This is a genomic window from Actinoplanes sp. CA-142083, assembly GCF_050942195.1.
GTDB lineage: Bacteria > Actinomycetota > Actinomycetes > Mycobacteriales > Micromonosporaceae > Actinoplanes.
Genome location: NZ_CP192076.1, coordinates 7,271,863 through 7,328,049, shown reverse-complemented (window position 1 = coordinate 7,328,049; position 56,187 = coordinate 7,271,863). Strand labels below are relative to the sequence as shown.

General features: G+C 71.1%; 51 protein-coding genes and 1 pseudogene (2 of these 52 cut by a window edge). 30 read left to right on the top strand and 22 right to left on the bottom strand.

Translation table 11 applies throughout. The features are described from left to right. Window positions 1-1,304, bottom strand: the 5' portion of a protein-coding gene (locus ACQPZX_RS33650) for a putative bifunctional diguanylate cyclase/phosphodiesterase (RefSeq protein WP_433364262.1). It extends 925 nt beyond the left edge of the window; only the first 1,304 of its 2,229 coding nucleotides appear in the window; its start codon is at window positions 1,302-1,304; the stop codon falls past the left edge of the window. 52 nt (window positions 1,305-1,356) lie between these two features. Between ACQPZX_RS33650 and ACQPZX_RS33645 the strand changes: the two are divergent. Continuing rightward, a pseudogene (locus tag ACQPZX_RS33645) lies at window positions 1,357-1,539 on the top strand (aldo/keto reductase); the annotation flags it as partial. 129 nt (window positions 1,540-1,668) lie between these two features. Here ACQPZX_RS33645 and ACQPZX_RS33640 read toward each other — a convergent pair. Beyond that, window positions 1,669-2,847, bottom strand: coding sequence for a serine/threonine-protein kinase (locus ACQPZX_RS33640; protein ID WP_433364259.1), 1,179 nt, complete (start codon window positions 2,845-2,847; stop codon window positions 1,669-1,671). A 58-nt stretch (window positions 2,848-2,905) separates the two neighbouring features. Here ACQPZX_RS33640 and ACQPZX_RS33635 point away from each other — a divergent pair, with 58 nt between their 5' ends. Then, on the top strand, window positions 2,906-3,391 hold the full coding sequence (locus ACQPZX_RS33635) for a glutathione peroxidase (protein WP_433364256.1): 486 nt from the start codon (window positions 2,906-2,908) through the stop codon (window positions 3,389-3,391). On the opposite strand, the gene ACQPZX_RS33630 is transcribed toward ACQPZX_RS33635, so the two are convergent. Next, a complete protein-coding gene (locus ACQPZX_RS33630) occupies window positions 3,384-4,403 on the bottom strand; it encodes a LacI family DNA-binding transcriptional regulator (RefSeq protein WP_433364253.1) in 1,020 nt (339 codons plus the stop codon). The genes ACQPZX_RS33635 and ACQPZX_RS33630 overlap by 8 nt on opposite strands. A 143-nt stretch (window positions 4,404-4,546) precedes the next feature. Between ACQPZX_RS33630 and ACQPZX_RS33625 the strand changes: the two genes are divergently transcribed. The 11 genes from ACQPZX_RS33625 (at window position 4,547) to ACQPZX_RS33575 (ending at window position 18,800) form a co-directional block, all read left to right on the top strand. Beyond that, on the top strand, window positions 4,547-5,428 hold the full coding sequence (locus tag ACQPZX_RS33625) for a carbohydrate ABC transporter permease (protein WP_433364250.1): 882 nt from the start codon (window positions 4,547-4,549) through the stop codon (window positions 5,426-5,428). Next, window positions 5,425-6,249: a carbohydrate ABC transporter permease gene (locus ACQPZX_RS33620; protein WP_433364247.1), complete on the top strand. Its 825-nt coding sequence runs from the start codon at window positions 5,425-5,427 to the stop codon at window positions 6,247-6,249. Before ACQPZX_RS33625 ends, ACQPZX_RS33620 begins: the two co-directional genes overlap by 4 nt. Window positions 6,250-6,284: 35 nt before the next feature. Continuing rightward, complete coding sequence (locus tag ACQPZX_RS33615) at window positions 6,285-7,556, top strand: ABC transporter substrate-binding protein (RefSeq protein ID WP_433364244.1); 1,272 nt, start codon at window positions 6,285-6,287, stop codon at window positions 7,554-7,556. A 17-nt stretch (window positions 7,557-7,573) separates the two neighbouring features. Then, the gene (locus ACQPZX_RS33610) at window positions 7,574-9,208 is read left to right on the top strand and encodes a hypothetical protein (protein ID WP_433364242.1); all 1,635 of its coding nucleotides are present in this window, start codon (window positions 7,574-7,576) and stop codon (window positions 9,206-9,208) included. Between the two features lie 15 nt (window positions 9,209-9,223). Then, the gene (locus ACQPZX_RS33605) at window positions 9,224-11,785 is read left to right on the top strand and encodes a CBM35 domain-containing protein (RefSeq protein WP_433364239.1); all 2,562 of its coding nucleotides are present in this window, start codon (window positions 9,224-9,226) and stop codon (window positions 11,783-11,785) included. A gap of 27 nt (window positions 11,786-11,812) precedes the next feature. After that, complete coding sequence (locus tag ACQPZX_RS33600; RefSeq protein ID WP_433364236.1) at window positions 11,813-13,672, top strand: beta-L-arabinofuranosidase domain-containing protein; 1,860 nt, start codon at window positions 11,813-11,815, stop codon at window positions 13,670-13,672. A gap of 72 nt (window positions 13,673-13,744) precedes the next feature. Beyond that, a complete protein-coding gene (locus ACQPZX_RS33595) occupies window positions 13,745-14,530 on the top strand; it encodes an electron transfer flavoprotein subunit beta/FixA family protein (protein ID WP_433364234.1) in 786 nt (261 codons plus the stop codon). Between the two features lie 19 nt (window positions 14,531-14,549). Continuing rightward, window positions 14,550-15,500, top strand: coding sequence for an electron transfer flavoprotein subunit alpha/FixB family protein (locus tag ACQPZX_RS33590; protein WP_433364231.1), 951 nt, complete (start codon window positions 14,550-14,552; stop codon window positions 15,498-15,500). 2 nt (window positions 15,501-15,502) lie between these two features. Continuing rightward, window positions 15,503-17,635 (top strand): (Fe-S)-binding protein, encoded by a 2,133-nt coding sequence (locus ACQPZX_RS33585; protein ID WP_433364228.1) that lies wholly within the window; start codon window positions 15,503-15,505, stop codon window positions 17,633-17,635. An 86-nt stretch (window positions 17,636-17,721) separates the two neighbouring features. Further along, on the top strand, window positions 17,722-18,177 hold the full coding sequence (locus ACQPZX_RS33580) for a hypothetical protein (RefSeq protein ID WP_433364225.1): 456 nt from the start codon (window positions 17,722-17,724) through the stop codon (window positions 18,175-18,177). Window positions 18,178-18,194: 17 nt separating this feature from the next. Then, window positions 18,195-18,800, top strand: a complete 606-nt coding sequence (locus ACQPZX_RS33575) for a GyrI-like domain-containing protein (protein ID WP_433364223.1) — start codon at window positions 18,195-18,197, stop codon at window positions 18,798-18,800. Here ACQPZX_RS33575 and ACQPZX_RS33570 read toward each other — a convergent pair. The 3 genes from ACQPZX_RS33570 to ACQPZX_RS33560 are packed head-to-tail and all read right to left on the bottom strand — an operon-like array spanning window position 18,781 to window position 20,779. Then, a complete protein-coding gene (locus tag ACQPZX_RS33570) occupies window positions 18,781-19,863 on the bottom strand; it encodes a hypothetical protein (RefSeq protein WP_433364220.1) in 1,083 nt (360 codons plus the stop codon). The genes ACQPZX_RS33575 and ACQPZX_RS33570 overlap by 20 nt on opposite strands. Further along, window positions 19,860-20,201, bottom strand: a complete 342-nt coding sequence (locus ACQPZX_RS33565) for a PadR family transcriptional regulator (RefSeq protein WP_433364217.1) — start codon at window positions 20,199-20,201, stop codon at window positions 19,860-19,862. Before ACQPZX_RS33565 ends, ACQPZX_RS33570 begins: the two co-directional genes overlap by 4 nt. A gap of 38 nt (window positions 20,202-20,239) precedes the next feature. Then, window positions 20,240-20,779, bottom strand: coding sequence for a DUF6993 domain-containing protein (locus tag ACQPZX_RS33560; protein WP_433364214.1), 540 nt, complete (start codon window positions 20,777-20,779; stop codon window positions 20,240-20,242). A 117-nt stretch (window positions 20,780-20,896) separates the two neighbouring features. On the opposite strand from ACQPZX_RS33560, the gene rph reads away from it, so the two are divergent. Further along, complete coding sequence (gene rph, locus ACQPZX_RS33555) at window positions 20,897-23,380, top strand: rifamycin-inactivating phosphotransferase (protein ID WP_433364211.1); 2,484 nt, start codon at window positions 20,897-20,899, stop codon at window positions 23,378-23,380. Here rph and ACQPZX_RS33550 read toward each other — a convergent pair. Beyond that, on the bottom strand, window positions 23,353-24,639 hold the full coding sequence (locus tag ACQPZX_RS33550; RefSeq protein ID WP_433364208.1) for a cysteine desulfurase-like protein: 1,287 nt from the start codon (window positions 24,637-24,639) through the stop codon (window positions 23,353-23,355). The genes rph and ACQPZX_RS33550 overlap by 28 nt on opposite strands. Before the next feature lie 33 nt (window positions 24,640-24,672). Here ACQPZX_RS33550 and ACQPZX_RS33545 point away from each other — a divergent pair, with 33 nt between their 5' ends. The 3 genes from ACQPZX_RS33545 to ACQPZX_RS33535 all read left to right on the top strand — a co-directional run bounded on the left by ACQPZX_RS33545 (window position 24,673) and on the right by ACQPZX_RS33535 (window position 28,312). After that, complete coding sequence (locus ACQPZX_RS33545; protein WP_433364205.1) at window positions 24,673-25,356, top strand: HAD family hydrolase; 684 nt, start codon at window positions 24,673-24,675, stop codon at window positions 25,354-25,356. Between the two features lie 157 nt (window positions 25,357-25,513). After that, a complete protein-coding gene (locus tag ACQPZX_RS33540; protein WP_433364202.1) occupies window positions 25,514-26,866 on the top strand; it encodes a DUF2252 domain-containing protein in 1,353 nt (450 codons plus the stop codon). A gap of 99 nt (window positions 26,867-26,965) precedes the next feature. After that, window positions 26,966-28,312 (top strand): beta-xylosidase, encoded by a 1,347-nt coding sequence (locus ACQPZX_RS33535; protein WP_433364199.1) that lies wholly within the window; start codon window positions 26,966-26,968, stop codon window positions 28,310-28,312. On the opposite strand, the gene ACQPZX_RS33530 is transcribed toward ACQPZX_RS33535, so the two are convergent. Together ACQPZX_RS33530 and ACQPZX_RS33525 are read right to left on the bottom strand one after the other, a co-directional pair. Next, window positions 28,309-28,638 carry a hypothetical protein gene (locus ACQPZX_RS33530; RefSeq protein WP_433364196.1) on the bottom strand — a complete coding sequence of 110 codons (330 nt, stop codon included), beginning with the start codon at window positions 28,636-28,638 and terminating at the stop codon, window positions 28,309-28,311. The two genes, ACQPZX_RS33535 and ACQPZX_RS33530, sit on opposite strands and share 4 nt — an antisense overlap. Window positions 28,639-28,696: 58 nt before the next feature. Further along, entirely contained in the window at window positions 28,697-28,852 is a 156-nt protein-coding gene (locus ACQPZX_RS33525; RefSeq protein ID WP_433364194.1) for a hypothetical protein, read from the bottom strand. Between ACQPZX_RS33525 and ACQPZX_RS33520 the strand changes: the two genes are divergently transcribed. Next, window positions 28,841-29,503, top strand: a complete 663-nt coding sequence (locus ACQPZX_RS33520; protein ID WP_433364191.1) for a hypothetical protein — start codon at window positions 28,841-28,843, stop codon at window positions 29,501-29,503. The two genes, ACQPZX_RS33525 and ACQPZX_RS33520, sit on opposite strands and share 12 nt — an antisense overlap. 101 nt (window positions 29,504-29,604) lie before the next feature. On the opposite strand, the gene ACQPZX_RS33515 is transcribed toward ACQPZX_RS33520, so the two are convergent. Next, window positions 29,605-30,714, bottom strand: a complete 1,110-nt coding sequence (locus tag ACQPZX_RS33515; protein ID WP_433364188.1) for a PLP-dependent aminotransferase family protein — start codon at window positions 30,712-30,714, stop codon at window positions 29,605-29,607. 37 nt (window positions 30,715-30,751) lie between these two features. Here ACQPZX_RS33515 and ACQPZX_RS33510 point away from each other — a divergent pair, with 37 nt between their 5' ends. Together ACQPZX_RS33510 and ACQPZX_RS33505 are read left to right on the top strand one after the other, a co-directional pair. Further along, the gene (locus ACQPZX_RS33510; protein WP_433364185.1) at window positions 30,752-31,279 is read left to right on the top strand and encodes a gamma-glutamylcyclotransferase family protein; all 528 of its coding nucleotides are present in this window, start codon (window positions 30,752-30,754) and stop codon (window positions 31,277-31,279) included. A 40-nt stretch (window positions 31,280-31,319) separates the two neighbouring features. Next, complete coding sequence (locus ACQPZX_RS33505; RefSeq protein WP_433364182.1) at window positions 31,320-32,663, top strand: serine hydrolase domain-containing protein; 1,344 nt, start codon at window positions 31,320-31,322, stop codon at window positions 32,661-32,663. Between the two features lie 28 nt (window positions 32,664-32,691). Here the strand turns inward: ACQPZX_RS33505 and ACQPZX_RS33500 are convergent, their stop codons facing one another. From ACQPZX_RS33500 to ACQPZX_RS33465, 8 genes are all read right to left on the bottom strand, one after another. Then, a complete protein-coding gene (locus ACQPZX_RS33500) occupies window positions 32,692-33,219 on the bottom strand; it encodes a hypothetical protein (RefSeq protein ID WP_433364179.1) in 528 nt (175 codons plus the stop codon). A gap of 293 nt (window positions 33,220-33,512) precedes the next feature. Next, window positions 33,513-34,583 carry an IS110 family transposase gene (locus ACQPZX_RS33495; protein WP_433384968.1) on the bottom strand — a complete coding sequence of 357 codons (1,071 nt, stop codon included), beginning with the start codon at window positions 34,581-34,583 and terminating at the stop codon, window positions 33,513-33,515. A gap of 557 nt (window positions 34,584-35,140) precedes the next feature. After that, complete coding sequence (locus ACQPZX_RS33490; RefSeq protein ID WP_433364176.1) at window positions 35,141-36,304, bottom strand: acyl-CoA dehydrogenase family protein; 1,164 nt, start codon at window positions 36,302-36,304, stop codon at window positions 35,141-35,143. Window positions 36,305-36,307: 3 nt separating this feature from the next. Continuing rightward, window positions 36,308-37,471: an acyl-CoA dehydrogenase family protein gene (locus tag ACQPZX_RS33485; RefSeq protein ID WP_433364173.1), complete on the bottom strand. Its 1,164-nt coding sequence runs from the start codon at window positions 37,469-37,471 to the stop codon at window positions 36,308-36,310. A 9-nt stretch (window positions 37,472-37,480) separates the two neighbouring features. Next, window positions 37,481-39,508 (bottom strand): acetate--CoA ligase family protein, encoded by a 2,028-nt coding sequence (locus ACQPZX_RS33480; RefSeq protein ID WP_433364170.1) that lies wholly within the window; start codon window positions 39,506-39,508, stop codon window positions 37,481-37,483. Further along, a complete protein-coding gene (locus ACQPZX_RS33475; protein ID WP_433364167.1) occupies window positions 39,505-39,690 on the bottom strand; it encodes a ferredoxin in 186 nt (61 codons plus the stop codon). Before ACQPZX_RS33475 ends, ACQPZX_RS33480 begins: the two co-directional genes overlap by 4 nt. Continuing rightward, window positions 39,687-40,736, bottom strand: coding sequence for an NADH-ubiquinone oxidoreductase-F iron-sulfur binding region domain-containing protein (locus ACQPZX_RS33470; protein WP_433364164.1), 1,050 nt, complete (start codon window positions 40,734-40,736; stop codon window positions 39,687-39,689). Before ACQPZX_RS33470 ends, ACQPZX_RS33475 begins: the two co-directional genes overlap by 4 nt. Further along, window positions 40,733-41,128: a hypothetical protein gene (locus ACQPZX_RS33465; RefSeq protein ID WP_433364161.1), complete on the bottom strand. Its 396-nt coding sequence runs from the start codon at window positions 41,126-41,128 to the stop codon at window positions 40,733-40,735. The genes ACQPZX_RS33470 and ACQPZX_RS33465 overlap by 4 nt, the downstream gene beginning before the upstream one ends. Before the next feature lie 137 nt (window positions 41,129-41,265). On the opposite strand from ACQPZX_RS33465, the gene ACQPZX_RS33460 reads away from it, so the two are divergent. The 9 genes from ACQPZX_RS33460 to ACQPZX_RS33420 are packed head-to-tail and all read left to right on the top strand — an operon-like array spanning window position 41,266 to window position 49,928. Beyond that, a complete protein-coding gene (locus tag ACQPZX_RS33460) occupies window positions 41,266-42,393 on the top strand; it encodes an aromatic ring-hydroxylating oxygenase subunit alpha (protein ID WP_433364159.1) in 1,128 nt (375 codons plus the stop codon). Continuing rightward, a complete protein-coding gene (locus tag ACQPZX_RS33455) occupies window positions 42,390-43,016 on the top strand; it encodes a TetR/AcrR family transcriptional regulator (protein ID WP_433364156.1) in 627 nt (208 codons plus the stop codon). The genes ACQPZX_RS33460 and ACQPZX_RS33455 overlap by 4 nt, the downstream gene beginning before the upstream one ends. Continuing rightward, window positions 43,003-44,133 (top strand): polyamine ABC transporter substrate-binding protein, encoded by a 1,131-nt coding sequence (locus ACQPZX_RS33450; protein WP_433364153.1) that lies wholly within the window; start codon window positions 43,003-43,005, stop codon window positions 44,131-44,133. Before ACQPZX_RS33455 ends, ACQPZX_RS33450 begins: the two co-directional genes overlap by 14 nt. Window positions 44,134-44,143: 10 nt before the next feature. Continuing rightward, window positions 44,144-45,025, top strand: a complete 882-nt coding sequence (locus ACQPZX_RS33445; RefSeq protein ID WP_433364150.1) for an ABC transporter permease — start codon at window positions 44,144-44,146, stop codon at window positions 45,023-45,025. Beyond that, entirely contained in the window at window positions 45,015-45,815 is an 801-nt protein-coding gene (locus ACQPZX_RS33440; RefSeq protein WP_433364147.1) for an ABC transporter permease, read from the top strand. The genes ACQPZX_RS33445 and ACQPZX_RS33440 overlap by 11 nt, the downstream gene beginning before the upstream one ends. A gap of 10 nt (window positions 45,816-45,825) precedes the next feature. Beyond that, window positions 45,826-46,899 carry an ABC transporter ATP-binding protein gene (locus ACQPZX_RS33435; protein ID WP_433364144.1) on the top strand — a complete coding sequence of 358 codons (1,074 nt, stop codon included), beginning with the start codon at window positions 45,826-45,828 and terminating at the stop codon, window positions 46,897-46,899. Continuing rightward, window positions 46,896-48,182, top strand: a complete 1,287-nt coding sequence (locus tag ACQPZX_RS33430) for a flavin monoamine oxidase family protein (RefSeq protein ID WP_433364141.1) — start codon at window positions 46,896-46,898, stop codon at window positions 48,180-48,182. The genes ACQPZX_RS33435 and ACQPZX_RS33430 overlap by 4 nt, the downstream gene beginning before the upstream one ends. Continuing rightward, on the top strand, window positions 48,175-49,521 hold the full coding sequence (locus ACQPZX_RS33425) for an aldehyde dehydrogenase family protein (protein ID WP_433364138.1): 1,347 nt from the start codon (window positions 48,175-48,177) through the stop codon (window positions 49,519-49,521). The genes ACQPZX_RS33430 and ACQPZX_RS33425 overlap by 8 nt, the downstream gene beginning before the upstream one ends. 41 nt (window positions 49,522-49,562) lie before the next feature. Next, window positions 49,563-49,928 (top strand): response regulator, encoded by a 366-nt coding sequence (locus tag ACQPZX_RS33420; RefSeq protein WP_433364136.1) that lies wholly within the window; start codon window positions 49,563-49,565, stop codon window positions 49,926-49,928. On the opposite strand, the gene ACQPZX_RS33415 is transcribed toward ACQPZX_RS33420, so the two are convergent. Both ACQPZX_RS33415 and ACQPZX_RS33410 read right to left on the bottom strand, forming a co-directional pair. Then, window positions 49,915-51,846 (bottom strand): ATP-binding protein, encoded by a 1,932-nt coding sequence (locus ACQPZX_RS33415; RefSeq protein ID WP_433364133.1) that lies wholly within the window; start codon window positions 51,844-51,846, stop codon window positions 49,915-49,917. The genes ACQPZX_RS33420 and ACQPZX_RS33415 overlap by 14 nt on opposite strands. 134 nt (window positions 51,847-51,980) lie before the next feature. Beyond that, a complete protein-coding gene (locus ACQPZX_RS33410; protein WP_433364130.1) occupies window positions 51,981-52,874 on the bottom strand; it encodes a DUF5996 family protein in 894 nt (297 codons plus the stop codon). Window positions 52,875-52,934: 60 nt separating this feature from the next. Between ACQPZX_RS33410 and ACQPZX_RS33405 the strand changes: the two genes are divergently transcribed. After that, complete coding sequence (locus ACQPZX_RS33405) at window positions 52,935-54,188, top strand: VanW family protein (protein WP_433364127.1); 1,254 nt, start codon at window positions 52,935-52,937, stop codon at window positions 54,186-54,188. Window positions 54,189-54,656: 468 nt separating this feature from the next. Here ACQPZX_RS33405 and ACQPZX_RS33400 read toward each other — a convergent pair whose 3' ends face one another. Continuing rightward, complete coding sequence (locus ACQPZX_RS33400) at window positions 54,657-56,021, bottom strand: FAD-binding oxidoreductase (RefSeq protein WP_433364124.1); 1,365 nt, start codon at window positions 56,019-56,021, stop codon at window positions 54,657-54,659. 65 nt (window positions 56,022-56,086) lie between these two features. After that, a protein-coding gene (locus tag ACQPZX_RS33395; RefSeq protein WP_433364121.1) for an oxidoreductase crosses the window boundary here: on the bottom strand, window positions 56,087-56,187 show its 3' end. It continues 688 nt past the right edge of the window; only the last 101 of its 789 coding nucleotides appear in the window; its start codon lies off the right edge, out of view — the gene reads right to left on this strand; its stop codon occupies window positions 56,087-56,089.

Here is a 56,187-nt window from a genome sequence, read left to right as displayed (position 1 = left end):
GTGCGCGCGCCCGCCTCGAACGGCTCGCGCAACCCGGCCAGCAGCCGCTCCGCTTGCTCCGGCAACCCGTCGACCCGGCCGGTGAGCACGGCGAACTCGTCGCCGCCGAGCCGCGCGACGGTGTCCGGCTCGCCGAAGCAGGCCCGCAACCGGTCGCCGACGGTCCGCAGCACGGCGTCGCCGGCGTCGTGCCCGAGCGAGTCGTTGATCATTTTGAAGTCGTCGAGGTCCAGGTAGACGACCGCCGCCGGCATACCCGCCGCCAGCGCGACCTCCAGGCGCTCGACGAACAGCGCGCGGTTGCCGAGCCCGGTCAGCGGGTCGTGGTACGCCTGATGCTCCAGGCGCCGCGCGAGCGTCGAGTTGTGCAGCAGCGTCGACAGCTGCCGCAGCAGGATCAGGATCATCCCGGCCAGCAGCGCGACCGCCTCGGCCGTGTCCACCCTGGGTCCCAGCCCGGCCACCGTCTGCCCGGCCGCGACGACGACCGCCAGCCCGAACGGCACGTACGGGAGCAGGATCTGCCGCCGGGTGGTCAGGCCGGTGTCGTTCAGCACCATCGGCCGCCGTGTTGCCAGCCAGCCGGCCGCCCCGCACGCCGAGAAGGCGATGAACCAGCCGGCGTCCGAGGGTTGCCCGGTGTAGTACGAGCCGGCCGACGTGTCCAGCGCGAACAGCACGTCCGAGGTGGCCATGCCGGCCAGGCCGAGAACGAGCAGCAGGACGACGCCGCGACCGCCGCGGCGGGTCCGTGCGGCCAGCAGCACCGCGATGGTGGCCAGCACGATGTCGCTGATCGGGTAGGCCATCGACACCACGAACGCGAACGGCGAGTCCGCGCCGGCCCGCCAGACCGACCGTACGGTGAGCACCCAGCCGACCACGAACAGCGCGCTACCGGCGATCATGCCGTCGAGCAGCACGGTGAGACGGGTGCCGACCGAGGACCAGCCCGAGATCAACCAGAGCCCGACGGCGCCCAGCAGCGGAAACAGGAGGTAGCCGGCGTCCGCGTACGAGGGGAACAGCACCTCGGCGCGGACGACCAGCTCGTTCCACGACCAGTAGAAGTTGCCCACGCCCCAGCTCAGACAGCCGGCGGCGACCAGCGCCCAGCCGCCGCGCGTGCCGCCTGTGGCCCGCCGTGCCGCGGCGGCGCAGAGGGCGGCGGCCGCGCAGGCGAGGGCGCTGCTGCCCAGCTGCGTGTAGGTGGCGGCGGGCGTGCCGGACAGAGCAATGACCGGTACGCCGAACGCGAGGCACAGCACGACGAGCGCTATCACCTGCCGCTGGCGACCGATCACGGCTGCCTCATCGGCGGCCCGGGCCGTGACTTGAGGCACAACCGCCCTTGAGGTGGAGCGCAGGCATCCAGTGGAGCAGCGGGAATTCGGGCGGCTCGGGCGGGTCAGCGCGCTCACGCTCGGCGGGGGCGGCATCGGCGGGGTGTGGGGAAGCACCGGCCGGGACGAGTCGGTGGCCACGGTGCACGCCGCGATCGACGGCGGGATCAGCATGCTCGATCTGGCGCCGAGCTACGGGGAGGGCGCGGAGGCCGAGCTGGTGGTGGGCGCGGCGCTGCGGGAACCACCGGGTTCCACGGGACCCCGTCGGGGCACGACGCGATCCGGCGGGCGGCGAACGACAACGGCGCCGTGGATGACCGCCTCATTTGGCCTTGGGCGGCTTGCCCTTCGCCTTCCCCTTGGCCTTGTCCTTCGCCTTCGCGGGAGCGGCCGGCGCCTTCGCCTCCGCCTCCGCCTTCGCGGGAGCGGCCGGCGCCTTCGCCTTGGCGGGTGCAGCCGGCGCGGCCGCGGGCTTCGCCTCGCTTCGGGCGACGACGACCTCGATTTTGCCGCCGGTTGTCGAGGGCCGGGGAGTCCCCGTCTGGCCGGTTGCCGGTTGCTGAGGTCTCGGCGCAGTGGCACCGGCGGGCTCGTTCACGCCGTCGTGCAGCCACCACCCGCCGCCGGCGGCCAGCAGCAGGGCCGTGACGCCGGCGGCGACACCGGTCGTGGCGCGCCGCCGGCCACTCATCCGGGCCAGCCGCAGGGTCACGGTGGTCCTGGCGTCGGCCGTTTCACCGAGGGTTCGCTGCACCTCGGCCGCGGAGGGGCGGTCACCCGGCCGTTTCGCCAGGCAGCGCGACAGGATCCGGGCGACCTCGGGCGGGAGCCCAGGCACGCGCGGCAGCGGCGCCGGATCCGCGTAGACGTGAGCCTTCACCATCTGCGTGGCGGTCGACGCGTCCCATGGCATCTTGCCGGCGATCGCGACGTAGAGCAGCAGGCCCAGCGCGTACACGTCGGTCGCGGGACGCACCGGGCTCCCCTCGATCCGTTCGGGCGCGAGGTAGGCGGGCGTGCCGAGCAGCTCGCCGCTGGGGCCGTCGAGGTCGCCCACGGTGGCGGAGATGCCGAAATCGACCAGCTTCACGCCGCCCGAGGTGACCATGACATTCGCGGGTTTCACGTCGCGGTGGACGATGCCGTCGGCGTGCGCGGCGGCGAGCGCGGCCGCCACCCGGGCGCCCACGGTCACCGCCTCCGGCCAGGGCAGCGGGCCGGCGGCCAGTCGATCGGCGAGCGAGCAGCCGTCGACCAGCTCCATCACGACGTACGAGTAAGACCCGGGGAGCTCGCCGCAGTCGAAGACCGTCACGATGCCGGGGTGCCGCAAGCGGGCCGCGATGCGCGCCTCATCGCGGGCGAGTTGCCAGGAGAGCACCTTGACCGCCACCGGACGGCCCAGCAGCTCGTCGGTCGCCCGCCAGACCACCGACATGCCACCCCGGCCCAGCGGCGTCACCAGCCGATAACGCTCCGCGATCAATCTCCCGCTCTCCACGACGGCATTCATATCCACCGCGATTTGCGGTAAACGCCGGAGCAGTAATCTGATCTTCATGACCATTTTCGAAACGACCATCCCCGGCGGGACCGATCCCTCCGCGCAGCTCGGCCCCAAGCCGGGCGTCGCCACCCTCGTGGTGAACGTGGCCTCCAAGTGTGGCCTCACCCCGCAGTACAACGGCCTCGAGCGCCTGCAGGAGCGGTACGCCGACCGCGGCTTCACCGTCCTCGGCGTCCCCTGCAACCAGTTCGGCGGCCAGGAGCCCGGCACCGCCGACGAGATCGCCGAGTTCTGCTCGGCCACCTACGGCGTGACCTTCCCGCTGACCGAGAAGATCGAGGTCAACGGCGACAACCGCCACCCCCTGTACGCCGAGCTGGTGACCGTGCCGGACGCCGAGGGCTACACCGGCGACATCCGCTGGAACTTCGAGAAGTTCCTGGTCACCCCGGACGGCACGGTCGTGCGCTTCGGCCCCCGCACCGAGCCCGAGGACGAGTCGGTGGTCACCGCCATCGAGGCGGTCCTTCCTAAATAACCGGAACGGTCGAGGCGCGCACCTTGAGCGAACAGGGAATGCGGATGATCTCCTGCCGCTGATCCGCCCCGTTGACCGCGTCGAGGACGAGCTGGCCGGCAGTCCGCCCCATCTCGAGCAGGGGCAGCGCGACCGTGGTCAGCGGCGGCCGCTGATGGACGGCGAGCGAGCGGTCGTCAAAACCGACGACCGCGATGTCGCCGGGAATGCTCAAGCCGTGCTCGTGGATCGCGGCCATCGCGCCGGTGGCGAGATCGTCGCTGGCGCAGAAAAGGGCGTCCGGCCGCTCCGGAAGCATGGCCTCGGCCAGGGCGTAGCCGTCCTCCGGCGACCACGACGGAGAGTGACGCACTAGCGCGGGATCGAGGTGGCGGCCGGCGGCCTCCATAGTGGCGCGCAGGCCCTCGAGGCGCTCGCCGGTGGCGTCCCAGGACGCCGGGCCGTTGATGAAAGCGACGCGGCGGCGGCCGATGTCGATGAGGTGCTGGGCGGCGAGCACGGCGCCGCCGCGGTCGTCGGGCAGGACGCTGGGCACGGGCTCGGACGTGCCGTACTCGTACAGGAAGACGTAGGGCACGCCCGGTAGCGGCAGCGCGGGGCCGGAGCGGGAACGCACCCGGTTGCCGGACATGATGATCAGGCCGTCGACCTGGCGGTCGAGCAGGCGCCGCAGGTGGGTGCGCTCGCGCTCGGGGTCGCCGTAGCTGTTGGCCAGCAAGACCGACACATCGTACGCGGAGGCGGCGTCCTCGACCCCGCGCATCAGCGCGTTGGTGAAGATGCCCTCGAGGTCGTCGGTGAGGATGGCGATCGTGTTGGTGTGCAGCGCGCGCAGGCCGCGCGCGACGGCGTTGGGCCGGTAGCCCAGGCGCGTGATCGTCTCGTGGACCCGCCGGCGCACCTCGTCGCCGACGTCGGGACGCTCGTTGAGCACCTTCGACACGGTGGCGGTGGAGACCCCGGCCGCCCGCGCCACGTCACGGATCGTGACCCGTGTCCTCGAGCCCTGCACCTGTTCTCCCTAATCGGTTACGTAACCCCGTTCGGGCCTAGACAATATCAGAAAGTCCTTGACACAGGCCGGACGCGCGCCTGTAACGTGCCGAGTTACGAAAACGATTACGTAACTCGATCACCGAGGGGAGGGAGGCGAACGTGACTGGTCCGCGGAGGCGCCGTCAGCGCATGGGGCTGCTCTTCGTGGCACCGGCGGTGCTGCTCGTGGTGGGGATGTTCATCGTTCCGGTGATCGTCACGGCGACGATGAGCTTCTACGACTGGTCGCTGCTCGGACAGCGGACGTACGTGGGGTTCGCGAACTACCGGCGGCTGCTCGGCGACACGACCTTCCACCACAGCCTGGTCTTCACCACGATCTACACGGTCATCGTCACGGCGGTGCTGTTCGTCGTCGGGTTCGCGCTGGCGTCGGCGGTCCGGCGCCGGCGACGCGGGGTCGGCCTGCTGCGGACGGCGTTCGTCATGCCCGTGGTCATCGGCTTCGCGACGGCGAGCTACCTGACGCTCTGGCTGCTCGACGACCGCATCGGCGTGATCCCCGACCTGCTGCGGCGTCTGGGCCTGGCGCACGGCAGCGTGTCGGTGTTCAGCCACTACTCGTCCGCGCTGGCCGTGGTGGTGGTCCTGGTGGTCTGGAAGACGGTCGGCCTGACGATGCTGCTGCTGATGTCGGGCATGCAGGCGATCTCGAAGGACTACTACGAGGCGGCGCAGGTCGACGGCGCGAAGCGGGCCCGGACGCTCTTCTCGATCACGCTGCCGCTGCTGCGCCCGACGATCGGCATGGTGCTGGTGCTGACGGTCATCGGCAGCTATCTCGCCTTCGACCAGTTCTTCATCCTCACCCAGGGCGGCCCGGACAACAGCACGATCCCGGTTGTCTATCTGATCTACCGGGCCGGCTTCATCGACTTCAACCTCGGCTACTCGGCCGCGCTGTCGATCGCCCTGATGGTCATCCTGCTCGTCCTGACCACCGTGCAGCTGGCCATCACGCGCACCCGGGAGGACTCGTGAGCCTGCCGAGAAAGGCCGCCTACGCCGTCTGGGCGCTCGTGGCGCTGCTCTTCGTCGCCCCGCTCGGGTGGCTGGTGCTGTCCTCGTTCAAGACCGGCGCGGAGTTCGCCCAGTCCCCGCCGACCTACCTGCCGTCGCATTTCAGCCTCGAGAACTACCGCCGCCTGCTCGACGCCGGACTCTGGACCAACGTGGCGAACAGCGCGCTGGTCACGGCCGGCACGGTCGTCATCGCCACGGTAATCGCGGTGCTGGCCGGCTATGGCTTCGCCCGCTTCCAGTTCCGCGGCCGGGGCCTGCTCTTCGTCGTCATCCTGTCCACCCTGATGATCCCGTTCCAGTCGATCGTGCCGTCGCTGTACGTCATCCTCGACACCCTGCACCTGACCAACTCGAAGGTCGGGCTGGTCCTGCTCTACACGGTCTTCGCGCTCCCGTTCGGCGTCTTCACCATGCGGGCCGCCTTCGCGAGCGTGCCGGCCGCCATCGAGGAGGCCGCCTTCGTCGACGGCGCCGGCTCGATGACGACCCTGGTCCGGGTGCTCGCACCGATGGTGACGCCGGGCATCGCGACGGTCGCGCTGTACGCGTTCTTCACGGCCTGGAACGAGTTCCTCGCGGCGCTGATCTTCACCACCCGGCAGGAGCAGTACACCCTGCCGGTCGTCCTGGCCAACCTGCAGACCGGCGGGGGCGGCACGCTCAACTGGGGCGTGCTGGAGACCGGAGCCGTCTTCGCCGCCGTGCCCTGCATCGTGATCTTCCTGATCCTCCAGCGCTACTACGTCGCCGGCCTCACCGGCGGCGCGGTCAAAGGCTGAATCTCCCCCTTCGCAAAAAGCAAAAAGGAGCACCCGTGTCTGCCCGAATTAGGTGGGTTGTCCCGCTGACCGTCCTCGCCCTCGCCGCCTGCAGCAACACCGGCCCAGCAACGGAAACCAAACCCGCCGAGCTCACCGGCAACGGCCCGGCCACCCTCTGGGTCCGCGCCGCCGACGAGCCGATGGACAAGGCCCTGGTCGAGGCCTGGAACCAGCAGAACCCCGACCGCAAAATCACCATGCTGACCGTCCCGGACGCGCAGTACGTCCAGAAGTACGTGCAGGCGGTCCGCAGCGGCGACGCGCCCGACCTCGCCGCCGTCGACATCGCCAACGTGAAGGCGCTGACCTCCCAGGGCCTGCTGACCGACATCACCGGCCAGGTGAACGCGCTGTCCTACAAGGACGCGATCGCCCCGGCCGGCGTGGGGATCAGCACGGTGGGCGGAAAGATCTACGCGCTGCCGCACCAGCTCGACGTCTCGATGCTGTACTACAACAAGCAGCTGTTCCAGAAGGCCGGCCTCGACCCGGAGAAGCCGCCGGCCAGCGCCGACGACGTCCTCACCGCGGCCCGCAAGATCACCGCGCTCGGCGGCGGCAACTACGGCTTCACCTTCGCCGGCAACTGCGCCGGCTGCAACGCGTACACCCTGCTGCCCTACATCTGGGCCAGCGGCGGCGACATCATGAACCAAGATGGCACCAAGGCCACGCTCGACGACCCGGCCGTCGCCGCCGCGCTGAACCTGCACAAGACCCTGTGGGACGAGAAGCTCATGCCCGCGGGCGCCAAGGACGACAACGGCGCGACCTGGCTCAACGGCTTCCAGTCCGGCAAGATCGGCATGATCGCGCTGGGCAGCTTCGCGATCAGCGTCTTCAAGGGCCAGAAGGGCCTCGACTTCGGCGTCACCGCCATCCCCGGCACCTCCGGCTCGGCGTCCTTCCTCGGCGGCGACGTCATCGGCATCTCCAAGGGCGCCAAGAACGCCAAGACCGCGTGGGACTTCATCGCCTGGAGCATGAGCGACGAGGTGCAGAAGACCGTGGTCGCCAAGACCGGGCAGCTGACGGTCCGCTCCGACGACGCCGACAACCCCGCCACGCAGGCCGAGCCCCGGCTGCTCGCGGCCAACAAGCTGATCGCCACGGCGAAGGTCCCGGTCACCGCGAAGTACAACTCGCTGTTCATCGACCCGACCGGCCCGTACCTCCAGTTCGTCCGCGACTGGGTCTTCACCGGCAACCCGCAGCAGGCGATCACCAAGGGCAACGACGGCTTCTCCAGCCGCCTGGCCTCCTGAAAACCAGGGAGACAACCATGCAGGACCTGAGCTTCCGGTGGCCGCACCCGCGGTTCGGCACCTCCCTCGGCCCGATCAGCGTGCGGGTGCACACCGGCGAGAACGTCTACGGCCTCTTCCCCGAGGCGATCGAGCAGACCGTCGAGGGCGACACCACGACGATCACCTGCGGCGAGCTGTCCTGGGCCGGCGGTCAGCTGACCGGCCCGGGGCAGGTCACCGTCCGCATCACCCAAGATCAAGATCAAGACCTGGTTCGCGTACGGATCGACGCGCGCCACCCGGACGGCGTGCGCTGCGTCGCGCTGGTCCTGCACGACCAGCCCACTGGCGACGTCACCGCGCTGCGCGAGGGGGACCTGCCGGTGCCCGCCACCGGCCGGGTGGTGCGCTACCCGGACGGGTGGTTCGACCTCGCCACCCCGCTGCTCGGCCTGCGCCGCCCGGACGGCACGATCACCGTCGCGCGCGCCGAGGACGAGCAGGTGCACAGCCGGCGCTTCGCCGTCGTCCCGCACTTCGGCGATCCCGCCACGTGCGAATTCGAGCTGATCACCGACGCCGACGCGACCACGCCCAGCACCACCTTCGCCGTACCCGTATGGGAGCTGCGGCGAGTCGCGAAGCTGGACGCCGTCCTGGCCGAGCACACCGCTCACACCCGTACGGCATATGCCTTGGAAAAATGGGACGAGCGCAGCGATGTCCCGGCCTGGCTACGACGGACCGCGCTGGTGCTGAGCCTCAACGGCATGCACTTCACCGGCCGGGTCTTCCTCGACTACGACGCCATGCTCGACACCATCCGCCGGCTCGCCGAGCGGATCGACCCGCGGCACATCCTCGCCTACCTGCCCGGGTGGGAGGGCCGCTACTACCGCTGGTACGGCCGGTTCGATGTGGACGAACGACTCGGTGGCGCGGCCGGGTTCCGCCGCCTGATCGACGGCGCGCACCAGCTCGGCGCCCGCGTGATGCCGATGTTCGGCGCCAACGTGGCCTCCCGCGACCTGCCCGGCTTCGAGCAGTGGGCCGAACCGGGCCGCTTGCTCAACGCGAGCGGCCACGCCCCGATCGGCTCGGTGGACTGGGACGCCTCCCGCCACTTCGACCACGGCTGGGGCGCGCTCATCAACCCGGCGTACGCGCCCTGGCGTACCCATCTCGCCGAGCAGATCGTCGGCCTTCGCGAGGAGTACGGCTTCGACGCGGCGTTCCTCGACATCTCCGCGATGTACAACAACGACCCGCGCGGCAGCACCACCGAAGGGCTGCGGCTGCTGGTCGAGCAGATCCGGGACCGCTGCCCCGACCTGCTGATCGCCGGCGAGGGCTGGTTCGACGCGCTCGGCGGCATCATCCCACTGGTGCAGACCGGGCACCGCGACACCGTGCCGACCTTCCACGACCAGCCCGCCCCGGAGCTGTTCACCGCGAGCAACCGGTCGTTCGGGCACGTGTGCCTCGGTGACCCCGCCTACGGGTCGACCGGCTGCCACGAGGCCGGCTACAACGCGCACTGGCGGCTGCCGGTCCGCGAAGGCGTCATCCCCACGCTCACGGTCGTCGACGGCACGCTCGACGACGCCCCCGACCGCGTCGCCGAGGTTCTGCGGGACGCGCAGGAGTACGCCGACAAATTCCTGAACTGACTCCCCGAGGTTCCCATGCGCAGATTCGCGAGATCCCTACCCGTCCTCCTGATGGTCGCCGCCGGCGTGGCCGTGCCCGCCGCCGCCGCGTCGGCCGCGACCGTCACCCTCAACCGCGCCACCTACCGCGACAAGACCCTCGCCGCGATCCTCGGCCAGGTCGGCGGCGTGCTGACCGGGTACGAGTACAAGAGCCAGTCCCCCGAGCCGACCGACGCCTGCTTCGCGCCCGCCGCCGGCCCGTACTCCGGGGACGCCCCGGCCTCGTGCTGGACCCCGAACGGCTATCCCGGCTACGACCGGCTCGGCGCGCCGCACTTCACCGCCGACCAGACCGGCAGCGACGACGACTACCACATCGACTTCTTCGATCAGCTGATCCTCGCCGAGCACGGGCCGGACGCCGGCAACCAGGCGATCCGCGACGAGTGGGTCGCGCACGACGTCGGCGACTGGGGGCCGGGCGACATCGCCAACGCCGCCATGCGCGACGACGGCCTGATCCCGCCGCTGACCGGCCGGGCCGAGTTCAACCGGCACTACTGGCTCACCGAGCCGTACATCGAGAACGACACCCTCGGCCTGGTCGCTCCCGGCATGCCGGCGACCGCGCGGGACCTGGCGGATCGGTTCGGGTCGGTCACCGGCGAGTTCGACTCGGTGGTGTGGGCGAAGTTCCTCGCGACCGCGTACTCGCAGGCGTATTTCCTCACCGACGCGCGCGACGCGCTGGCGCAGGCCTCGGCGGTCCTGCCGCGCGACGGCTGGCCGTACCAGGTCTATCAGAAGGCCGTGGCCCTGCACGAGCAGAACGGCGCCGACTGGCGGTGGGCCCAGGGCCAGCTGATGAGCTTCGTCCGCAACGTCTACGGCCAGGACAACGTCATGGCCATCCCGGACCGCAACAACGGCTCGACCGTGCTCGCGATCCTCTACGGCGGCAACGACTACCTCACCACGCTGCGGATCGCGTCGCTGATCGGCAACGACGCGGACTGCACGGCGTCGGCCGCAGCCGGGCTGATGGGCATCGTCAAGGGCATGGCCGGGACGCCGCAGCAGTTCAAAGACAAGATCTACCGCAACGGCGCCGGCCAGTACGTCAACGACCTCACCACCGGCTTCCCGCCGAACATCAAGAACAACTATCCGGCCGCACAGACCTGGGACAGCATCGTCTCGCTGTACGAGTCGAACACCGCCGCCCAGGTGACGGCCCGCGGCGGGACCACCGACGCGACCGCGTTCCACATCCAGACCCAGACCGTCGCGCCCGAGTCGGCGGTGCTGGTCGACAACTACGACTTCGAGCAGGGCACGCTCGCCAACTGGACGAGGTGGACTCCCGGCGCCGACCCGGGCAGCCCCAACGCCTTCGCCGAGAGCAACGGCACCGCCCAGTCGGGCGCGTGGAAGGGCACCGTCTTCACCGACGCCGACGTGCCGCAGGTGAAGCTGTCCACCACGCTGCGCGGCCTGCAGCCCGGCGCCCGGTACCGGCTGAGCGCCTTCGTCCAGGGCGATCAGGCCGCCCGCCTGTACGTCGCCGGGTACGGCGGAACCGAGCTGCACACCTCGGCCATCGGCACCTACGCGCACACCAACCAGCAGTGGGTCAGCCGCACGATCGAGTTCACGCCGACCGGCACCACCGCCGAGGCCGGCCTGCATCTGCCGCCCGGCGCGACCGGCTTCGCCGCCATCGACAACATCGCCGTGCGACAGATCGCGAGTGTTTCCACCACGCGCTACGAGGCAGAAGCGGCGACGCGTACGGGAGGGCAAGCGCGCACCGCTTCGAGCGCCTCCGGCGGCGGCTATGTCGGCGGCCTCGACAACGCCGGCGACGGCGTGCAGTTCGCGGTGAACGTGCCGGCCGCCGGCGAGTACCGGCTCGCGGTCGGCTACGCCAGCGCCGGGACGACCGCGGGCACGATGGACGTGCTCGTCAACGGCGCCAAGAAGTTCACCGCCCCGTTCCCGCGGACCGAGGCCTGGGGCACCTTCGCCAGCGACCTTCAGTACCTGCCCGTGACGCTGGCAGCCGGCGCCAACACCATCCGCCTGCAACGCAACGCCGGGTACGTCGAGCTCGACTACGCCGATCTCTCCACCGCGCCGGCGCCCGTGTATGCCGCCGAACAGGTCGTCGGCGTGCCGAACGCGGGCTTCGAGACCGGGACGCCGTCTGCCTGGAGCACGTGGGGCGACGCCGACGCGGATTATGTCGAGACCGGCGGCTTCGACGGCGGCTACCGCCTCACCCAGTACCGGGCGACCGCGTACCAGGTCTACACCAGCCAGACCATCACCGGCCTCGCCAACGGCACCTACACGCTGACCGCTCAGGCGGTCGGCGGCGGCGGGCAGGTCGGCGCCTACCTGAGCGCCAAGGACTACTCGGCGTCCGGCCCCGAGCTGACCGCGCCGATCCCGGCGACGGGCTGGCCGAACTGGCGCCGGGTCGTGATCCCCGGCATCCCGGTCGCCAACGGACAGCTGACCGTCGGCGTCTACTCCACCGGCAGCGGAGGCCAATGGCTGTCCCTCGACGCCGTCCGCCTCACCCGCCAGTAGCACACCCCTGAAGAAAGGACGGTCGACGTGACCGCCGCACCCCCCGCGCTGTCCGAACTGCCGCCCGGCCAGATCCGGCCGTCCGGCTGGCTGCTGAACCAGCTCCGGCTGCAGGCCGCCGGGCTGACCGGCCAGCTCGACGACATCTGGCCGGACGTCGGCCCGGACAGCGCCTGGCTCGGCGGTCACGGCGAGGACTGGGAACGCGGGCCGTACCACCAGGACGGCCTGCTCCCCCTCGCGTACGTCCTCGACGATCCGGCCCTGCAGGCCAAGGCCCGCAAGTGGGTCGAGTCGGTTCTGGGCAGCCAGCGGCCGGACGGCCAGTTCGGCCCGGAGAGCAACGACGACTGGTGGCCGCGGATGGTCGCCCTGAAGGTGCTCGTCCAGCACGCCGACGCCACCGGCGACCCCCGGGTCGCGCCCTTCCTGGAACGCTACTTCCGCTACCAGCTGCGCCACCTGCCCGGCCGGCCGTTGTCGGACTGGGGGCGCGTCCGCGGCGCCGACAACGTCCTCTCGGTGCTGTGGCTGCACGAGCGCACCGGCGACGACGACCTGCTCGAGCTGGCCCGGCTGCTGCTCGCGCAGACCGCCGACTGGCACACCTTCGTCACCCGGGACCTCACCGGCGAACCGGCCCGCACCTTCAGCCATCTCACCCACGGCGTGAATGTGGCGATGGGCCTCAAGACCCCGGCCGTGAGCTTCCTCGTCGACGGCGACGAGGCCCACCGCGCCGAGACGCCGGAGATGCTGGCCGCGCTCGACCGGCTGCACGGCCTGGTCCACGGCGTGTTCTCCGGCGACGAGTGGCTCGGCGGCCGCGACCCGCACCACGGCGTCGAGACCTGCCAGGTGGTCGAGCTGATGTTCACCCTCGAGCAGACGGCCCGGATCTTCGGCGACGGCCGGTACGGCGACCTGCTCGAACAGGTCGCGTTCAACCTGCTGCCGTCGAGCTGCGACCCCCGGATGCTCGCCCACCAGTACCACCAGCAGGCCAATCAGGTCATGGCCAGCGTGGCGCGGCGCGACTGGACGTTCAGCGGCGACGACGCCAACATCTTCGGGCTCGAGCCGCATTTCGGGTGCTGCACCGCCAACCTGCATCAGGGCTGGCCCAAGCTGGCCCGTTCGCTGTGGATGCGCACCCCCGACGACGGGCTCGCCGTCGTCGCGTACGCCCCCTGCACGGTCACCACCCGGCTGCCCGGCCAGGACGTCCGGCTCGAGGTCCGCACCGAGTACCCGTTCGAGGAGGACATCCGCATCGTCGTCGACGCCAGTGCCGCCTTCCCGCTGCGGCTCCGGATCCCGTCCTGGTGCGACAAGCCTTCCTTGACCGTACGGGGTGAAGCCGTTCCCGCTACGCCGGACGAGCACGGGTACGTCACCGTCGACCGCGCCTGGCGACCCGGCGACGAGGTGCTCTTGCGCCTGCCGATGGCCGTACGCGTCGTCCCTCGCGACCGCGGCGCGGTCGGGCTGCGGCTCGGCCCACTCGTGCTCGCGCTCGCCGTCGGCGAGAACTGGCGGCCGGTGCCGGACGCGCCCGGCCTCGCCGAATGGGAGGTCACCCCGCGCGCCTGGTGGAACTTCGGCCTCTGGCTCGACGAGGGCCGCGGCCCCGGCGGATGGCGGGTCGAGCGCCGCCCACCCGGCGAGGTCCCATTCACCGCCGCCGGCGCACCTCTGGTCGTTCACGCGAAGGGCGCGCCGCTGCCCGAGTGGAAGCTCGACGGCGCCTCCGCCGGCCGGCTGCCGGACAGCCCCGTCACCGCGCTGCTCCCGATGCACGACATCCGGCTCGTGCCGTACGGCTGCGCGCGGCTGCGCATCGCCGAAGTGCCGGTCGCGGTCCCCGCTCCGGACGAGCCGTCCTGAGCGCGCGGCGGCTCTGGCCAGATCGACAACGATCGTCCTAAACTCGCGTTCAGCCCCCGGGAGGTCCACGCGATGCGGATCGTGGTGCTCGTCAAGCAGGTGCCGTCCACGGACGCCGGCCTGTCGTTCGCGTCCGACCTCACCGTGATCCGCGACGCCGGCCGGGCCGCGCTCAACGCCGCCGACTGGTGCGCCGTCGATCAGAGCCTGCGAGTCGCCGTGCGGCGGCGCGACGTCCAGATCACCGCGGTCACCATGGGGCCGCCCGGCGCGGTGGCGGCCCTGCGCACCGCGCTGGTGCTCGGCGCCGACATGGCGGTCCACATCCGCGACGAGGCGCTGCACGGCTCCGACGCGCTGGTCACCTCGCGGGTGCTCGCCGCCGCCGTCGCCCGCATCGGGTTCGACCTGGTGCTGTGCGGGTCCGCGTCGGCCGACTCGGGCATGTCGGCGGTGCCGGCCATGGTCGCCGAGCGGCTGGGCGTGCCGGCCCTCTGCTTCGCCGACCGGCTGGTGGTGCGCGAGCGCAAGGTGGAGATCCACCGCGACGACGGCTGCGGCGACCGGCGGGTGTTCGTCGCGGCGCCGCCGCTGGTGGTGTCGGTGACCGAGCGGTGCGGCGAGCCGCGCTACCCGCGGTACGTGTCCCGCCTCGACGCCCGCGACAAGCCGATCGCCGTCTGGACCCTCGCGACGCTCGGCATCGACCCGGCCGAGGTCGGCCTGCTCGGCTCGGCGTCCGTGGTGCGGGGGGCGACGCCCCGGCCGGGCGACCGGCGGGACGCGCTCGCCATGGGCGACCCGACCAGCGTGGCGATCCGCCTCGCCGACTTCCTGGCCGAGCGCCAGTTCCTCTAGGCCGAGATCGGAGGCGCGGATGGCGGAGGTCCTGGTGCTGGCCGGGCCGGGCAAGACCCGCGCCACCTGCGCGCTGCTCACTCTGGCTCGGCGAATCGGCGCCCCCGCCGCGGTCGCGGGCGGCAAGGCGGCCAGTAAAGCGCTGGGACGATACGGCGCCGCCAAGATCTACTCTTCATCGGCCCCAGAGCTCGATGAACACCCGGTGGCCGCCCGCGTCGAGCTCCTGGTCCACCTGGCCCGCCAGAACCCGCCCGCCGCCATCCTGATCGCCTCCGGCCGCGACGGCCTGGAGATCGCCGGCCGCGTCGCCGTCCGCCTGGACTCCGGCTTCCTCAACGACGTCATCGACGTGACGCCCGGCCCCGACGGCCCGATCGCCGTGCAGTCCGTGCAGGGCGGCGCCTACCTGGTCGAGTCCAGCGTGGTGCGTGGCGTCCCGGTCCTCGCGGTGCGCACCGAGGAGGTCACCATCACCCTGTCGCCCACCGAACCGGCGATCACCCCGGTGCGCATGTCCTTTCCTGATGGCGTGCGCGCCGTACGCCAGGTCGCCCGCGCCAAGCCCAAAGATTTGTCCACCGCCGCGGTCATCGTCGCCGGCGGCCGCGGCGTCGGCTCCCCCGAGGGGTTCGAGCTGGTCAAGCGGCTGGCCGCGGCGCTCGACGGGGTGCCCGCCGGATCGCACGCCGCCGCCGAGCAGGGCTGGTGCCCGCCGGAGATGCAGGTCGACCAGGTCGGCAAGATCGTCCACCCCAGCCTCTACCTGGCCCTGGGCATCTCCGGGTCGTTACGGCACCGCGCCGGCATGCACGGCGCCACCACGGTCGTGGCGATCGACAGCGACCCGCAAGCGCCGATCTTCCAGCTGTCCGACCTCGGCGCCGTCGGCGACGTGCACGAAATCGTCCCGGAGCTGCTCGCCGAGATCGAGCGGCGCCGGGCCCTACCCATGATTCCGGAGGCATAAGAGTGGTCGTGCGACTCGTGCTCGGCCTGGCGATCACGCTGGTCGTGTTCGCCGTGGCCGGTCGCCGTGCGTTCATGCTCTACCGGCTGGCGCGCACCGGCCAGCCGGTGGAGCCGGGCCGCACGAGCGGCGTGGGCAAACGTTCCGAGGCCGTGGCAACCGAGGTCCTCGGGCAACGCAAGCTCCTGAAGTGGAGCGTGCCCGGCGCGGCGCACTTCGCCGTCTTCTGGGGATTCACGATCCTGCTCGCCACGATCGTGGAGGGCTTCGGCGCGCTGTTCCAGCGCGACTTCCACATCCCGATCATCGGCACGCAGGCCTGGCTGGGGTTCCTCGAGGACCTCTTCATCGTGGCGGTGCTCTGCGGCCTGGCTGTCTTCGCGGTCCTGCGCCTGACCCAGAGCCCCGAGCGCGAGGGCCGCCGGTCCCGGTTCTACGGCTCGCATCTGGGACCCGCCTGGCTCGTCCTCTTCATGATCTTCAACGTGATGTGGACCCTGCTTCTCTACCGAGGAGCACAGATCAACACCGGCAATTTCCCGTACGACCGGGGAGCGTTCGCTTCCGAGTGGGTGGCCCGGATCCTGGCGCCGGCCGGGCGCACGGCCAACGACGTGTTCGAGACGGTCGGCCTGCTCCTGTCGCTGGGCGTCGTGCTGGGGTTCCTGGTCCTGGTCCTCTACTCCAAGCACCTGCACATCTTCCTGGCGCCGCTCAACGTGGCGTTCTCCCGCCGCCCGCGGGCGCTGGGCGCGCTGCTCCCGGTGTATTCCGGCGGCAAGGAGGTCGACTTCGAGGACCCCGGCGAGGACGACAAGATCGGCCGCGGGGTGATCGAGGACTTCACCTGGAAGGGCCTGCTCGACTTCGGCACCTGCACCGAGTGCGGCCGCTGCCAGTCGCAGTGCCCGGCCTGGAACACCGGCAAGCCGCTCAGCCCCAAGCTGCTGATCATGAGCTTGCGGGATCACGCCATGGCCAAGGCGCCGTACCTGCTGGCCGACTCGGACGAGCAGCGAGCGGCGATGCACAAGGACGTGCTCGCCGAGGCCGAGCGCTCGCTGGTCGGCCCGGTCGACGAGGGCGGGGTGATCGACCCGGACGTCCTGTGGTCCTGCGTCACCTGCGGCGCCTGCGTCGAGCAGTGTCCCGTCGACATCGAGCACGTCGACCACATCGTCGACATGCGCCGCTACCAGGTCCTGATCGAGTCGCAGTTCCCCAAGGAGGCCCACACGCTGCTGCGCAACCTGGAACGCAGCGGCGACCCGTGGGGCCGGGGCGCGCAGGCGCGCCTGGAGTGGATGACCGGCCTCCCCTTCGAGGTGCGCGTCCTGGACGACGGCCAGACGCTCCCCGACGACGTCGACTATCTGCTGTGGGTCGGCTGCGCCGGCGCGCTCGACGAGAACGCCAAGAAGACCACCCGCGCCGTCGCCGAGCTGCTGAACGAGGCCGGCGTCCAGTTCATGGTGCTGGGCGGCGCCGAGACCTGCACCGGCGACGCCGCCCGCCGCCTGGGCCAGGAGCTGCTGTTCCAGGAGCTGGCCAAGCAGAACGTCGAAACCCTGGACGCCGCCGGCGCGAAGCGGATCGTGGTCACCTGCGCGCACTGCTTCAACGCGCTGGGCAACGAATACAAACAACTGGGCGGCGACTACGAGGTCCTGCACCACACCCAGCTGCTCTCCCGCCTGGTAGCCGAGAACAAGCTGGTCCCGGTGCGCCCCGTCGACGCCGCGGTGACCTACCACGACCCGTGCTACCTCGGTCGTCACAACCGCGTCTTCAGCCCGCCCCGCGAGATCCTGGCCGGCGTCCCCGGCGTACGCCTCAACGAGATGCCCCGCAACCGCGAGACGTCGTTCTGCTGCGGCGCGGGCGGCGCCCGCATGTGGATGGAGGAGACGATCGGCACCCGCATCAACGAGACCCGAACCGACGAGGCAATCGAGACCGGCGCCGAGCTGATCACCGCGGCGTGCCCGTTCTGCATAGTCATGCTCACCGACGGCACCGCCGTCCGGAAGCAGCAGGGCAAGGCCCCTGACGAGCTCCAGGTCGTCGATGTGTCCCGGGTCCTCCTGCGCTCGATCCGCGACACCCCCGACGGCCCGGCCCAGCCCGCACCTTGAAACCTACCGGCCACCCAACGCCGGCCGCACACAGTCCGCGGCGACCCGCACGACATTCACGCTGATCGATCGCGCACCATGGCCGGATGCGTAACAAGATCGTCGTGGCGGCTGCCGCCTGTGTGCTGACGGCCGGCTGCGACGGCACGACTCCCGCGCCGGCCCCGGACGTGACCAGCGCCGCCGCGGGAAGCCCCGCCACCCCTACCGGCACCTCGCCGGCGGCGGCTGCCACCACGGACCACGACGACCTCAAGGCATCAGTCCAGGCCTACAGCGACGCCTACCTCACCGGCGACGGCAAAACCGCCTATGGGCTGCTGTCACGGCGATGCCGCAAGCGCATCACGCCGGCCGCCTTCACCACCATTGTCGACTTCGCCAAGCAGGAATACGGCAGTGCGCTACCGATCAAGACCTTCTCCGCCGCGGTCTCCGGCGACCTCGCCCGGGTCACCTACACCTACTCGGTCAAGGCCATCGACCAGGACAGCGAACCCTGGGTACGCGAAGACGGCCGCTGGCACGAGGACGACTGCTGAGCAAAGGGGCGCGCCCGATGACGAGCAAGACCGACTTCAAGAAGGACCTCGACACCTACCGGGCGCGGCGAGGGGAGTTCCGGATCCTCGATGTGCCGGACACGCGGTATCTGATGGTTGACGGCCACGGCGATCCGAATACGTCGCCTCTGTTCACGCGGGCGGTCGAGGCGCTCTACCCGGTGGCGTACAAGATGAAGTTCGCGAGCAAGATCGACCTCGAGCGCGACTACGTCGTTCCGCCGCTGGAGGGGCTGTGGTGGGCCGACGACATGGAGTCTTTCACCGGGGCTCGGAACAAGTCGCGGTGGGACTGGACGCTCATGCTGATGGTTCCCGAGTGGATCGGCGAAGACATGTGTGCGGCGGCTGTCGAGCGGGCCGGGGCGAAGAACGTCCGGCTGGAGACGCTCTCCGAGGGGCGGTGCGTGCAGACCCTGCACGTCGGGTCCTTCGATGACGAGGCGGGCGTGCTCGCGCGGCTGCACGACGAGCTCATTCCAGGCCAAGGGCTTCGGATGGCCGGCAAGCACCACGAGATCTACCTCAGTGACTTCCGCAGGGTCGCGCCCGAGAAGCAGCGCACGATCCTCCGGCAGCCGGTCAGGGCTGTCGCCCGGTGATCGAGCCGCAGGAGGGGCAGCGCTCAGCGGGCGAGGAAGCGGCGGCGCTCGAAGAGGCGGCCGGGCCCGAGGAGGCGGCGGGACCCGAGGAGGCGGCGCGCGAGGAGGCGGCGGGGCCCGAGGAGGCGGTGGCGCGCGAGGAAGCCGCCAGCAGGGCGAGGGGCACGAGGGTCGACGCGATCACGGCGACGGCGACCGCCGACGCGAGCAGTGTCGACCAGGAGGCGTTCGGGCCGCCGCCGTAGAGCTGGACGGCCAGTTCGCCGGCCAGGGAGTGCAGTGACAACATGCCGATCGGGCCTAGTAGGAGCAGCAGCGCCCAGGCGCCGCGGAAGTCGTTGCGCAGCGCCAAGCCGGCGGCGAGCAGCAACGTGACCAGCAGGAGCGCCAGGCCGATGGCGGGTAGGGCCTGGCCGGCGGAGCCGGGGGACTGGCCGTAATAAGTGCTGAGCGCGCTGCCGTGCAGGATGCTCGCCATTGCGGGCAGCAGCGCGGCGGCGCCGGCCAGCGGTGCGAGCCGCAGCCACAACGGTGGACGGCGAGGGACGCCGAGCGCTACGAGGCCCAGGGCGGCTTGGGGAAGCAGCACGTACAGCGGGGGCCGGAACGCGCCGATGACGGGGGCGAGCGGCACGACGGCGACGGTGAGGGTGAGCGCGACACCGATCGCGAAGCGCGTCCAACGGCCCGGAGACAGCGCGTGCACGACCGCGGCCAGCAGCCACGCCACCCACACCACCAGGCCGAGCGGCGGAACCTCGAACTCCGTCACCCACTGGGCCTCCACGACGGTCCAGCCGGCGGCCAGAGCGGTCGCGGTCAGCAGAGCCAGCGTGCCGGCCAGCCGGATGCCCGGGCCGATCCCGGTGGCGCCGGCCGCGCGCAGACGTTCCCGCCAGCCGCCGGCGGCCAGATCGGTCACGTCGGCGGGGGACGGCCACCGCCGGCCGGGGGCGGCCAGCGCCAGGTACGTGCCGACTATCTCCGAGCCGCGCTCGCGACCGTAGCGGGCCGGGTACAAGAGCCGGACCAGTCGCAGGTAGCGGCGTTCCAGGTCGGTCACGCGATCCCCCCAGTGAGCCGGAGGCGGGCGTTCAACCGCCTGGTCGCGGCCTCCACATTGGCGCGCATCCGCTCGGTCTCCTCGGCTAGCAGGTCACCGCCGGAATCGGAGAGCCGGTAGTAGCGGCGCAGCCGGCCGTCCACCACCTCTTCCCGCTCGACGGCGACCAGCCCGGCGTCGACCAGCCGGTCGAGTGAGCCGTAGAGCGTGCCGGGCCGCAGCGACACGCGGCCGCCGGACAGCCGGGCCACCTCGGCGATCAAGCCGTAGCCGTGCAACGGCTCCCCGGCCAGGGCGGTGAGGATCAGGAACGTGGGTTCGCGCAGCGGTGTCTCCACGCCATCAATGTATCGGCTGCGAAGATATATCGGAACCCTTAATGTGTGTACGGCTCAAGGCAGCCGAACTCGGCGCCCGCCCCGGTGACCTCGACCAGGAGGCGCGAAGGCCGGACATCCCCGATCACGCAGCCGGCGTCGGGGAAGCGCACGGCGAAGACCGCGCCCGGTGGAGGAGCCGCCGCGTCGAGCGGCGTACGCATCGGGGTGACCGCCACGTCGTCCGGCGCCAGGCCGAGCCCGAGCAGGGCCTGGCGGGTGGAGGCCGGGGTGAAGTCGCCGGCGGTGCGCAGGGCGGCGAGCTTCGGGCGGATGCGGGCCGCGAGGGCGTCGCCGGCGCGCTGCTCCTCGGCGGTGAGCTCGTGCCGCTGCTTCCAGCCGTTGTTCTCAGCCTGGTGCGGCGCCCCATCGCCGGGAGGCGGCAGGGCACGCTGCGAGAAAGATGGCGCGAGGGAAGGCGAGAGGGGAGGCGAAGATGATGGGAGCGGTGAAGTGTCACCGTCACCCGCGCCTGGCCGGGCGCAGCCGAGGGCGACCAGGCCGAGCACCACAGCTGCCAGCCAGCGCCGCTTCGACATCAGGGTGCCACTTCCTCCCACCTCAAGGTATAACGCACAGGGTGGCTTGCGGCAAGACCGGTGTCATAGCGCAGAATCGTCCATCGAAGCCACGACCTGCGGATATGGGGGATCTTCATGACCGGGCAGTACGTGCTGGACCTTCGGGACGTCGACCAGACACAGGTCGCGCTGGTCGGCGGCAAGGGAGCGAACCTCGGCGAACTGTCGCGCGTCGAAGGCGTACGCGTGCCGCCTGGTTTTTGCATTACGACCGCTGCCTTCCAGCGAGTCCTGGCGGAAGCGCCCGATCGGGAGGCGATCGAACAGGCCACGATTCCCGACGATCTGGCGGCCGCCATCAAGGAAGCAACTGAGGAAAATGTCGCGTACGCCGTCCGGTCCAGCGCGACCGCCGAGGACCTGCCGACCGCATCTTTCGCGGGCCAGCAGGACACCTATCTGAATGTCGTGGGCCCGGAATCGGTCCTCGAGCACATTCGCAAATGCTGGGCGTCGCTGTTCACCGAGCGCGCGGTGATCTACCGCGAGCGAAACGGCATCGACCACCGGAAGGTCCAGATGGCCGTCGTGGTCCAGCAGATGGTGTTCCCACGCGCATCCGGCATCTTGTTCACCGCCGACCCGGTCACCGGAAATCGCCACGTGGCCACGGTGGACGCGGGTTTCGGCCTCGGCGAGGCGCTGGTCTCCGGCCTGGTCAACCCGGACGTCTACAAAGTGCGCGACGGCGAGATCGTCGCCCGGGCGATCGCCGCCAAGCAGTTGAGCATTCAGCCGGTGCAAGGTGGCGGGACGCGAGTCGTGAAAGCAATCCAAGAAGAGCCCGCGCTCACGGACGAGCAGGTCGTCGATCTCGTCCGGCTCGCCACAAGGATCGAGGCGCATTTCGGCCGCCCGCAAGACATCGAGTGGTGCCTTGCCGACGACGGCTTCGCGATCGTGCAGAGCCGCCCGATCACGACGCTGTTCCCGATCCCGGAGAGCGCCGACGGAGAGAACCACGTCTATCTCTCGGTCGGTCATCAGCAGATGATGACCGACGCCATGAAACCCCTCGGCCTCTCCATGTGGAAGCTGACCGCGATGGCGAAGTTCGTGGAGGCGGGCGGACGGTTGTTCGTCGACAGCACCAGGCAGCTGGCCTCCCCGGCGATCCGCCCCGGCTTCCTGGAGATGATCGGCCGCGGCGATCCATTGATCCGGGACGCGCTGGAAACAGTTCTCGACCGCGGCTTCATCCGCGAGATCCCTCCGGACACAACGCCGCGGCAAGGAATACCGGCAAATCCAGGAAAGCCGGCTGACCCCGATCCCGCCATCGTGGCCCAGCTGATCGAGCGCAGCCAGACCTCCCTGGCCGCCCTCAAGCGTGAAATCGCCGGCAAAACCGGGCCGGCGCTTTTCGACTACCTGGTGGAGGCCTTCGAGGAGCACAAGCGGGTGCTCACCGATCCGCTGAGCATGCAGGCGATCATGGCCGGCATGGAGGCCACCTGGTGGCTCAATGACCACCTCCAGGAATGGCTGGGCGAGAAGAACGCCGCCGACACGCTCACGCTTTCCGCCCCGAACAACATCACCTCCGAGATGGGGCTGGAGCTGCTCGATGTCGCCGACGTGATCCGCCCCTTCCCCGAGGTGGTCGCGTTCCTGCAGGGCGTCGAGGACGAGAGCTTCCTGGACGAATTGCCGAAGCTCGCCGGCGGCACCGAGGCGCGCGACGCCATCGAGGCGTACCTCGGCAAATACGGCATGCGCTGCGCCGGCGAAATCGACATCACCCGGCCGCGCTGGAGCGAGCGCCCGACCACCCTCGTACCGCTGATCCTCGACAACATCAAGCTTTTCGAGCCGGGCGCCGCCGAGCGACGCTTCGAGGAGGGCCGCCAGGCGGCCGAGAACAAACGGCAAGAGGTCCTGCAACGCTTGCGGTCGCTGCCGGGTGGCGATCAAAAAGCAGAGGAGACCGTACGGGTAATCGAGCGTCTCCGGAATTTCATCGGCTATCGGGAGTACCCGAAGTACGGCATCATCGCCCGCTACTTCGTCTACAAGCAGGCGCTGCTGGCCGAGGCGGAACGCCTGCCGATCGGCGAGAAGGAAGACATCTTCTACCTAACGTTCGAGGAACTGCGCGCCGGCCAATTCGACGAGCAGCTCATCCAGCGACGCAAGGACGCTTTCCGGTCCTACCAAGCGCTCAAGCCGCCGCAGGTGCTCACCTCCGAGGGCGAGGCGATCCGCGGTTCGTACCGGCGCGACGATCTGCCGCCCGGCGCGCTGGCCGGCCTGCCGGTCTCGGCCGGCACCGTCGAGGGCCGGGCCCGCGTCATCCTCGACATGGCGGAGGCCGACCTCGAGGAGGGCGACATCCTGGTCACCGCCTATACCGACCCCAGCTGGTCGCCGCTGTTCGTCGCGGTCGCCGGGCTGGTGACCGAGGTGGGCGGCCAGATGACGCACGGCGCGGTGATCGCCCGCGAGTACGGCCTGCCGGCCGTGGTCGGCGTGGCCGACGCGACCCGGCTGATCGCCGACGGCGAGCGGATCCGCGTGCACGGCGGGGACGGCTACATCGAGATCCTGCCGAGCGCCTGAAGGAGGAGGTCCACCTCGTCCGCGGTGTTGTAGTGGTAGAGGCTCGCGCGCACCGCGCCGCCGTCCGCGCGAAGCCTCGCCGCCTCGAAGTACTCGACCGCGTAATAGTCGCCGTGCGAGACGCAGATGCCCTGGTCGCCGAGGATGCGGGCGGTCTCGGCCGGGGCCTGGCCGCCGAGGCGGAACGAGACCGTCGGGCAGCGGTCGGCCCCGGCCGGGCAGATCGTCACGCCGTCGATGGCGGCGAGCCCGGCCAGCAGCCGATCGAGCAGCGCGTCCTCGTGGTCGGTCGCCGCCGCCATCCCGGCCAGCACCCGAGCGCGCCGGTCACCGGGCGCGGCGACGCCGGCCGGCACCCCGGCGGGGCGGTCACCCGGTGCGGCCGGGCCGGGCCTTTGACCGAGCGGCTGGGCCGAGGTGAAGTCGGCCAGGGTGGCCAGGTAGTCGACCGCGGCGGTGATGCCGGCGAGCAGCTCGAAGCTCAGCGTGCCGTACTCGAACCGGTCCGGCACCACTTCAGGCGAGGGGATCAGCTTCGCCGGGCGCAGGGGCTCCCAGACGGCCGGGTCGGCGATGGCGGCCGAGTAGTGCGGGCCGGACCATTTGTAGGCGCTGGTCACGTAGAAGTCGGCGCCGAGGGCCCCCACGTCGGTCGGCCGGTGCGCGGTGGCGTGCACGCCGTCCACGTACACGTAAGCATCGGCCGCATGCGCGAGGTCGGCGATGTCCCGGACCGACGGCATGGTCCCGATGGCGTTGCTGGCCGCGGTCACCGCCACCAGCCGCGTGCGCGGACCGATCAGATCCTCATACTGCGCGACCGGGAGCTCGCCGCTTTCCAGGTCGACATCAGCCCACCGTACGGTCGCTCCGGTCGCCGCCGCGGCCTGCACCCACGGCCGGACGTTGGCGTCGTGGTCGAGCCGCGACACCACTACCTCGTCGCCCGGGCCCCAGCCCTGCGCCAGCGTGCGCGCCACCAGATAGGTCAGCGCGGTGGCGCTCGGCCCGAACACCACCCCGGCCGGATCGCCGCCGACCAGGTCAGCGACCGCCGACCGGGCCGCCGCCACGATCTCCCCGGACCGGCGGGACGGCTCGTGCGCGGTCCCGCGGTTGGACACCGCCGTGCGCATCGCCCCGCCGATCGCGGCGATCACCGGCTCGGCCGGCTGGGTGCCGCCGGCCCCGTCGAAGTGCACAAAGCCGTCGGCTAGGGCGGGGTAGCCGGCCCGCACCCGGGCGATATCGAGGATCATGGACCGAGCCTAGGCGACGTAGAGTTGGCGGTCGTGACTACTTCGACGCCTCGCTTCTCCGCCGTGCTCTTCGACTGCGACGGCGTGCTCGTCGACTCCGAGCCCATCACCAACGGCGTCCTGCGGACGATGCTGATCGAGCTCGGGTGGGAGATCTCCGAGCGGGACTGCATCGACCTGTTCGTCGGCCGGGCGCTCCGCGACGAGTGGGCGGTGATCCTGAAGAACACCGGGTTCCGGATCGACGACACCTGGCTGGCGACCTTCCGCGGTCGGCGGGACGCGGCCCTGCGAGCGCGGCTCGCTCCGGTCCCCGGCGCCGAAGACGCGGTCCGGTTCGTGTCCACGCTCGTGGGGGACAGGTTCGCCTGCGTGACCGGCGCCGACCGCGGCAAGGTCGAGATGCAGCTGAAGATCGCCGGCTTGGACCGCTATTTCGGCAGCCGGGTCTTCAGCGGCATGGAGACGCCCCGGAGCAAGCCCGCCCCCGACGTCTACCTCGCCGCCGCGGAGGCGCTGCACATCGACCCGGCCGTCGCGGTCGTGATCGAGGACTCGGTCGCCGGCGTCACCGCCGGGGTCGCGGCCGGTGCGACGGTGTTCGGGTTCGCCCCCGCGGGCCCGGCCCACGCGGCGCCGGAGGTGCTGCGCGAGGCGGGGGCAAGCCTCGTCTTCACGGCCATGTCGCAGCTGCCCGGCCTCTTGACCGGCGACTGAACGCCGCGAGACGCCGCCCGGCCTCCTGACCGGCGACTGATCACCGCGAGACGCCGCCCGGCCTCCTGACCGGCCGCTGAACGCCGCGAGGCGTTGCCCGGCCCCTCACCCGGCGCAGGCGATGTCCCGGCGGCGGATCCGCCGTAATTTCGGCGCTATGACTCTCTCGATTCCGGCCGCCGCCGGCCACCGATCGGTCTCCGCGCCGGCGCTGCCGATGGCGGAACGGCGGGCGATCGGGCGCGCGGCTCGCGACCGGGTGCCGCTCAAACGCCTCGGCGAGTGGGATCCCGCCGCGCGCGGCCATGACGCCCTGGCGACGGTGCTCGCGCAGAACGAGACGCGGGTGCAAGACCTCGTGCCGATCCGGATGTCGCGGATGTCGGCGTCGCCGTGGACGTTCTATCGCGGGGCGGCGGCGGTGATGGCGGCTGACCTCGCCGCCGCGCCGCACACGGGCATCGAGGTGCAGTTGTGCGGCGACGCGCATGTGCTCAACTTCGGGTTGTGGGCCACGCCCGAGCGGCAGCTGTCGTTCGATCTGCGCGATTTCGACGAGACGCTGCGCGGGCCGTTCGAGTGGGATGTCAAGCGCTACCTGGCGAGCCTGGTCGTGCTCGCCCGGGACACGGGACTGGACGATCGGGCCGGGCTGGCCGCGGTGCGGGCGGCCGCGCGGGCCTACCGCGAGCGGATCGCGTTCTACTCGACCGCCGACGAGCTGACCATCTGGTACGACGTGATCACCTCCGACGAGTTGCTGGAGCTGTTCGGGCCGGAGGAGCAGGAGGAGCGGTCGGCGCGGCTGGCCAAGCGCGCCCGGCGACGGACCAGCGCGGGCGCGGCCCGCAAGCTCACCCACGTGGTGGACGGGCAGCTGCGGATCGTCGAGGACCCGCCGGTGCGTGTGCACCTTCCCGAGGTGGCCGCCCTCGCCGGCGAGACGCTGCAGGCCTATCACGACAGCCTGCCGTACGAGCGGCGCGGCCTGCTCGACCGCTTCACCCTCGTCGACGTCGTCCGCCAGGTCGTCGGGGTCGGCAGCGTCGGGATGCAGGTATATCTGGTGCTGCTGCAGGGCCGCAACGGCCGGGAGCCGCTGTTCCTGCAGATCAAGGAGGCCGGTCTGTCGGTCTACGAGCAGTTCCTCGGCCCGAGCCCGTACCCGGGGCACGGCGAGCGGGTGATCCGCGGCAAGCGGCAGATCCAGGCGGCCAGCGACATCTTCCTCGGCTGGACGAGCGTGCGCGGATTCGATTTCTACGTGCGCCAGTTCCGCGACATGAAGGTGATCCCGAACGGGGAGCTCATCGCGCCGCACCTCGTGCCGTTCGCCGAGCGGTGCGCGCACGTCCTCGCGCGGTCGCACGCGCGCACCGGCGACGCGATGGCGATCGCGGGCTACATCGGCAAGGGCAGGCGCTTCGACGAGGCGATGGCCGAATTCGCCGTCGCGTACGCCGACCAGACCGCGAGCGACCACAGAAAGCTAGGAAATCAGTTTCCTTGACATCGACTAAGCCCACTACCTAGGTTAGGAAACGGTTTTCCGTCGAGCCGACCGGCCAACTCCCGCGACGTGTGGTTCCTGTCCCCGAAGGAGCTGGCGATGTTGAGACGGCTGCTCGCCGTACCCGTGCTGATTGTCCTTGCTCTTGTAGCGCAACCCGCGCTCCCGGCCCTCGCCGCCGTGGAGACGCTGACCGTCGACATGACCGCCTACGGTGGGACCCCCACCTACCGTGCGTCCGGCTTCATCTACGGCATCTCGCAGAACGGCGCGACGCCCTCGTCGTCGCTGCAGAGCCAGATCAAGGTCAAGGTCATGCGGGCCGGCGGCTCGCAGATCGGCTGCCCCAACGGCGGCTATGTGAACGGTGGCTACGCCGCCCGGTGGAACTTCATCAAGGCCTACTACGCCCGGGCCCGCGCCACCGGCGCCCGGTTCAGCCTGCTGCTGTCCGGCATGTGGGGCTCGGACGGGGTCTGCAACGTGCCGCGCTGGCCCGGCGACAGCGGCAACTGGACGGAGTACACCAACTTCGTCAACCAGTTGATCGCCGACGCCAAGGCCAACGGCATGACCGGCTCCGACGTGCGCTGGGACATGTGGAACGAGCCGAACATCTTCTTCTGGGGCCGCAACCAGAGCCAGTACCTGGAGATGATCCGGCGCGGCACCCAGATGGTCCGGGCTGCCATCCCGGGCGCCGTGATCGAGGGGCCGAGCTACGCGGGCGTGCCGTCAGCGTCGAACTCGTGGTGGACCACGTACCTCAACTACGTGAAGGCCAACAACGTGGTCCCGAACATCATCAGCTGGCACGACCTGCCCGGCGACCCGGCTACCGACGCGGCCAACCTCTCCGGCATGCTCTCGTCGCGCGGCATCAGCATCAGCGGCACCTCGGTGAACGAGTACGGCGCGTTCGGCGACGAGCAGCAGCCCGGCCCGTCGGCCTGGTACATCTCCCGGCTGGAGCGCTGCAACTGCGACGGCGCCCGGGCGAACTGGGGGATGGTCGGCCAGACGCCGTCGCTCTACGACACGTTCGGCTGGCTGGTCACGGCCAACGCCGGCCAGCCGATGGGGCAGTGGTGGGTCTACAAGCGATACGCCGACCAGACCGGCCAGCGTACGAAGATCACGGCGAGCTCGAGCCACGACGGCATCGTGTTCCAGGACTCATCCGCCCGTAAGTCGATCGCGGTCCTCGGCGCCAAGGCCGGGGGAGCGCAGGGCGCCATCGACGTCCGCTACACCGGCATCCCGTCGTGGCTGCCCACCAACGGCTCGGTCAACGTGCTGGTCGAGCGGATGCCGTCGACCAACGCGTACGTGAGCGCGCCGACCGTCGTCTCCAACAGCCGGGTCACCGTGAGCGGCGGCGCGATCACCGTTTCCGTCAACTGGACCAACGCCAAGGATGCGTACGCGGTCACCCTGACCCCCTAGGGCTGGATGTTCTCCAGATCCGCGAGCAGGCTCGGGTGGACCGGCTTCCACCCGAGCTCCTGCCGCGTGTGGACGCTCGACGAGGGCTGGTCGGTCGCGAAGATCGGGCCGAGCGCGCCGTACGTCTCGGCCGGCACCGCCTCGACCGGCAGGCCCAGCCGGCGGCCGATGACTCCGGCGATACCGCGTACGGCGTCGCCCTCGTCGCCCGCGGCGTGCCCGGGCCCACCGCGGCGCTCGCCGGTGAGCTGGGCGTGCTCGCCTTCAAGCGCGGCTACGCCGCCTGGTCCGAGGGCGACCGCGCCGGCGATCACGACCTGGCCCATCACGCCCGGCTGGCCCTCGAGGAGCTGCGGGCGGCGAGCGCGTCGCTGGGCTGACGCCTCAGAGCATGCCGTGCTGGATCCCGGCCGCGGCCGGGACCGGCTGGACCACGTCCCAGTGCTCGGCGATCTGCCCGCCGGCTTCGCTGAAGGGCCGGCGCCGGGTACGGTTGCCGGGCTTACCGTCGTCGACAGCGGACCGGGGATGACTTCTCATCGGGACACGGCCCACGAGGTCGTCATCGAGCTCGGCAAGGTCCGTCCACAGCTGATCCGGGGCATCCGGGTCTTCGTGGAGACGATCGCGGTTCCCACGGTCCTGCTCTTCGCGCTGCTGTACACCGCCGGCCTGGGGTGGGGGCTGTGCGCGGTGATCGGCTGGTGCGGCCTGGTGCTGGTGCTGCGCCGGGCGCTCGGTCATCCGCTGCCGAGCACGCTGCTGCTCTCCGCGGGCATGCTCTGCGGCCGGGCGGCGATGGCGCTCGTGCTGTCCAGCGCGCTGGTCTACGTGCTGCAGCCGGTCTTCGGCTCGGCGCTGCTGGGCGTGCTCTTCCTGGGCAGCGCGGCCATCGGGCGGCCCATCGTCATCCGGCTGGCCCGGGATTTCGTGTCGCTGCCCGCCCACCTGTTCCACCACGACGGCATCCGCCGGCTGTTCACCCAGGTGACGGTGGTGTGGGGCGTCTCGCGCATCCTCGACGCCGGGATGAGCCTCGGCCTGCTGCATTGGGGGCTGGGCTTCGGGCTGGTGACACGGCCGTTCTTCAGCGGGCTGCTCAGCGCGCTGACGATCGGGGTCTGCGCGGCCTGGGCACTGCGGACGCTGCGCCGGATGCCGGGTGTGAAGCTGCGGCTACGACCCGCTTGACCGGGCCGGCGGCCGCCGGCGGCTACCTGATGGCGACGGAACCAACCGCGAAAGTCACGATCGATCCGCTCCGGTTCAACGCCGACGGACCATCCAGCCGGTCATCCCCACGCTGTAGGAAGGGCCGCGCCGAGGCGGGTGGCGGCCTCCGTCAGGTCGGAGGCCGCCAGGTGGGAGAAGCTGAGCCGGATGCGGTCCTCGCCGCCGGGACCGTCCAGGTAGAAGCGCGGGCCCGGCACGAACGACGTGCCGTGCCGCTCGGCGGCGGCCAGCAGCCGGGTGGCGCCGAGGCCGGGCGGCAGCGTGACCCACAGGAACCACCCGCCCGCCGGCGCGGCCACCGGCAGATGCGGTCGCACCGCTGCCACGAGGGCATCCCGCTGCTCGCGATACTCGGCGCGGACGGCGGCGACGTGCCGGTCGTAGGCGCCGGACGCGCCGAAGCAGGACATGGTGGTGGCGACGGCATGGTTGACGCCGCCGCCGCTCTCGACGTAGCCCAGCTCGGTGAGGCGGGCGATCAGCGTCGGAGCGGCGTTGACCCAGCCGAGGCGCAGGCCGGGCGCGACCGTCTTGGAAAAGGTGCCGACCCGGACGACGCCCTCGCCGCCGGACAGGTCCCACAGCGAAGGCGGCGCCTCGCCGTCATAGCTCAGCTCGCGATAGTTGTCGTCCTCCAGCAGCGTGAGGCCGCTCCGCTGGGCGAGGGCGACCAGCGCGCGCCGGCGGTCGAGCGGCAGGCTGCGGCCGGTCGGGTTGGCGAACGTGGGCACCAGATAAAGGAGCTTTCCCGGAGCCCGCAACGCGGCGAGCATGCCGGCCAGCGCATCGGGATCCACGCCGTCCGCGTCGGCCGGCGCCCGCACCAGCCGGGCGCCGGTGTCGGCGAGAATGCGGAACGCCAGGTGATACGTGGGGGAGTCGACCAGGATCACATCGTCGGGGCCGGCCAGCAGCGATGCCACCAGCGCCATGCCGTGCGAGGCGCCACCGGTGACGAAGAGCTGCCCGGCCTCGGTTCCCAGGCGGGCGCTCAACCACTCCAGCAGCGGCGCCGGCCCGGTGGGATACCCGTACGTCAGCTGCCGCCAGCCGAACTCCCGGGCCGCGGCGGCCGTGGCCGTGGCCCACTCCTCGACCGGTAGCAGGCCGGGGCGCGGATGCCCCCAGCCCAGGTCGAGAAGGCCGGGACGGTGCTCAAATTGGATCATCAGGACTCCTTGACGTGTCTCCGCCTACTCTGCAGCCATGGCCGCCGTTTTCGCGTACGGGTCGCTGGTCGCGCCCGCCACCATCGCGGAGCTCGTGGGCCGGCCGGTCGGCCGGGGACGCGACTACGCCCGCGCGCGGCTGACCGGATGGTCCCGGACCTGGAACGTCTGCACCGACAACACGCTGGACGGCCCGGTGGTGTACGAGGATCCCGCCAACGGCCGCCGCGCCCCGATCCAGGTGCTGTTCCTGGCGATCGAGCCGGGCGACTCGGTCGAGGGCGTGCTCATCCGGATGTCCGACGACAGGCTGCCCGCGCTGGACGCCCGGGAGGGCAACTACCGGCGGATCAGCGTCGACGTCGACGGGTTCGGCCCGGCCTGGACGTACGTCGCCAAGCCCGAGAGCGGCGAGCGCGCGCGGCGCGGCATCGCGGCGGGCACCGCCCGGATCCGCCGGGAATACCTCGACGCCGTCATCGCGGCGTGCGCCTGCCATGAGGGCATGCCGGCGCCGTTGCCCCTGCCGGCGCCGGTCGTGGGCCTGACCCGCATTCGGCGCTGAGGGCCGCATCCGGCGCCGCAGAGCCGGTACGGTCGTCGATATGACGCTGCTGCCGGACCTTCAGCAACTGATCGATCGGGCCGCCGGCCGCCATGGGGTGCCCGGGGCCGCGATCGCCGTCGGCGCCGGCGGTGAGCTGGCCGAGGCGGCCACCGGGGTGGTCAACCGCAACACCGGGGTCGAGGCCACCCCCGACAGCGTGTTCCAGATCGGATCGGTCACCAAGGTCTGGACGGCGTCGCTGGTGATGCAGCTCGCCGCCGAGGGCCTGGTCGACCTGGACGAGCCGGTTCGCCGCTACCTGCCCGAGTTCGGCGTGCTCGACGAGAGCGCGAGCGTGTCGGTGACCGTGCGCCAGCTGCTCTCGCACACCGGTGGGTTCGACGGCGACCTGTTCGAGGACACCGGGCGCGGCGACGACGCCATCGACAAGCTGATCGCGTTCATGCGGGCCAACGCCCGCCAGGTGCACCCGCCGGGCGCGATGTTCTCCTACTGCAACGCCGGCTACTGCGTGCTCGGCGCCCTGATCGCCAGGCTGCGCGGCACGACGTGGGAGGCCGCGCTGCGCGAGCGGATGATCGAGCCGCTCGGCGTCACGCAGATGGCCCTGTACGCCGAGGAGGCGGTGCTGTTCCGCGCCGCGGCCGGGCACATCGGGGAGTCGCAGAGCGTCTTCCCGCGCTGGCAGTTGCCGCAGTCGAACGCGCCGGCCGGTTCCACGCCCTGCGCCGCGCCCCGCGAGCTCGTGCGCCTCGGCCGGATGTTCCTCGCCGACGGCGTCGCGGAGGACGGCACGCGGGTCCTCCCGGCGGGCACCTTCGAGGCCATGCGGACCCCGCAGGTCACGTTGCCGGACATGGGACCGCGCCCGGCGTACGCGTGGGGCCTGGGTTTGATGATCTTTGATTGGAACAGCGTGCCGTTGATCGGTCACGACGGGGGCACGCCCGGCCAGACCACCACCTGGCGCATCGTGCCCGACCGGGACGTGGTCGCCGCCGTCAACGTGAACGGGGGACCGGCGTGGGCGTTCATCGACGAGGTGCTGACGGAAGTGCTGGAGGCGGTCGCCGGGGTGAAGATGCCGGCGCGCGTGACACCGCCGACGACGCCGGTGCCGTTCCGTCCGGTTGCCGGCCGCTACTCCGTGCCGCTGGCCACCTACGAGGTGACGCCCGTCGACGACGGCCTGGAGGTCACCGCGATCCCGAAGGGTTTCGCAGCCCAGGTCGACGGCGAGGTGAAGACGGTCCGCTTCCTGCCGCTGGGCGGCGACCGCTTCGTCGCGGCCGAGCCCGACGAGGGCGTGCACCCGCAGATCGCGTTCCTCCAGGACGGCCGCTACCTCTACACCACCCGGGCGGTGCCGCGCGAGGAGTGAGGCCCTGCGTCGCAGTGCGGCGGCGAGCTCAGGGCGTCGCGGTGCAGTGCGCGTCGACGCGGTCGGTGAGAAGGTCTTCCGGCGTCGGGTAGCGGCGGTGCAGCCCCGCGAGGACGTGCTCGAAGGCGAAGCGGCTGAAGGGGGCCTTCCACATCCGCGCGACGGATGCGCGCACCGTGGCGGCGAACTCGGCCGGCCAGCGCACCGTGTGCAGCGCCTTCACCGTATTGGTGTCCCGGTCGACGAGCACGATCTGCACGACCCCGTTCCGGTCGACGCCCGGCGGCCCTTCGTCGGCGTCGAGATGCGGCGAGTACGGCACCTGCGACCAGGACAGAATCGGCCCCAGCCGGTAGAGCAGCACCCCCGCGTCCGCCCCGTCAACCCACGCGAACTGCGTCGGGGCCGTCGTGACGGCCTCGACCTCCAGCTGGTGCGGGTGGCTCAAAAAGATCATCAACTGTACGGGTTCGCCGGCCGGCATGGTCAGGGCGGCGCCGGTCGGCCAGTTGACGTCAGGATCGAGCTGGCTGCCCACCTCGACGGTCACGTGCACAGGCCGAGCGTATCCGCGAAGCGGCCCAAAGGAGGCGGATTCGCCTACTGCGCGCCTGGTTTGCCCGCAGCGCCGCCGTCTCGGTCCCGCAATGTGGCGCCGATGCCCACTTGACGGGACGCGCTTCCACATTCCGGCGGCCCGTCCCGGTGAGCGGGCAGCGCGTCCGCCATGCGAGACGAGCGTTTGCGTCGTGCCGGAAATATCCGCCTAAGTCCACCAGAAGTTGATCGAGCGCACTTAGGGCTGATGACTTCCCGTTCGCAGCAGACAGCAAGACGCTCCTATAGATGTCAAGCGGCGGGTTCGTGGGTGTTGGTGGTGATGAGTTGGTAGAGCTCGCGGGCTATGTAGCGTTTGAGGCAGCGGATGATTTCTTTTTTGGACAGGCCGTCTTTGGTGCGGCGTTGCGCGTAGGCGCGGGTGTTGGGGTCGCTGCGGAGCCGGACGATGGCGACGCGGTGGAGGGCGGCGTTGGCTTGGCGGTCGCCGCCGCGGTTGAGCCGGTGCCGGCGGGTTTTGCCGGACGAGGCGGGGATCGGCGCGACGCCGCAGAGCATGGCGAACGCGGCTTCGCTGGTGAGTCGCTGGTGGTTCTGGCCGACGGTGACCAGTAGTTGACCGGCGATGTCGGTGCCGACGCCGTGGGCGGCGGTCAGGGCCGGGTTGATCGCGGCCACCAGGGGTTTGAGCAGGCTGTCCAGGTCGGTGATCTCGGCCGTCAGGTGCTGGTGGCGGCGGGCCAGCGAGCGCAGGGCGATTTTGGTGGCGGTGGCCGGGCTGGCGGCGTCGGCTCGGTCCGGCCGCAGGTTCGCGCAGGTGCCGATCAGTTCTTTGACGCTCAGCTCGCGGAGCCGGGCGCGCAGCTGGTCGTCGGCGGTGACGATCAGGGCTTTGATCTGGCGTTGGGTGTCGGCGCGCTGGTCGATGGCGCTGCGCCGGGCCAGCCGCAGGTGGCGCAGGGCCTCGACCTGGCCGTCGCGTTGTTTCGGCAGGCCGGTGCGTTCGCCGGCCAGGGCGGTCTTGGCCGCGGCGATGGCGTCGATCGGGTCGGACTTGCCCTGTGACCGGCGGGTCTTGCGGTCCGGGCGGTCGACCTCGATCACCTCAACGGCCGCGGCGCGCAGCCGGCGGGCCAGCCCGGCACCGTAGACGCCGGTGCCCTCGACGCCGACCCGCCACAGCCGGCCGTGCCCGCGCATCCAGGCCAGCAACGCCTGATAGCCGGCCGCCGTGGCCGGGAACTGCTCGGTGCCCAGGACCCGCCCGACCAGGTCGATGACCGCCGCGGTGTGAGTGTCCAGGTGGGTGTCGACGCCGCCGACGACATCGAAAAGGGCCGGGTCAGGTGTAATGGAGGGCATCGTCGTCCTGTCGTTCGTGACTGTGGGCAGGGCGGCACGCACCGGCCGGGCAACGATGGACAAGACAGAGATGGGGCCTCTGGCCAGGCTCCTATGAAGTCACAACGCCACGACCCGGCACGTGCACGAGCACCTCCCGACCGGAGCCGACAAGTCTTACGAAGGACCCGAAGTCAGTCATCAAGCGGGTCAGACCCCGGCGGGAGGTGCTCACCCACCATCATCTCTGTCATCAAGATTCACCCAGAGTCCCGCCGCGGCGGGCGAGCGCGGGCGGCGGGGTGCGGCAGGGCGGGCGGCGGGGTGCGGCAGGGCGGGCTGCAGTCGGCGATGGCCGTGACGGGCGGTGCTTAGCGTGGCCATGCAGGGAGCCGGGCCATGGCATCCCAGCCCGGCCGCCGATGACCGGGACGGGCCGCGCTCAGCCCGGCCATGCAGGGAGCCGGGCCATGGCATACCGTGCGCGGCCGCCCAAGCACCGTGACAGGCCGTGCTCAGCGTGGCCATGCGGGGGACCCGGGCCACCGGCGATGACCGCGACCGGCCGCGCTCAACCGCTAGCCGGCGGCGGGCAGGTCCAGCACTCCCGTGCCGCGCTTGATGAGCTCGTTGGCGATGACGAGCCGCTGGATCTCGCTGGTGCCCTCCCAGATCCGGTCGACGCGCAGCTCGCGATAGAGGCGCTCCACCGGATTCGTGCGGTCGTACCCGCGCCCTCCGAAGATCTGCAAGCACCGGTCCACCACCCGGCCGGCCGCCTCGGAAGCGGAAAGCTTGGCGATGGAAGCCTTCGCGTGCAGCGTCTTCCGGTCGGTCCCGTTGTCGGCCTCCCAGGCGACCTGATGGGTGTAAGCCCGATTGGTAGCGATGTCGACAGCCGAATCGGCGAGCATCCCCTGGATCAGCTGATAAGAAGCGATCGGCGCCCCGAACTGCTCCCGGGAAATCGCCCAGTCCCGGGCGAGCGACAACGCCCTGGAAGCAGCCCCGATGGTCCGGGCCGCGATCATCAAGCGCTCCTCGGTGAACCAGGACCGGGTGATGTCGTACCCCTGCCCGATCGAGCCGAGCACCTGAGAGTCCGGCACGAACACGTCCGTGTAAGTGAACTCGGGATGCTCGTACACGAAGGTGTGCATGAAGCGCGGCACGCGCGCCACCTCGACCCCCGGCGAATCCCGCTCGACCAGAAACAGCGTCGGCTGCCCCTCGGCCAGCGCCAGCAGGATCTGGAAGTCCGCATGGTCGCCGACCGTCACGAACCACTTCTCGCCGTTGATGAGCCAGCCGCCGTCGGTCCGGGTGGCGGTGGTCGCAAGAGCCTGCGGATCCGACCCGGCCCCCGGCTCGGTGACGGCATAGCAGTCCCGCCGCTCCCCGTTGATGACCGGGATCAAATAGCGATCGCGCTGGGCCGGAGTGCAGAACCGCAAAGCGTTGGCGGGCCGCCACACCATGTCCCACAGCGCCCCCGTGAGCTTGCCCAGTTCCTCTTGAACGATGACCTGCTCGGTGATGGTCAGCCCGGCCCCACCCCACTCGGCCGGCATGTTGATGGCCTGCAACCCCGCCGCGAGCACCTCCTTGGTCACCTCGGCGTGCACCGGCGCGGGCAGCCCGTTGTTCTCCTCGCAGGCGAGCTCATACGGCTCGATCTTGTCGAAGAGGCCGCGCGCGGCATCCCGAAGCGAAGACTGGCGGGGCGTATAGCGAAAGTCCATCGATCAGTTCCATTCCAGAGAAGAGGTCCCACGTTTGATGAGCTCGTTGGCGACGATGAGGCGCTGAATCTCGGACGTGCCTTCCCAGATCCGGTCCACGCGCAGCTCCCGATAGAGGCGCTCGACCGGGTGGGAACGGTCGTATCCCCGCCCACCGAAAATCTGCAGGCACCGGTCGACCACGCGCCCGGCCGCCTCGGAGGCGGAAAGCTTGGCGATGGACGCCTTGGCGTGCAGCGTCTTGGCGTCCGCGCCGTTGTCGGCCTCCCACGCGACTTGATGGGTGTAGGCCCGGTTGATGGCAATGTCGACGGCCGAATCGGCGAGCATGCCCTGGATCAGCTGATACGAGGCGATCGGCGCCCCGAACTGTTCCCGGGAAATCGCCCAGTCCCGCGCGAGAGAAAGAGCCCGCGAGGCGGCTCCCACGGTCCGGGCCGCGATCATCAGCCGCTCGTCCGTGAACCAGGAGCGGGTCAGTTCGTAGCCCTGCCCTACCGAACCCAGCACATCGTCATCGGCCACGAACACGTCGGTGAACGTGAACTCGGGATGCCCGTTGACCGCCGTGTGCATGAAACGCGGCACCCGAGTCATACGCACTCCCGGGCTGTCCTTGGCGACCAGGAAGATGGTGGCCAGCCGATCGGGCCCCGCATCGGCTTGCACCAGCAGGAAATCCGCGATGTCCCCGCACGTGACGAACCATTTCTCCCCGTTGAGCAGCCACCCGCCATCGACGCGGGTCGCCGTCGAGGTGCCCGACGCCGGATCCGATCCCGCCCCCGGCTCGGTCACCGCGAACGCGTCGAATCGCTCCCCGCGCAAAATCGGCAGCAGATATTTCTCGCGCTGCGCCGGCGTACCGAAAGCCAGCACGTTCGAGGGCCGCCAAGGAATGTCCCACAGGCAGTTCGTCGCCTTGCCGAATTCCTCCTCGACAATCACCTGGTCGACCAGCGACAGCCCGGCGCCACCCCACTCGACGGGCATGTTGATGCCGTACACGCCGTATTCCATGGCCTGCCGCGTCAGCTTCCGCACGGTCTCGGCCGGCAGCGGCCCGCCCGCCATTTCCGACTCTTCCTCGTGCGCCATCAGCAGCGCGGTGTACTCCGCCGCCCGCCTTTTCAGGTCGAGCTGCTCGGCCGAATAGGAGATATCCACGGTGCTCCTTCACAGAATCACGCGGGCGTCCAGGGCGAGCGCCCCGTCCGGAGAGGCCAGCAGGGGGTTGATCTCGATCTCGGCGATCTCGGGATGCGCCGCCGCCACCCCGGCGAGAGCGGCCACCGTCCGGGCCGCAGCATCAAGATCCACAGGCGATTTATCCCGTACGCCGTGGAGCAGCGCCGCCGTCCGCAATCCTTCGAGCAGTTCCCGCGCCCGCCGGGCGTCGACCGGCGCGAGGGCGAACGCGACGTCCCGCAGCACTTCGGCGTAAACCCCGCCCAGCCCCACCATCAGGACCGGCCCGAACCGCGGATCCCGCCGAACTCCCGCGATCAGCTCGACCCCGTCGTCCAGCACCGCCATCCGCTCGACGGAGTAGGGCATGTCCCCGAGCCGCGCACGCATCTCGCGAAACGCCACCGCCAGCTCCTCGGCGTCACTCACCCTGAGCGCGACGCCGCCGGCATCAGACTTGTGCAACAAACCAACGGCCTTCAGCGCGTACGGCCCGGCAAGCGCCCCCGCCGCGCGACGCACCCCGTCCTCGTCCCACACTTCGCGCGCTTCCGGAAAAGCCACCCCGGCCCGCTCGAGCAGCCCCCGCACCGCGAAGTACCCGCCGTCGGCGATCGGCTCCGCGGCCGGCGGCAGCGGCGCCACCGAGGGCGTCCGCGCGGCCGGCGTCACGGCGGCCAAGGCCCGGGCGGCGTCCTCGATCGCGCCGAACACCGGCACCCCGGCCGCGGCCAGCACCCGGCACGAGGGCGACTCCGGGTACATCGACTGCACGACGACCGGCGTCTGCCCGCAAGCCGCCGCCACCGCGAGTTGCTCCGCCGCCGACAGCTCGAGCCGGCCCAGCGCGCCCCCACCGACCGAGTAGCCCCCGAAGTAGCCCGTCATTAGCACAGCGTCGACCTCGGGCGCGGCGATCAGCGTCTCCACCACCGCCGGATACGAGGCCGGGTCCTGCTCGCCCATGCCGGCCAGATCGACCGGGTTGCCGACCGCCGACGGCCCCCACAGCCGTCCCCGCAGCGAGGCCTGCAACGGCGCCGACAGCTCGGGCACCGTCAGCCCCGCCGCCTCGGCGACGTCGGCCGCGATCGAGCCGTGCCCGCCGCCGTCGGTGAGCACAGCGGTCCGGCGCCCGGTCGCGCGGTGGACGCCGGACAGCGCCTCGAGGAGCACGGTCAGATCCCGTACGGTGGCGGCCTGATGGATCCCCGCGTCCCGGCACGCCGCCGCGACCACGTCGGCCGGGCTGGTCATCGCGCCGGTGTGCGAGGCCGCGCCGCGCGCCGAGGCGGCGCCGCGACCGGCCGACAGCAGCACGATCGGCTTGCTCGTCGCGGCGGCCGCCTCGGCGAACGCGCGGCCGTCCGCGAAGTCCTCGGCGTAGACCGCGATCGCCTGGGTGCCGTCGTGCCCGGCGCAGGAGGCCAGCAGGTCGACCAGGGTGACGTCGGCCTGGTTGCCGTACGAGACGAACCGGCTCATCCCCAGGCCGCGCGCGGTCAGCCGCAGGCCCAGCTCGAGCGCGAGGTTGCCGCTCTGGCTGAGGAACGCGACCCGGCCCGGTGTGAAGGCGTCGGAGGCGAGGTAGACCTCGGTGGTGTTGTCCACCAAGCCGAGGCAGTTGGGCCCGACGAGCGCCGCTCCGGCCGCCCGTACCCGGTCGGCGATGGCCCGCTGCCGGGCCCGCCCATCGGCGCCGGTCTCGCCGAATCCCGCGGTGATCCCGACGATGGCCCGCGCGCCCTGGGCGAGGGCGTCGTCCACCGCCTCCTCGAAGTACTGCTCCGGCACGGCCACCACCACCAGGTCGACCGGCGCGCCGACCTCGGCCAGCTTCCGCGCGGTGGGCCGGCCGAGGACCGTGCCGCCGCGCCGGTTGATCAGATGCACCGGGCGCCGCCGGCCGGCCCGCAGCGCCTGCCGGGCGACGGCGTGCCCCCACTTGGCGGGGTCGTCGGACGCGCCGATGATCGCGACGGCGGCCGGGTCGAAGAGCGCCGACAGGTCCCTCATGAGCGCAGCGCCTGGGCCGGGCAGGCCTCGATCGCGGCGCGGGCGGCCCGGTCGTCGTCGGGCGAGGTCGGCTGGCGGGTGATCGCGGCGTAGCCCCACTCGTCCAGGTCGACGAGCTCGGGCGCTCGCTCGTGGCACAGCCCGTATCCCTGGCATTTGGTGGAATCGACCAGCAGCTTCATGCGCACACCCCTTCGGTGGCGTTCAGATCGACGGGAACCCGGCAGGCCGCGCAGCCGGGCACGAGATGCCGTCGCACGGCGGCGGGAAAGACGCTGAGCAGGGAGGAGGCCAGCCGGGCGGCGGCGTCCGGCAGCCCGCACGCGCCCCGGCCCGGCAGGCGTGCGGCCCGGGTGGCGAGCAGCTCGAGGTCGGCCGCGGTGACGGTTCCCGCGCGCAGGCCGGCGACCGTGGCGGCCAGCGCGTCGGTGCCGCGGATGCAGGCGCCGCACTGCCGGGCGCTCTGCCCGGCGAGGTAGTCGAGCGCGGCGGCGGCCACCGCCACCGGGCAGTCGTCCGGCCCGAGCACGCGGAACGCCCCGCACCCGAGGGCGCTGCCGAGCCCTTCGTGGGAAACCTCGACGTCGAGCGCGGTCCGGAAACCGCCGAAGAGCCCACCGGCGAGCACGGCCTGCACGGGACCGGAGAAGTGCGCTTCGACCAGCGCGCGCAGCGTCGTGCCGGGGCGGACCTCGTGCAGGGTGGCCGGGCGCCCGGCGCCGGTCAGGGTGGCCAGCAGCGGGGGCTCGGCCTCGCCCGCGACGCGCCGGGCCAGCCGGGCCAGCGACTCCACGTTGAGCACCAGCACGCCCTGCTCGTAGGGGCGCGGCGGCTTGGCCATCGGCAGCGCGGGCCCGCCGTCGAGCACCCGGACGATCGAGGTCTCCTCGCCGGCGACGTAGCGGGGCGCGACCCGGATGATCTCGACCTCGGGCGGCGCCACCGCCCGCACCGAGACCTCGGCGGCGGGGTCGGAGAGGTAGACGACTGACCGGTCGGCCGCGATCGCGATCGCCGCCAACCGCAGCCCTTCCAGGACCAGTTCGGGTCGCTCACGCAACAGCCAGCGGTCCTTCATGGACCCCGGCTCGCCTTCCTCGCCGTTGGCCACCGCGACCCGGGTGGTCGGCACCGCTCGCACGGCGGTGAGCTTGGAAGCAGTGGGAAAACCGGCGCCGCCCCGCCCGCGCAACCCAGCGGCCAGCTCGATGATTTTTGCCGGATTCATCGTGACTCCAGGCGCAATAGGGCGTCGTCGAGAGCGGCCCGCTGCGCGCCGGTGCGCTGGTAGCCGGGGCCGGGCAGGCCGATGAGCATGCGGTGGTGGTGGCGGATGACGTCGCCGACCTCACGCGCCGTGTGTGGATCCCCGGGACCGCCGTCGGCAACGGCGACGACGAGGGTCGTGAGCTCGCCGAGATAGCGGAGCCAGCGGCGCGGCGTGCCGTGCAGGATGAGCCGCTCGACCCGGCCGCGTTCGGCGATCTCCAGATCGGCCACTGAGGTCCCTGAAAAACGAGCATGACGCAGCCGGGCCACGTGCCCAGGCAGCAGGCGCTCGGGATCGGGGGTGAGCCCGAGCCAGGCGAGGCGGCGGTTCCGGCCGCTGAGAGCGCGCATGCTCCGAAGCTAACTAACTAATCAGTCAGCGCGCAAGAGGCGAGTTTTTCGACTGTCAACCCGCATGGCTGTGGCTCTTGACACATCGACGAGATGGTGGCTAACTAACCAATCAGTCAGCACGGGAGAGGTGTCCGATGCCCGCCGAGGCCCTGCATCCGCGGTACTACACCGGCCATGACCTGTACGAACGTGAGCAGGCGGCCGTCTTCGACCGGTCCTGGCAGCTCGTCTGCCACGAGTCCGAGCTCGCGAAGCCCGGCGACCGGCTGGTCGCGACGGTGGGCCGGCACGAGGCGATCGTGGTCCGCACCGAGGACGGCACCCTCGCGGCGCATCGCAACGTCTGCCGCCACCGGGCCGCCCGGCTGGTCGACGGCCCCGGCAACGCCGCCGCGTTCCGCTGCCCGTACCACGGCTGGACCTACAAGTTGGACGGCTCACTGGTCGGCGCCCCGGAGAACCGGCAGTTCCCCTGCCTCGACAAGGAGAAGCTGGGCCTGCTGCCGGCCAAGGCCGACGTCTTCCTAGGCTTCGTCTTCGTCAGCCTCGACCCCGACGCGGTGCCGCTCGGCGAGCAGGCCCCCGAGATGGAGAAGCGGTTCGGCCGCTACTTCGCCCCGGGGCTGTACCCGATCACGAAGTACCGCATCCACCAGGTCGCCGAGGCCGAGGTCCAGCGGGCCAACTGGAAGGTCGCGGCCGACAACTACCTGGAGGGCTACCACGTCCCGGTCGCCCATCCGGCGCTGATGCGGCTGCTCGACTACAAGCGCTATTCGGTCGAGATCGATCACGCGTACGCGTTGTTCGAGGCGCCCCTGCGCGAGCAGCCCTCGGCCAACTGGCTGGAGCGCCTCTACCAGTGGTCGGTCACCCGGATGCCCGGCCTGACCCCGGACGACGACGGCATCTGGCGGTACCTGTTCCTCTACCCGAACACGATGCTCGAGATGTACCCGGACATGGTGCTGGCGTGGACCATCGTGCCCCGCGCGGTGGACCGGGTGGCGGTGCCGGGCGCCTGCTACGGCCGGGCCGGGCAGGGCCTGCGCACCCGCCTCGCGCAGCGGCTCAACATCCGGATCGGGGACATCACCAACGACGAGGACGCCGACCTGGTGGCCCGGGTCCAGACCGGCCTGGCGACCCCCGGGTACGAGATGGGGCCGCTGTCGCAGCGGGAAGGCGCGGTCGCCTGGTTCGCCGACCGGATACGGTCCGATCTTGCCAGGTCCACCCTGTCCGAAGGTGAGCTTCCATGATCGACGCCGCGCAGACCCGTACGAACATCCTCATCGCCGCCTGCGAGACGATCGCCGAGATCGGCTTCGAGAAGGTGCGCATGCGCAACGTCGCCGAGAAGGCCGGCGTGTCCACCGCGCTGTTGCACTACCACTTCTCCAACCGCGAGAAGCTGTTCCAGGAGGCGTTGCGCTACACCTTCGAGACCGTGGGCCGCGAGGAGTACGAGGCGCCCGCCCCGGCCGAGAACCCGTACGCGTGGCGGCTGGCCCGGATCATCGACAGCAGCCTGCCGATCGACGAGGAGACCCGCCGCGACGGCCTGCTCTGGCAGGAGCTGTGGCTGCGCGCCGCGCGCGACAAGGAATCCCGCGAGTTCACCCATTGGCTGTACGCCGAGCTGCGCGACTGGATTCGCGGCGTGATCGCCGACGGCGTCGCGGCCGGCAGCTTCGGCCCCTGCGACCCGGCCAAGGTCGCCGATCTCGTGCTGATCCTCACCGACGGCTACTCCGTCCACCTGACCTTCGGTGACCCGGCCGTCGACCTGCGGGCGGCGGAGACCACAATCTGGCGCCTGGTCAGCGCGGAGCTCGGCCTCACCATTCCGTTCCCCCGGAGGCATCCCGATGAATCGTCGTGACCTGTTCAGATACGCCGGGCTGCTCGGTGGCGCCACCGCGCTGGCCCCCCTGGCTTTGGGAGGCTGCGGCTTCGCCTCGTCGGAGGCGCCGGCCGCCGTCGAGGAGTCGCAGGCCCCGCCGATCGAGATGAAAGTCGACGGCGACCTCGTGTACTTCAACTGGGCCGACTACATCGACCCGGACGTCAAGGCGGGGTTCGCCAAGGAGTACGGCGTGAAGGTCATCGAGTCCAATTTCGACTCGATGGAGAGCATGACTTCCAAGCTCGCCGCCGGCAACGCGTACGACGTGATCTTCCCGTCCGACAAGTTCGCCGAGCGGCTGGTCAAGGCGGGCAAGCTGCGCGCGATCGACCATGCGCAGCTCAAGGGGGCGGAAGGCGTCTTCGGCGCCTACGCCTACTTCCAGAACCCCTGGTACGACAAGAACTCCGCGCACACCATCCCGAACACGATGTACAAGACCGGGGTCGGCTGGCGCAAGGACAAGCTCGGCGACAAGCTCACCGGCTCCTGGCAGGACCTGTGGGACCCGCGGGCCAACGGCAAGAAGTTCCTGCTCGACGACCGGGACGAGGTGCTCGGGCTGGCCGCGCTGCGGCTCGGCTACGACATCAACACCGCCGACCCCGCCCAGCTCGACAAGATGGTGGCGCTCATCAAGGAGCTGCGCCCGAACCTGCGCGGCTTCTCCAGCGACACCACCCACAACCTCTCGGGCGGCTCGTCCTGGCTGCAGCAGATGTGGAGCGGCGACATCGTCGCGGTCATCGGGCAGGCCGACAAGCCCGAGGTCTATGGCTTCGAGTCGCCCAGCGAGGGCGCGCCGACCGGCTCCGACACCTATGCGATCCCGGTGGACGCCAAGCACCCGGGCACGGCGATGCTCTTCATCGACTACATGCTCCGGCCGGAGAACGCGATCAAGAACATCGAGTACATCGGCTACCCGATGCCGATCAAGGGCACCGAGCAGGCGTACGCGAAGCTGGTCGAGCCCGTGCCGGAGTCGGTCGTGTCGGTCGACGACCTGGCCAAGGCCATCAACTTCCACAACGGGACGGCGGCCGAGACCCAGGCCCGGGACGCCGCCTACACCGAGATCAAGGCGGCCTGAGGTGGTGGCCGTGCTCACCCGGCCCCCGGCCGTCCGGGCACCCAAGCGCCCGCGGCGCCGGCGGACCCGATTGTGGAGCCTGCTGACGCTGCCCGGCACGATCTGGATGTCCGTCTTCTTCCTGTCGGCGCTGCTGCTCACCATCGCGTTGTCGTTCGGCGTGACCGACGACCTGGGCAACCCGCATTTCGCCTCGACGCTGGCGAACTGGGCCCAGCTCGCCGAGCCCGCGTACGCCAAGGTGATCGTCCGCTCCTTCCTGTACGCGGGGCTCGCGTCGGTGATCTGCCTGCTGATCGCCTACCCCGTGTCGTACGTGATCGCCCTGCACGGCGGCCGTTTCAAGCACGCGCTGATCGCCGCGATCGTGGTCCCGTTCTTCGCCAACTACCTGGTGCGGATGTACGGCTGGTCCACCGTCCTCGCCGACGACGGCCCGGTGCTGCGCGCGGCCCGCGCGATGGGCGCGCCGGCCTCGATCCAGATCCTCAACACCGGCTTCGGCGTGGTCGCCGGGCTCGTGTACGGCTTCGTCGTCTTCATGATCCTGCCGCTCTACGCGGCGATGGAGCGGATGGACGTCTCGCTGATCGAGGCCGGCCGGGACCTGTACGGCGGCCCGCTGCGCACGTTCCTGTTCGTCACCGTCCCGGCCACCCGGCAGGGCGCGCTCGCCGGCCTCGTGCTGGTCTTCCTGCCCGCGACGGGCGATTTCGTCAGCGCCCAGCTGCTCGGCGGCCCGAACCAGATCATGATCGGCAACCTGATCCAGCAGAAGTTCTTCGATGGTCAGAACTGGCCGTTGGGCTGTGCGCTGACCGTACTCCTGATGGCGCTTTTGATTGTCGGTCTGTCCGGATATATCAGACAAAGTAGGCGCGATGAGACGTAAGCCTTGGTTCGCGATCGGGGTCACCGTCGCCTTCTTCGGGGTGCTCTACCTGCCGATCATCGTGGTGGCGCTGTTCTCCTTCAACGCGCAGAAGTCGCTGACCGTCTTCAAAGGCTTCAGCCTGCGCTGGTACCGCGCGTTCTTCGCCGACCAGGACCTGATCGGCTCGCTCGGCTTCAGTCTGCGCATCTCGGCGGTCGCGATGATCGGCTCGATCGTGCTGGGCGTCGCGCTCGCCCTCGGCATCGTGCGCTCCCGCGGCAAGCTCGGCTCGGCGGCCGGCCTGGTGCTGCTGATCCCGCTGATCACGCCGGAGATCGTCACCGGGGTGGCCTCGGCGATGCTCTTCCGGGGCGTCGGCCTGCCGCTGTCGTCGGGGACGGTGATGCTGGCCGAGGTCACCTTCTCCATCTCGTACGTCACGGTGATTTTGCGGTCCCGGGTCGCGGCTCTCAACCCGGAGATCGAGGAGGCCGCTATGGACCTCGGCTGCAGCCGGCTCCAAGCCGTACGCCTGGTCACCCTGCCGGCGCTGCTGCCGGCCATCGTGGCCAGCGCCATCCTGATCTTCGCGATGGTCTTCGACGACTTCGTCCTGGCCTACTTCACCACCGGCGTCACGCCGCAGCCGCTGCCGGTCCGGATCTACTCGGCGATCCGGTTCGGCGTCCAGCCCACCATCAACGCCGTCGGCACCGTGATGCTCGTCGGCTCCATCGCCCTGATCGGCCTCGCCCTGCTCGTGCCGCGGTTCTTCGGCCGCCGCGAGAGCCTCAGCCAGCTCCTCTGAAGGAGGTCCCATGAGCTCCGCTGTCGTGCTGAACGGCATCACCAAGCGCTTCGGCGACTCGGTCGCCGTCGACGACGTCACCCTGGACATCCGGCCCGGCGAGTTCTTCGCGATGCTCGGCCCGTCCGGCTGCGGCAAGACCACCTCACTGCGCATGATCGCCGGCTTCGCCGACCCCGATCTCGGTTCCGTCCTGCTCAACGACGAGGACGTCACCCACCTGCCGCCGAACAAGCGCGACGTCAACACCGTCTTCCAGTCGTACGCCGTCTTCGAGCACCTCTCGGTGGCCGACAACGTCGCCTTCGGGCTCAAGCGCCGGGGCGTCCCGAAGGCCGAGCGCCGCGAGCGGGTGGGCCGGATGCTCGACCTGGTCCAGCTCTCCGGCATGGCCGGCCGCCGCCCGCCCACCCTCTCCGGCGGCCAGCGGCAGCGGGTCGCGCTGGCCCGCGCCCTGGTCAACCGGCCCAAGGTGTTGCTGCTGGACGAGCCGCTCGCCGCCCTCGACCTCAAGCTGCGCCGCCAGATGCAGGTCGAGCTCAAACAGATCCAGCGCGAGGTCGGCATCACCTTCGTCTTCGTCACCCACGACCAGGACGAGGCGCTGACCATGTCCGACCGGCTCGCGGTCATGAACGGCGGAAAGGTCGCGCAGGTCGGCACCCCGGAGGACGTGTACGAGCGGCCGGCCGACGCCTTCGTCGCGGGCTTCATCGGCACCTCGAACGTCATGACCGGCACCTACGCCGACGGCAAGCTGACCCTGCCCGGCGGGCTGTCGTTCCCGGTGGCCGCCCGCCCCGGGCTGGCCGCCGGAAGCCGGGTCGGCGCGTCGGTGCGGCCCGAGAAGATCTGGCTGTCCGACTTCGAGGACGGCATGGTCCAGATCCGCGGCACCCTGCGCGAGACGGTCTACTCCGGCGCGACGACGACGTACCTCGTGGAGATCGCCCCGGGCGTCCAGCTGTCGGTCCTCGAGCAGAACATCGACCGCTCCCGCCGCGAGGAGCGCTGGGTCGGCGGCGAGACCATCGACCTGGCCTGGAAGCCGGAGCACTGCCTGCTGCTGTGCGAGGGCGCATGAGCCACGACGTGATCGTGCTCGGCGCCGGGCTGGCCGGGCTGTCCTGCGCCCGCGACCTGATGCTCGCCGGCGCCGACGTGCTGGTACTCGAAGCCCGCGACCGGGTCGGCGGCCGGGTCGAGCAGGCGACCCTGCCGGACGGCCGGCTCATTCAGCTGGGCGGCGAGGTGGTGGGCCATGCCCACACCGCCTACGTCGGCCTGGTCGCCGAGCTTGGCCTGACCCTGGTGCCCAGTTATGTCGCCGAGCCCGGGGAGATCGTCTACTCGACGGCGTCCTCGGTCAGCGCCGGGCGGCCCGGCTGGGACATCGCCGGTGACGAACAGGTCACCGCCGCGTTCGTGGCCTTGGCGAAGACCGTCGATCCGGACGATCCGTGGTCCCACCCCGACGCGGACCGGCTGGATAGGCTGCCGGTCTCCGCGTGGCTGCGGTCGGAAGGCGCGACCGAGGGCGTCGTCCGCCTCTGGGAGATCGGGCAGCTGTCGCTCGCCAGCGGGTCGAACGACCGCACCTCGATGCTGTCGGCGCTGCGCAAGAACGCCGCTGTGCCCAGCGACGGCCATTACGACTACGACGACTGGGAGGGGCTGCGGGTCGCCGAGGGGTCGGCCACCGTCGCCCTGCGGATGGCTGCTTCCGTTCAGGTTCGCACCGGTGCGGCGGTTACCTCCGTGTCGATCGCTCCCTCCGGCTGCGATGTCACCCTTCGCGATGGCGAGCAACTGACGGCGGCGGCCGTGGTCAGCGCCCTGCCGGTCGGCCCGCTGCGCTCGGTGCACATCACCGGCGTCTCCTCCTCACGGCTGGAATCGCTCAACCGGCAGCGCAACGCCCTCGCCGCCAAACTGGCGGTCGGCTACGAGCGGCCGTTCTGGCGCGACCTCGGCCGCAACGGCCTGTCCGAGTGCGAGGGCGTGCTCGGCAGCACCTGGCCGCAGAGCGAGGGCGTGCTCTCCGGGCTGATCCCGCCCGAGCGCTACGCCGTCCTGCTCGGCACCCCGCCCGCGCAGCGGATCCCGTCCCTGCTGGCGGAGATCACCCGGATGTACGGCGAGGCCGACCCGATCGCCGCGTACCTGCGCTTCTGGGGCACCGACCCGTGGACCCAGGGCTATGTGACGCAGTGGGCCCCCGGCGACGTCATGGCGGTCGGCCCGCTGCACGGCACCCACGAGCCGCCGTTCTACGTCTGCGGCTCCGACCAGTGGGTGGCCGGCTACATGGAGGGCGCGGTCCGCACCGGGCGCGCGGCGGCCTGCGAGGCGCTGCGCCGTGGCTGACCTTTATCCGCTGATCTCGCCGGTCACCGGCGCGGTCCACGGCCACGCGCCGTTGTCCGACCGATCGGATGTCGACCGCGCGTGCCGGGCCGCGGCGGACGCCTTCCGCGCGTGGTCCCGGACGCCGCCGATCCGCCGCCAGGAAGCCTTGCTCGCGCTCGCCTCGCTGGTGGACGAGCGGGCCGCCAGCTTCATCGCCGCCGAGGTCGCCGACACCGGCAAGCCGGCCGCCCTGTTCGCCGCCGACGAACTGCCCGCCTGCGTCGACCCGCTGCGGTTCTTCGCCGGCGCCGCCCGGACGATGCCCGGCGCGCCGGCGGGGGAGTACCTCGAAGGCTTCACCTCGATGCTGCGCCGCGAGCCGATCGGCGTCTGCGCGCAGATCGTGCCGTGGAACTACCCGCTGATGATGGCGATCTGGAAGGTCGCCCCGGCGCTGGCGGCCGGCAACACCGTCGTGCTCAAGCCGGCCGAGACCACGCCGTCCTCGGCGCTGCTGCTCGCCCGGACCGCGGCCGAGGTGCTGCCGCCCGGCGTGCTCACCGTGATCTGCGGCGGCCGCGACACCGGCCGGGCCCTCGTCGAGCATCCGGTGCCGGGCATGGTCGCGCTCACCGGCAGCCCCCGCGCCGGCGAGGAGATCGCGCGGGCGGCCGGCCTCAAACGGCTGCACCTCGAGCTCGGCGGCAACGCCCCGGCGATCGTGCACGCTGACACCGACATCCCCGCGACGGCGGCCGCGCTCGCCGCGACCGGTTTCTACAACGCCGGCCAGGACTGCACCGCGCCCAGCCGGATCCTCGTCGAGCGCGGCGTCCACGACGCGTTCGTGGCCGAGCTGGCCAAGGCCGCCCCCGCCGTCGAGTTCGGCCCGCTCAACAACGCCGCCCAGCTGGCCCGGGTGCGCGGCCTGCTGGACCGGTTGCCCGGGCACGCCTCGATCGCGTGCGGCGGCTCGGCGCTCGACCGGCCCGGCTTCTTCCACGATCCGACCGTGGTCACCGGCGTGCGGCCGGACGACGAGATCGTCCGCGAGGAGATCTTCGGCCCGGTGCTCACCGTGCAGCCCTTCGCGAGTGAGGCCGAGGCGGTGCGCCTGGCCAACGACACCCCCTACGGCCTGGCCGCCAGCGTGTGGACCGGCGACCACGAGCGCGCCATGCGGGCCGCGCGCGACCTCCGTGCCGGCATCGTCTGGATCAACACGCACGCCACCACGGTGTCGGAGATGCCGCACGGCGGCACCGGCCGTTCCGGCTACGGCAGCGACCTGTCGATGGCCGGGCTTCTGGAATACACCCGGCCCAAGCACGTCATGACCCGACTGAAGTCCGGCTAAATCGGTCTTGCGGGGCTCCTACGTACGGTAGGAATTCCAGCATGACGACGCTGGTCCTGGCCGAGGACGACCACGACATCCGCGCCATCGCCGCGAGGATTCTCCGCCGCGCCGGATACGAGGTGATCGAGGTGGCCGACGGGTCCGCGGCGCTCGACGCGGTCCGGGAGCACCGGCCGGCGATGGTGGTCAGCGACATCGACATGCCGGTGATGTCCGGCGTCGATCTGTGCCTCGCCCTGCGCGCCGACCCGGCGACCAAGGACCTGCCGGTGGTCTTCGTCAGCGGCAGCCTGGTTCCCGGCGACACCCGCCCCGAGCAGGCGCAGGCCACCGCGATCCTGTCCAAGCCGTTCCTGCCGCGCGATCTGGTGGCCTGCGTCGAGGCCGCGCTCAGTCGTCGGTAGCGAGCGTGACCGGGAGCCGTACGACGATCCGGGACCCGGGCTCGGCGGTCGGGATCAGCCGGATGGTGCCGTGGTGGCCCTCGACAACCGCGCGGCTGATGGCCAGGCCGAGCCCGTTCCCGGCGATGCCGTGCCGGCGCGAGCGCTCGGTGCGGTGGAACGGGACGAACATCCGGTCCCGCTCGTCCTCCGGGAAGCCGAGGCCGGTGTCGGTCACGGTCAGCTCGATGGCGCCCGGATCCGGGCGGGTCAGGACGGCGGTCACGTGGCCGCCGTCCGGAGTGTGCTTGATGGCGTTGCCGAGCAGCTGGTCGGCGAGCTGCCGGATCCGTACCGGATCGCCGGTGATCGTCGTCTCGGTGTCGAGGTGGAGAGTCACGCCGACGCCCGCGGCGTCGGCCAGCGGTTGCGCCGCCTCGGCCGCCGCGCGGACCACCCCCGCCAGGCAGATCGGCTCGCGGGCCAGCCCGGCGTGCCCGCCGTCGAGCGCGGCCAGATCCAGCAGCTGGTCGATGATCTGACGTAGCGCGGCGCTGTTGCGGCCGAGCACCTCGAGCGTGGCCGGCAGGTCGTCGGCGGCGGTGGCCGGGTCGCATTCCCGGAGCATCTCGATGTAGGCGGCGATGGAGGTGAGCGGGGTCCGCACCTCATGACCGATCAGCGCGAGATAGTCGTCCTTGCTCCGGGCCAGCGCGACGGTGAGCTCGTCGGCGCGGTGCCGCTCGAGGAACTCGGCGATGCGCGCGCCGATCCCGGACAGGAAGCTGATCAGCGCGTCGGCGGGGTCGTCGACCACGACGTCGAAGAACGACATCACCGCCACGATCTTGCCGCCGGCCGGCAGGGGCACGGCGAAGCTGGTTGTCGCCTGCGGCGCGGTGGTGTCGCGGGTCCACACCGGCGTTCCGGTCCGCCAGGCGGCATCGGTCAGAGCGTCGGCGCCGTCGAGCGACCCGTTCTCCGGGAACCGGGCGGCGCCGACGAGCGCGTCCACCTCCGGCTCGGCCACCCAGATCTCCGCGCGGGCCCATCCGAACGCGGCGCAGACCTCGGCGAGGATCTTCGGCCCGGCGTCGTGGATGTCGGCGGCGCTCTCCAACGCGTCGCACACCGCCCGGTCCACGTCGCGGAACTGCTCGGCGCGACGCTGATCGGTGACGTCCCGGACGGCCACCACCGCGCCGAGCTGCCGCCCGTCCGCGCCGGTGATCAACTGGGCGTCGGCGATCGCGGTCCGGGCGGACAGGCCCGGCGGCTTGACGGTGAACTCCGCTTCGCGCAGCTCTTCACCCCGCATCGCGCAGCACAACGGCGATTCCTGGGCCGGAAGCGGCCGTCCTTCGCCGTCGACCAGGTGGTGCCGCTCGGCGCATTCGCTGATGTGGTCGCCGGGCGGCATCGCGCCCGCCAGCTGCTGGATGGCGTCGTTGGCGAAGACCAGCAGGCCGTGCTCGTCGCAGGCCGCCACACCCACGTGCAGGTGCTGCAGGATCGCCTCGAGGAAGCGGCGATGCGTGTCGGCGCGCTGCTGCTCGGTGACGAGCGCCGTGCAGGCCTGCGCGGCCTCGTCGACCGCCGCCAGCTGCTCCGGCGACCACTCCCGCGGCACGAAGTCCAGCGCCGTGCACACCCCGACGATACGTTCCCCCGGGTCACGGATCGGGAATCCGGCGTACGCGCGCACGCCCAGCTCCAGCGCAGGCGCGCCCTCCGGCACCCGCGGATCCTTCGTGATGTCGCTGATGACGATCGGCCGCTGGTGCGCGAGAACCAGTCCCGCGATCGTCAGGTTCACCGGAGTCGGCCCGTACCGGGTCCATTCGGCGGGCAGGCCGGCCGCCCCCGCCAGATTCAGCATCTCGCCGTCGTCGGTCAGATGTATCAGCGCGATCGGCACCCCCGCCGACCGCGCGATCATCGCCGCCAGCTTCCCCGCCGGCCGATCCGGACCCGGGCCCAGACACAGCTGCATTATCCGGCTCGCGGGCGCGATGGCTGTCTCGGTGTCACCCACAATGCCGAGCCAACCACCATCGCACAGACCACCGCGCGTTAGTTGCCGTTTTCCAACCCCCAGCGACCGAGGTCGGCCGCGGCGTCATAGGTCGAGCGCAGGAAGTCGCCGACCGTCCGGTCCGGGTCCGCGGCGTCGGCGACGGCCTCGTAGGGGAGTAGGAACTCGCCCATCCCGCGGTCGTAGTGAGCCGCCCCCGGCAGGATCGGCCGGTCGGCGTAGCCGGGTGGCTCGGGGTACGCGTACGCGTAGAACGCGCCCTCCGAACCGCCTCCCGGCCAGAAGCCGAAGCTGGCCAGCTCGTGCGAGTAGCCCTCGTGCATCACCGACGGCGGGCAGTTCGGCGCGCCGCCCGGGTGCGGTGGCGCTGTCCGCCCGGAGAACCTGGTGTAGGCCAGGTCCATCGCGCCCCAGAAGAAGTGCACCGGGCTCGCCTTGCCGACGAACCCCGATCGGAACCGGGTGAGCACGCGGTCGGCCTGCCGAAGCTGCCCCCAGAACAGTCGCGCGGCTTCCCCGTCGTACGCGTGATGCTCTCGATCCTCGGCGAACGGAATGGCCCGCTCGACCTCGTTGGGCACCGCGTGCATGGTCGTCTCGATGCCGAGCCCCGCCAGCGCCGCCATGGTCTCGGCATAGAACGCCGCGACCGGCTTGGGCTCGAGGGCGACCTCCCGGTGCCGCCCGTCACTCCGCCGGATCCGCAAAACCTGGTCGATAAAGTCAAATTCCAGGTCAAAGACGTCGTTCTCGTACGGGATGGCAGAGGTGCCCAGCCCACGGGCCGTGAGGTAGAGCGCGACGTGCCACCAGTGATTGACCGACGGGGCATGCGCCATGCGGATCTTCCCGGCGATCTGGGTCCACATGTGCAGCGTGTCCCGGGTGTCGGTCCAATCGGCCACGCGAAGCCGCGGCCACTCGCCGGTCATCTTTGCCCCCTTGTGATCGTCGCCGCTGTGCGTATCGCGGAGATCCTTCACGATCTTGTCATGGTCAGCACGGTGTATGAGGTCAAGCGTCCCTGGTACACCCGCCTGTGGATACTGATCTCGGCCGTCCTGGTGGTGATCGTCGTCGCGGCCGTGGTCACGCTGGTCGTGATGGCCCGCCGTGCCCAGCTGGTCCCCGCCGGACGCACGATCGCCGGCGTCGCGGTCGGCGGCCTCGACGAGCGCAAGCTGCGGGCCGCGGTCGAGTCGTCGGTGCGGCCCCGGGTCGAGCAGCCCATCACCGTACGGGTCACCGGCGCCGGCCAGACCTTCACCTTCGCACCGGGCGCCTCCGGCATCACGCTCGACGTCGACGCGACCGTGCGGGACGGCCTGGCCGGCACCACGGCGGCCCTCCCGGCCACCCTGGCCGTCGACTCCGCGAAGCTGCGCGCCGCCCTGGCCGCACACCGCCAGGCGGCAACCGACACCACCGTGAAGCTGGCAGCGCCGTCGCCTTTTTTGGAGGCCAAGGGCGACACGTCCTACACCGCGTCGACGGCCGGCGTCACCCGCGCCGCCGGCAAGCCCGGCTGGTCCCTGGACCCCGCAACAGCGGCCGCCGCGGTGGAGGCCGCCGCCCGCTCCGGCCTCGCCGAGGCGTCGGTGGCGAGCATTCCCGTGGCGCCCGGCACCAAACCCGCGAACCTGGCCGGCGTGGACCAGCTGATCGGCACGTTCACCACGTACCACCCGTGCTGCGCCCCGCGCGTCACCAACATCCACCTGATCGCCAAGCTGGTCGACGGCACGGTGGTGGCCCCCGGCGCGACCTTCTCCCTCAACGAGAAGGTCGGCGAGCGCACCCGCGACAAGGGTTTCGTGCCCGCCCCCGCCATCGTCGCCGGCGAGCTGGAGGACCAGTTGGGCGGCGGCGTCTCCCAGTTCTCGACCACGCTGTTCAACGCCGTCTGGTTCGCCGGCCTGCCCAGCTTGAAGCACCAGCCGCACAGCAAGTACATCTCGCGCTACCCGCCGGGCCGCGAGGCCACCCTCGACTGGGGCAACATCGACAACGTCTTCCGCAACACCACCGACGCCCCAGTGGTGATCCGCGTCAAGACCACCGGCACGTCGGTGACGGTCGGCCTGTACGGCCACACGGGGGACCGTCGCGTGGTTTCCGAGACCGGCCCCCGAAACCCGGTAGGCGCCGACGGAGGCTTCAGCGTCCGAGTAACCCGAACCGTCTACGACGACGACCAGAAGACCGGCACCGCAACCCTCCGCTGGACCTACGACGGCCTCGACTGAGCCGCTTTCTGTTCCCGCGACCGGTCGCGGTTGTCGCTGGCTGGGCTGGGTTGCCATGGCCCGGGCCGTGGCTGGTCGGGGTGCGTGCGGCCGGTCGCGGTTGTCGCTGGCTGGGCGGGGTGCCATGGCCCGGGCCGTGGCTGGTCGCGGTGCGAGCGGCCCGTCGCTCTCGTCGGCCGCCCTGACCGCCGCGCTCGCCGCATGCCTCGCCCACGCGCCCGCCCGGCGCCTCGCCCACGCGCCCCCGGCGCCTCGCGCTGGATCTTGATGAATAGCGGTCTGATGGGAGCGCCAAATCATCAGCCTTCAACCGTCTCGATCAACTCCTGGTGTACTTAACATGATATGTCCGGCTCATGCTCGGCGCTCGTCTCGCGATGTGGACGAGCCGACCGGTCGCCGGGACGCGCGGTCAGGATGCGGGAAGCGGTCCACTTGCTGAGAGTTGGGGCCACATTGCGGGACCGGCTAGGGCAGGCGGATGCTCTGGGCGTGGTGGAAGAAGTCGTCCGGGTCGTAGCGGCCCTTCACCTGCTGCAACCGCGGATAGTTGGACCCGTAGTAAGCGCCGGCCCAATCCGTCAGACCGGTGTCGGCGTAGTTCTGGTAGACCTCGCCGGTCAGATGCGTCCGCAGCGCGCCCGCCAAGTCATCAGCCCAGGCGAGGTTGGCGGGCGTGTCGCTGTCCTCCTGCCATAGGGAGATCACCGAGACGTAGTGCACGGCCGACCGGTGGACGAAAGCGGTCGCGTCGGTGGGCACGCGAGCGACGGCGCCGCCGGCTAGCAGGTCGAAGCGGATCATCGAGTACGCCGACGGCTTGCGTGCGAAAGCGTCCACCATGGTGGCGATGGCGTCGTCGGAAGGCCCCGGATCGCGGAAGTAGCCGCCGGTCCAGCGCGACTGCAACCCGTACGGAATCTCCTCGCCCAACGCGTGCATGAGGTCCAGGTAGGACAGCTCGCCGAGGTTGTCGACCGACGGCTTGCCGAAGGCGCGGATCGGCGCGAGCGCCTTCTCCCCTTCGGGCAGCGGGCCGACGTAGAGCCCGTACAGCGAGATCTCGGGCGCCGGATCGGCGCTGAGCAGCAGGCACAACGCCAAGCGGTCGTCGTCGTTGTCGGCGTACAGGTCGCGGTAGAGCCGCAGCACCGCCTCGGCCTGCTCGATCGGCCAGCTGATGAAGCCGCCCATCATGGTGGCCGGCACCGGGTCGAGCCGGTAGCGCAGCTTGGTCACCACGCCAAGCCCGGCGCCGCCCGCGCCGCGCAGCGCCCACAGCAGGTCGGGGTGCTCGTCCTCGGTGACCTGCAGGACCCGGCCGCCGGCGTCGACGACCTCGGCCGCCACGATGTGGTCGCAGCCCAGCCCGAAGCGGCGGCTGAGCGGCCCGTATCCGCCGCCCAGGCTGAAGCCCGCGTTGCTGACGGTGGGGCATTCGCCGCCCGGCGCGGCCAGGCCCTCGGGATAGGTGACGCTGTCGATCGACCGCCAGCCCGCGCCGGCCCCGGCCGTGACCTCGGCGGCGGAGTCGAAGGCGGAGTCGAAGGCGACGTCCCGCAACCCGCCGACGTCGATGACCAGACCGTCATCCACCAGCGACAGTCCACTCGCGTGATGCCCGCCGCCGCGCACGGCCACCGGCAGCCCGGCGTCCCGGGCGAAGCGCACCGCGGTGACGACGTCCTGGGTGTCGGCACAGCGGCACAGGGCGGCGGGCCGGGTGCGGATCCGGGTGTTGAACAGGACGCGAGCGGCCTCGAAACCCGGGTCGTAGGCGGAGATGACGTCGCCGCGGAAGCTGTCGCGAAGTGCCGTGAGATCGGGACGCATCGACGGATCTTCGCATCGGGCCCGGACGCGTCGCAACGCCCGGCGTCAGGTGGCGGATCGAAATCTCATAGGGAGGCGGTCAGGCCGCCGTCGATGAGGATGTCCGTGCCGGTGACGTTGCCGGCCCGGCCGCTCGCCAGCAGCAGCACCAGGTCGGCGACCTCGT

Bases quoted from the DNA above. Each gene is read 5' to 3' on its own strand.
- ACQPZX_RS33635 (WP_433364256.1), top strand. From the start codon at position 2,906: ATGACCATTTTCGAAACGACCATCCCCGGCGGGACCGATCCCTCCGCG.
- ACQPZX_RS33610 (WP_433364242.1), top strand. From the start codon at position 7,574: ATGCAGGACCTGAGCTTCCGGTGGCCGCACCCGCGGTTCGGCACCTCC.
- ACQPZX_RS33605 (WP_433364239.1), top strand. From the start codon at position 9,224: ATGCGCAGATTCGCGAGATCCCTACCCGTCCTCCTGATGGTCGCCGCC.
- ACQPZX_RS33595 (WP_433364234.1), top strand. From the start codon at position 13,745: ATGCGGATCGTGGTGCTCGTCAAGCAGGTGCCGTCCACGGACGCCGGC.
- ACQPZX_RS33590 (WP_433364231.1), top strand. From the start codon at position 14,550: ATGGCGGAGGTCCTGGTGCTGGCCGGGCCGGGCAAGACCCGCGCCACC.
- ACQPZX_RS33580 (WP_433364225.1), top strand. From the start codon at position 17,722: ATGCGTAACAAGATCGTCGTGGCGGCTGCCGCCTGTGTGCTGACGGCC.
- ACQPZX_RS33575 (WP_433364223.1), top strand. From the start codon at position 18,195: ATGACGAGCAAGACCGACTTCAAGAAGGACCTCGACACCTACCGGGCG.
- ACQPZX_RS33560 (WP_433364214.1), bottom strand. From the start codon at position 20,779: ATGTCGAAGCGGCGCTGGCTGGCAGCTGTGGTGCTCGGCCTGGTCGCC.
- rph (WP_433364211.1), top strand. From the start codon at position 20,897: ATGACCGGGCAGTACGTGCTGGACCTTCGGGACGTCGACCAGACACAG.
- ACQPZX_RS33550 (WP_433364208.1), bottom strand. From the start codon at position 24,639: ATGATCCTCGATATCGCCCGGGTGCGGGCCGGCTACCCCGCCCTAGCC.
- ACQPZX_RS33540 (WP_433364202.1), top strand. From the start codon at position 25,514: ATGACTCTCTCGATTCCGGCCGCCGCCGGCCACCGATCGGTCTCCGCG.
- ACQPZX_RS33535 (WP_433364199.1), top strand. From the start codon at position 26,966: ATGTTGAGACGGCTGCTCGCCGTACCCGTGCTGATTGTCCTTGCTCTT.
- ACQPZX_RS33530 (WP_433364196.1), bottom strand. From the start codon at position 28,638: ATGGGCCAGGTCGTGATCGCCGGCGCGGTCGCCCTCGGACCAGGCGGC.
- ACQPZX_RS33520 (WP_433364191.1), top strand. From the start codon at position 28,841: ATGACTTCTCATCGGGACACGGCCCACGAGGTCGTCATCGAGCTCGGC.
- ACQPZX_RS33525 (WP_433364194.1), bottom strand. From the start codon at position 28,852: ATGAGAAGTCATCCCCGGTCCGCTGTCGACGACGGTAAGCCCGGCAAC.
- ACQPZX_RS33515 (WP_433364188.1), bottom strand. From the start codon at position 30,714: ATGATCCAATTTGAGCACCGTCCCGGCCTTCTCGACCTGGGCTGGGGG.
- ACQPZX_RS33510 (WP_433364185.1), top strand. From the start codon at position 30,752: ATGGCCGCCGTTTTCGCGTACGGGTCGCTGGTCGCGCCCGCCACCATC.
- ACQPZX_RS33505 (WP_433364182.1), top strand. From the start codon at position 31,320: ATGACGCTGCTGCCGGACCTTCAGCAACTGATCGATCGGGCCGCCGGC.
- ACQPZX_RS33495 (WP_433384968.1), bottom strand. From the start codon at position 34,583: ATGCCCTCCATTACACCTGACCCGGCCCTTTTCGATGTCGTCGGCGGC.
- ACQPZX_RS33490 (WP_433364176.1), bottom strand. From the start codon at position 36,304: ATGGACTTTCGCTATACGCCCCGCCAGTCTTCGCTTCGGGATGCCGCG.
- ACQPZX_RS33480 (WP_433364170.1), bottom strand. From the start codon at position 39,508: ATGAGGGACCTGTCGGCGCTCTTCGACCCGGCCGCCGTCGCGATCATC.
- ACQPZX_RS33475 (WP_433364167.1), bottom strand. From the start codon at position 39,690: ATGAAGCTGCTGGTCGATTCCACCAAATGCCAGGGATACGGGCTGTGC.
- ACQPZX_RS33470 (WP_433364164.1), bottom strand. From the start codon at position 40,736: ATGAATCCGGCAAAAATCATCGAGCTGGCCGCTGGGTTGCGCGGGCGG.
- ACQPZX_RS33465 (WP_433364161.1), bottom strand. From the start codon at position 41,128: ATGCGCGCTCTCAGCGGCCGGAACCGCCGCCTCGCCTGGCTCGGGCTC.
- ACQPZX_RS33460 (WP_433364159.1), top strand. From the start codon at position 41,266: ATGCCCGCCGAGGCCCTGCATCCGCGGTACTACACCGGCCATGACCTG.
- ACQPZX_RS33455 (WP_433364156.1), top strand. From the start codon at position 42,390: ATGATCGACGCCGCGCAGACCCGTACGAACATCCTCATCGCCGCCTGC.
- ACQPZX_RS33450 (WP_433364153.1), top strand. From the start codon at position 43,003: ATGAATCGTCGTGACCTGTTCAGATACGCCGGGCTGCTCGGTGGCGCC.
- ACQPZX_RS33440 (WP_433364147.1), top strand. From the start codon at position 45,015: ATGAGACGTAAGCCTTGGTTCGCGATCGGGGTCACCGTCGCCTTCTTC.
- ACQPZX_RS33435 (WP_433364144.1), top strand. From the start codon at position 45,826: ATGAGCTCCGCTGTCGTGCTGAACGGCATCACCAAGCGCTTCGGCGAC.
- ACQPZX_RS33430 (WP_433364141.1), top strand. From the start codon at position 46,896: ATGAGCCACGACGTGATCGTGCTCGGCGCCGGGCTGGCCGGGCTGTCC.
- ACQPZX_RS33420 (WP_433364136.1), top strand. From the start codon at position 49,563: ATGACGACGCTGGTCCTGGCCGAGGACGACCACGACATCCGCGCCATC.
- ACQPZX_RS33415 (WP_433364133.1), bottom strand. From the start codon at position 51,846: ATGATCGCGCGGTCGGCGGGGGTGCCGATCGCGCTGATACATCTGACC.
- ACQPZX_RS33410 (WP_433364130.1), bottom strand. From the start codon at position 52,874: ATGACCGGCGAGTGGCCGCGGCTTCGCGTGGCCGATTGGACCGACACC.
- ACQPZX_RS33405 (WP_433364127.1), top strand. From the start codon at position 52,935: ATGGTCAGCACGGTGTATGAGGTCAAGCGTCCCTGGTACACCCGCCTG.
- ACQPZX_RS33400 (WP_433364124.1), bottom strand. From the start codon at position 56,021: ATGCGTCCCGATCTCACGGCACTTCGCGACAGCTTCCGCGGCGACGTC.